Below are 57,671 nucleotides of genomic sequence, written 5' to 3'. Positions count from 1 at the left end.
GATCGCTTCGTATAACGGTTTAGGTGTACTGCCGCCAGATAAGGCGATGGTAAACCGCCCTCGCTGCTCAATAGCAATTTCTAACTTGGACAAAATTAATTCTAGCGCTCGTGCAACCAGCGCTGGCTGATCCGGTAGAACTTCAATGGTTTTGTTCATGGCTTCATCATCATATTGCTGGCTTCCAGCAATACCATACCGAACTTATTACAATCTCCCTTTTTAACTTTTGAAACATTTAACATCGTGGATTAAGTAGGGTACAAAAATATAGATGCTTATTATCACCATCAACGCGAACTTGTCAGTAGTCAGTCATACTAACTACTAACTCTTCTGATGATTATTTTTATTTACACCCAGTTACTTGATACTTTGTTGATTAACGACACAAAGGATACATTTATTAATTCTTATTAAAAATTAATAAAACTAATTAATCACAAACAATGTTTCCCAGTCAGCGATCGCTTCGCGTTGGGCGATTAACAATTCCTGAATTCCTTTTTGAGCGACATCTAGTAGTTGATCCAACTGAGTGCGGCTAAAGCTACCTTCTTCGGCTGTTCCTTGGACTTCAATGATTCCCAGATGTTGATTCATCACCACGTTGAAATCTACTGTAGCAGCCACATCTTCGATATAATTTAGATCCAAAAATGGCTCTTCCTCCAGTAATCCGACTGAAACAGCTGCTACTTGTCCACACAGAGGCGATCGCTCTAAAACGCCCTCTTGCAATAATTTAGAAATCGCATGAGCCAACGCCACAAAGGAGCCTGTAATCGCTGTTGTTCGAGTTCCAGCATCTGCTTGTAAGACATCGGCATCTACAGTTAGCGTGCGTTCTCCCAAGGCTTCAAAATCCACTGCTGCGCGTAAGCTACGGCCAATTAAGCGTTGAATTTCTTGCGTCCGTCCAGATAATTTCAACAATTCCCTTTCATGGCGTTTTTGAGTAGCAGATGGTAACATTCGGTACTCAGCAGTTAACCAGCCTTTACCAGTTCCCTCAAGAAACTTTGGGACTCCCTTATTAACGCTAACAGTACAAAGTACCTGAGTATCTCCACATCTTGCGAGAACAGAACCGGGGGCAAAGCGGGTGAAATTGGGGTAAAAACTGATCGGACGTAGTTCGGAAGGAAGACGGCCGTCTGGACGCTGCCAAGCCATTGGAATTGCCTCAAGATTTCTATCTAGAATACTGCCTTAAGATTACCTTTGTGTTATTGGGAATGGGGAATTGGGAATTGGGAAAGACTTGTTGAAAGGTTCTCACTCAAATCACCTTGTCCCCTTGTCCCCTTGTCCCTTGTCCCCTGCCCCCTTCTAAGGAATTGAAAGCAGAGTCAAAATATTTTGCTGCACCATATCTGGTGACTGGTCGCCGTTGATGGTCAATAGACGGCGACGACGGTCATAGTATTCTAGGATGGGAATGGTGCGATCGTAGAATAACTCTACACGGCGCTGCACGATTTCGGGTTGGTCATCTGGTAGCGATCGCCCCAAGGATCGACTAACCATCACTGCTTCTGGAACTTGGAGATAAATTGCCCAATCTAGCTTTTGCCCTAAATTATCCAATAAAAAATCTAATTCTTCAGCTTGGAAAGCAGTACGAGGATAGCCTTCCAAGACCCAATCGCAGTTAATATCTGGTTGTCTGAGACGAACCCCGATCAATTCAACGATCGCTTCGTCTGGAACTAACTCCCCTTTTTCTATATAGGGCTGTGTGTGATAACCTAGTTCACTCAGACTAGCGTAAACCGAAAGAGAAGTCCGGGGATCGGTTTCCGAGCATCGAAATTCCGGTAGGGGCTGATAGCCAGATATTGCTTCCCGTAAAATCTCACCTGTAGAAATCAGAGGAATATCAAAGTATCTGCCAAGCCTTTGTGCTTGAGTGCTTTTCCCCGATCCTGAACCTCCCAGAATCACCAATCTCACAACAATTTACCCCTCTTGCTGTCAAATTCACTACTTGCTAAGTCTGTTTTGCCCAAACAACCTAAAAATCTAACATTTAGGGATTTTCAGACCTTTTACCCAGCTTTTTTAAATAATTGGATCTGTAACAATTATGTTTTAATTTTTACGATCGCCTATAGAGAAAAGACGTAATTTTCACTCAAATAACTCTTGACTTCCACACAAACGTAGTGTTTGACTAAGAATGCAATTTGCAAGATCCACCACACTGGTGAAAAACAGATTGATTATACAGGCAGATTTGTAATAAATCCTGTCAGCAAAAATATTTAATTTATTGTATCTTTTTGAACTTTAAACTATGGTTGCCCAGCTAGAAACCTCAAGTATCAATTCAACCCTTGCCCTACCATATCCAGTTGAAGGGCTAGTGCAAGTTTTCACTAGCTCCCATCGCAACTTTTTCACGACCGTTATGGCTCAATCACTTAGAATAGCGGGACAAGGAACGCCAGTATTAATCGTACAGTTTCTTAAAGGGGGTATTCGTCAAGGACACGATCGACCCATACAATTAGGGCAAAATTTAGATTGGATTCGCTGTGATTTGCCTCGTTGTATCGATACACCACATCTAGACGATACGGAAAACCAAGCTTTACAAAAGCTGTGGCAATATACACAACATGTAGTGTGTAATAGCAAGTATTCTCTCGTGGTATTGGATGAGTTAAGTTTAGCGATTAACTTTGGTTTAATTTCTGAAACCGAAGTTTTAGCGTTTCTGGCAAAACGCCCTCCTCACGTTGATATCATTCTCACAGGCCCAGAGATGCCTAAATCTCTCTTGGATGTGGCAGATCAAATTACAGAAATCCGTCGGAGTTATCGACCCTAAATAAAATACTCAGTTCGTGCTAATATATCGAGTCTATTTGAATTAACGTTAGCAGCGAATTTGTGATTAAGAACGATATCTGGATTACTGAAATGGCTCAAAAGGGTTTGATTTCGCCCTTTGAACCGAGCCTAATCCGAAAAGTGCAAAAAGATGAGTCTGTAGCAGTTCAACCTGTAATTAGCTACGGCTTGTCTTCTTATGGGTACGATATACGCCTTTCCTCGGCTGAGTTCCGCATTTTTCGCCATATTCCCGGAACCGTAGTCGATCCCAAAAACTTTAATCCCCAGAATTTAGAGCCAACAGCACTGCATACTGATGCCAATGGCAATTACTTTATTTTACCTGCTCATTCTTATGGACTTGGGGTTGCCCTAGAAAAGCTGGAGGTTCCTGAGAATATTACTGTAATTTGTATAGGTAAATCGACTTACGCAAGATGTGGAATAATAGCGAATCTAACACCTGCTGAGGCTGCATGGCGAGGTCATTTAACTTTAGAATTTTCCAACTCTTCCAGCGCAGACTGTCGCATTTACGCTAACGAAGGCGTGGTGCAATTACTATTTTTAGAAGGTGAACCCTGTGCTATTAGTTATGAAGCTCGTCAGGGCAAATATCAGGATCAGCAAGAAATTGTGACTTTGGCTCGTATTTAGACATCGCGACAATGGGAAGTATACAATCACTGCCCTAAATCGGGATTTTTTCTAGTAGTTATTTTTTGGTTTCAATAGTTAGTAGTTGTATAGGTTTGATAAACATAATCTGCTAATAAAAATACTACTACCTTAAACCCACTCTGCTTTTCAATAGCGAAGAGTTCAGATGTGATATAACCTTGCGGCGCTAAGTTTTTGTCAGTCAGAAAAGGAGACAGGAGAAAAATTGTAAGGGCGTTTCTAATCATCTGTAATAACCGGACTTCGCTTTCAGAATAGGCCAATAGGTGATGTTAACAGAAGTAGAGATATAAATAGGCTTACCTTTGAAGTCAATAAGGGTTTTAGTTGCTGTGTTGGGATGGGCGATGAAACACTGGGAATCTATTCTGGAAAATTGCTACAACTGTAATTTTGGGAATACCTTGTGCTATGGCGTTCACGGCATTAATACCATAACCTCTAAAGAAATCTACCGCACCCCCATCAACAATTGAGTACCACTGGAAACTTGGAGCCAACTATTTTGATGCTGACATCTAAATCGTGGTCTGTATAAATACCAGTGCCTATCACCTGGTAAAACCCGCCATGTTTTGCTTGTGCTATCCAGTTTATATCAAAGGTAACTTTATCCAACCGAAAATTGCTAGTTGACGGTCGTTTGCTGTTAGTACAAGTAGCAAAAACGCTGCTATCAGTGCAGATAAAACCATATTGAATAAAATTGTGGCGACTAAGGCGATGAATTGCTGGTGATGAGGGTGATAAACGGATTTATAAGACAGTATAATATCTCTCCTATCTGCCGTTGTAGCTGAATCTAAATGTACATTCTAGAATCAACTTTTGATTCACTAGCGAATAGGGCTGAATTTCGAGAGCGCGTTGAAAAGCTCGGATAGCTTCACCATACTCTCCTAGTGCCGCGTAACACAAGCCCATGCCGTGAAGTGCCCCAAAATGTATTGGATTTATCTGCACAACCATCTGACAATCTGCTAGAGATTTCTGATAATCACCAATACTGTAATAGAGAAAAGCCCGACGATTCCAGGCTTCAGCGAAATCTGGCTGTTCTTTGATTAATGCTGTCAGCGCTGTTTCGGCTTCAGCAATTTCACCTGCATCCAGTAACTTCTGACTGCGATCGATTATTTCTAGCCCATAGATTCCCTTTTGCTGAAACCAGATGCGCCAGATTTTTCTGGTTGCTTTGTCCCGAACTGTAGCATCGGGGTTTTTCAACTCTTCAAGTAAGGAATTGATAGATAAAGAATCCATAAATTTGAGATCAGTGAATATACCTTTGTATTAACTTTCTCACAAAAAATATCTATTCAATCATTTTTAAAGTCATCTTTAAATTTGCGGTGATTAATCGCTATTTATGAATTTTCTGTGTTGTTGATTCTATTCAGCAATACGACTAATACCACACTCGACATTTAGAGTCATAAAAACAAAAACTGACTATAGGTAGTTAAAAGCTGCCTAGTGACTAATAGCTGATAAAAAAATAATGATTATGCCCGTTTGGGATTGATCGGGAATTAGCAATCACTTTAGCATTGCAGAAGCACGATTGCACAGCGATCTGCATTGGTAGGTATTTTGCTGCTAATTGTCGCTGATTCCAAGCCGTAGCAACCTAGATCGGTTCGTGATGAATGCAACGATTCGGATGCGTTTTGCCCAGAGATATACACCTGCTGCTTACTCGCTGTACCGAAAAGTATCAACGGTTTTTGTGAGGGATATTTTGATGTGCTGCTGTATACTCCCCAACTTTATTGCTACTTGGATAATATAGTTATATTATTCCTGGGTTGGGAGATAAAGGCGATCGCTGCTTCACCACAAAATAAGCTGATTGATGCAGTCATTAACTGAATACTACACGAATCACTGATTTACAACTTTTACCCCCGTCAAAATTGAGAATGTTTTCAAATAAAGTCATAGATAAAACATTATATTTACCTCCTAAAATTATACACAATATTAATAATTATCCCCGGCTATCTTATAAAGAACCAGTATAATGTTGAATACTTCAACTTACATTATAAATGCTAATGATACAAGCTGATATTGGGCAATTAGAAACAGAGATATCACAGCAGATCGTAAAATTATATAATAAGAGAATAGGTAAGTCTCCGAGCCAAATAATTTGTCATTTTTTAGATGCTGAAATTGTAATTTCCCTAGAAAATTCTGTTACCCAAGCTGAATACACTCTACTGAAAGAAGGTTATGCTACTTTAGCTGAACAAGTACGCTTGTATTTAGAAACAATTATTAAACCAGAGTTGAAAAGTTTGATTGAGGTAATTATTGGTCAACCTGTCCTTGAACTCATGACCAACACCAATTTAGCAACTGGTCGGACTGGGATTGTTGTGGTTTTCAATCAATTACCTGATGTTCCTAATCCCGAATCTATTATCAAGATAAATTTAAATAATTTAGCTGACTGATGTGACGACTGATTACCATTTCTAATTGATTAAAATCATAGGGTTTCGTAATGCAATCATCAAATCCTGCGAGCATAGTGAATCGATCATCCTGTACCACTGTTAGAGGTGTTAATGCAATGATTGGGATAGTAGCAGTTTTTGTATCGTGTTTGAGATCGTCAATGACTCGGTTCGCACCCAAATTAGATAGCATTATATCTAGAAGAATTACATCTGGTTGATGAGTTTGTGCCAATATCACAGCCCTCACTCCTTGTTTGGTACAAATGCATGAAAAATTTAATATTCCTAGATGAGAATTAAGTAACTCTAAATCATGTAGACTTTGTTCTACAATCAAAATTAAAGGCTGTCCATTCATCAGCAGTGATTCCTGTCCAAGAAAGGCTAGGCATAAAAATTCAGCCCATCAGGAAAACCAAGAGGTCTTTTTTCTGGTAAGTGCTTAAGTAAATATACGAGGATGTATTCAGGAGATTAACTAAAGCATCAATCAAATGAATAGGCTGGTGTATAATCAATTTTGTTATCCATCTACGCTGAATTTAAAGAAAAATATAACACCTTAATATCAAGCAAATAGTAGCATAGATGACGCATATACTGGCAAATATCGACAAAATAATTTGTATCTCGCGGAGCGTGTCTGTAAACCCATATCCTTAATTACCTCTTGCTTTATCTTGTAACTGACGTGCAAATGCGATCGCTTCTGTTGGCGTTGAGACTTTCCCCTCAGCTTGTGCTACGGCAATTTCTGTTAAAAGTTGTCCTATCATGGGTGAAGCTGGAATATCTAATGCTATAATCAACTCCTTCCCACTCACTAGTTGAGGGGGATGAGCTACCAGATCGTCAGGGTTAAGGTAGCGGTCGATTAAAAGTGCCAAGACTTGGCAGCTACTTGCTTTGCTTTCCAAACTTGTAGCAACTGCTGTGTGTAATAGCTTGTCACTAGATATCACCTCTACCAAATTATCAAGTGCTACAGCTAGCACTGCCATAGTGGGAAACACAATATCTGCGTCACGGAACAAAAAGTATTGTTCTCGTAAGGACATATTGACTACTTGAAGTTGCGGTAACAATTTCAGAGCAGTGGTTACGCCCCGAATTTCAGCACGACTATAAGTTAGTTGCTGTAGCTCTATTTCTGCTAATTCTGGATTGGGGTTGACTAGACTTGCAAGTTTGGCAATACCTAACCAAGTAGTTTTGACACTATCGCGGACATATTCTTGCAGTTGTGCGCCTAATTTTTGCCAATTTTCTGTGAGTAAGGCGGCTGCATTATCAACTGCGGCTAGTTTGTTCAAGCTTTCACGAGTAGCATTTTTGAAGAAAGGGGCAAGTAAACCATCTTCCCAAGCACTTGTAATCCAAGGAGTACCCTGAGAATTTGCCAGTAAATAGCCAATTTCTACCCGCACCCGTTCGGCTGCAACTTTACTAAGATGTGATGCCAAAGAACAAATTGCATTTCTGGTAGCTGGCTCAATAGTGAAACCTAGTTGAGCGGCTTGGCGATAACCTCGCATTAAGCGCAAAGGGTCATCTTTTAAGTTTGCGGGTGATATCATTCGCAAAATGCCCTGTTGTAAGTCTACATAACCTTGTAGAGGATCGATGATTTCTTGTGTATGGGGATTATAGGCGATCGCATTTACTGTAAAATCTCGTCTGTGCAAATCAACCTCTACACTATCTCCTTCCTGTTGGGCAAAGTCAGCCGTAGCGTGGGGAAAAACCACACGAGCAATTTGTCGTTCTGCATCGAGTAAGACAAAACCAGCTTTGTAATGACGAGCGATCGCTCTTGCTACCTTTACCGCCTGAGATGGTATAACAAAATCTAGATCCAGATATTCACGAGTTCTACCAAGGAGCGCATCCCGTACAGCACCACCTACCATGTAAGCGGGTTGTGGCAAGAATTCTAAACTAAAAGGCCAATTTTCGGGAGCTAGGGTAGAAGGAATTGATTCATGCATTGTAATAAAAATCAACCCAGCAACTCATGAATAACGCTTGGGCTTACGTTAGATTAACAATAAAGGCCCCTGGAGTTGGTTCTATTATGTGTATTTGTGTGAACTGCCACTATGTAGACAGCTGTGTTACCTATCATGCCGTGGAAGGGCAGCACCAACAGCCTCACTTGACTGAAACACCAAACTTTGACCCGAATGAACCTTCTATCAATGTCAACATTAGGACTACAGATGATGTGATTGAGATGGAATGGGATGTTGTTGGTTGTCTCAGTTTTAAACGGGAAACAGGTAAGTGGTCGAAATTGCGTCCTGGTGAATTAGTGCCGACTTGACAATTAAAGAGTAGTATGTTATTGTTGCGCTCATTAATAACAGAACCTTGACAATTCAATCACAAGTTTCCTGGTGAAAGCACAAGTATTTATTTTGACTTTACACACGCAATATTTTCGCGGGGGTATGGCGATCGTTCAAACTCTAATTCTATCGTTTACCCCCTCGAAAGGCTGCTGTATAAGCGTTTAAGGGGATGTACTGTTACATTTTTGTCAATAATTTTAGCTTATTGACAAGTAAATTAGACCCCCTCGAAAATGACCCTTCAAAACCAGTTACAGTAAGGGTTATAGAAGGGTAGGGTTTCTTAAATTATTTTCCCCTCACGGGGATGGAAACTCGACGACACAATCAATATGACCTTTTACTCCATCAAGTTTTTCAATCACTTACCCCTTACGGGGATGAAAACACTCTTTCCTCAATGGGTAAAGTACAGTCAAGAATAGGTTTTTCAATCACTTACCCCTCACGGGGATGGAAACATATTAGGAATGTGAATAACGTCAGCCTTTTTACCAAGTTTCCAATTACTTCCCCTCAAGGGGATGGAAACCCATCTTGATCCTCCTTCTTTTCTATCGTAACGTGAGCTAGTTTCTTCAATCACTTCTCCTCACGGGGATGAAACCTTGGCTATGATGTGGTTGAATAGAGAAATCACGTTAACTCTATAAAAATAGATATTTTAATTAACTTTGACCACAGAACTAAAACACCTCACAACAAATAAATACGCTCTATCACTACACACCACTACTCCCGAATTAGGGCTAGCAATTAGTAATTTTTCTGGCGATACTCGCTCTCAAATTTGGAATTTGGGGCGTGATTTATCTAGCTTAGTACATCAATATTTAATTGAAGTTATCAAACCGCAAACTTGGGCAGATTTGTCCTTTATCGCAGTTGCAAAAGGCCCTGGCGGTTTTACCGGAACTCGGATTGGCGTTGTCACTGCTCGGACTTTAGGGCAACAATTAGATATCCCTGTATTTGCGATTTCAACTTTGGCTGCCGTAGCTTGGGCAAAAGCAGGCAAAAGTCCAAATCCAAAAACTATTGCTGTAGAAATGCCAGCCCAACGAGGTCAAATTTTTGCTGCTATTTATCAGTTTGAGCCAGAAACTTCTAAACTAAAAGTGTGTTTGTCAGATAGAGTATTCACACCGGAAGCATGGCAGGAAACTTTAGCGAATTGGAATACTAATTATCAGTTGATTCAAGCTCAATCTGCTTTAGCAGCGACGGTGACAAGTATTTTGGAACTAGCTAATCTCGATTGGCAAGAAGGCAAATTTCCTGATTGGTCAGAGGCTTTGCCATATTATGGGCAACATCCAGTACAGGATGCATAATGCTTCTAAACTAGTTATTTAATGATTCATTGACTTAACTAAACTGCAAAAAGTGCGCCGCCGATTTCCAGATTCCAAAGACGAGCCATAATGAACGAAGCTGAAACCCTCGCCGAACTTATTCATTAACAACCACCAAAGAGTCTGACTTATGTTGATCCAGAAGATTGTCCAAGAACTGCAAGACATCCCCGAAGATAAACTAGCAGAACTTTATGATCTAATTCACTACTTTCGACTAGGTTTAAGTCAAGAACGTACACAACCCCGCAACCCTGGTTTATTGAAAGGACAACTCGGCGATGCTTTCTTTGAACCACTGCCAGAAGAGGAACTTGAGCAATGGGAATGAGTTACCTCATCGACACCCATATCTTTCTGTGGTGGCTCTTTGACGATCCAAAACTCAACTCTGACTGCCGAGACATCATTCGCAACCCAGATCATCGCATCATTGTTAGCAGTGCTTCCGCCTGGGAAATTGCTACCAAATACCGTATCGGTAAACTACCCGAAGCCAAACAACTCGTTGAGCAATATTCACAGATGTTGCATCAGGCTAAATTTATCGAACTTGCGATTGCCACAGTCCATGCACTCAGAGCCGGAAGCCTACCGATTGCCCACCGAGATCCCTTTGATCGTATGATCATGGCTCAGGCGGAAATCGAAAATTTGCCTATCATTACCTACGACAAAGCCTTCCAGACTGGACTGATTCAGATAATTCCCGACCTCAAGTAAAGACTATGAGCAGAAGCACCTAAAGAAATAAATGTAGGTGTATTAAATATCTTACCAATGATGCCATTGTTCTAAAACAGCCACAGCCAAACTGGGAGAGTAACTAACAATACTATAGTCCCAGCAGCTAAGGCAGTAACTGCCAGATCGCGATCGAGATTGAATGTCTCAGCAATTACCAGTGTGCCGAAAGCTGGAGGCATGGCTATTTGTAGCACGATTATCTTTACTATGGGGCTAGTTAATCCAAACAGTGGTAGTATGCTACCCAATATCAAGGGAACTACTAGCATTTTGATTCCCAAGCTCATCCCTACTTGTGGTAAGCTATGCCAAGATTTAAGCAATGCTAGTCGCATTCCAATTAATACCAGAGATAAAGCTACACCACTCCAAGCAAATTTCTCTAGCCAGAATTCCATTACTGTAGGTATTGTCACTTGCCGAAAGAGTAAGCCAAATCCAAAACCCCATAGGGCAGGATTAATTAAGATAGATTTAGCAATCTGCCAATGGTTGTGGACACCACTGCCAAAACGCGCTGCTACTAATACACCCAACGCATAAGTTCCTGGGAATGAACCTAGTAAATCGTAAAATAACGCCCAAGAAAAATATTCTTTGCCTACCATTGCTAGAGTGATGGGAAAGCCAAGATAACCCGTATTACCCAACATTGCTGCTAATATCAAGCTAGCCTGAGTTTGTGGTTGGAAGACAGTATTTCTAAAATAGCCTTGTCCTTTAATGGCTAACCAAGCTAAAAATGCTCCTAGTAAAATGGCTAGGTAAGCGAAGGCAGGTGCAATCCAAATCTGCCCTGACAAGCTAGATTGACGCAAAAACGATACTATGCTTATGGGTACTCCCACCCAAAAAAGGAACTGTCCCAAACGTGTAGGAACTGTCACAGGTAGTTTGCGTCCCAGAATAAATCCTACCAGGACTAATCCTCCCAGCTTGACGTATAGTTCTAAAAGGTTTATCAAGATTGCACCTAAGAACCACAGATGTAAAATGCTACCTGTTAAGTCTACTTTTGTCCAGTGCAAAATCTGTTATGGCTATTCCACAAAAACAGGAGTTTACCCTTGAATAAGGCTGGGTTTTCTGGAAAACCGCAAAACTCATCGAATGACCTTGGTGATGATATTCCAGTGGCTGTACGCGATACCCCTATTGCAGCACCGAAAATGTGGTTGCAACCCCAAATTTTGATGATTGGCGGAGTGGCGGGATTTATCCTGCTGGCTTTAATTAGCGGTTTTTTGTTTTTCGTTACCGCACCAAAAAAAACCGCCGATTCTCAACCTTTACCAGCTACTTCTGCTCCTCCAACTCCAGCACCATCTAATAATTCTAGCGATACTGTGTTAGGGCATTTTCCATACCCAGAAGCGCCTCAGTCAGAATTAGTCACCATCTCCGCAAATAGGGGCATTAGAATGCGAAAAACTGCTGCCCAAAAGTTTGAGGAGATGGTAGCCGCCGCGCGGAGTGCCGGTGTAACTTTAGTGCCAATTTCTGGCTTTCGCTCAGTTAAAGACCAAGAGCAGTTATTTTTTGGTGTCAGTGCCCAGCGAAATCAAACGCCAGCAGAACGAGCCGCCCTCAGCGCTCCTCCTGGTCATAGCGAACATCACACAGGTTATGCTGTGGATGTTGGAGACGGAAGAGTACCAGCAACTAATCTCCAAACTAACTTTGACAATACCAAGGCTTATCAGTGGCTGCAAGCAAATGCAGCGCGTTTCAGCTTTGAAATGTCATTTCCTAAAAATAATGTTCAAGGCGTGAGTTATGAGCCTTGGCACTGGCGTTTTGTCGGCGATCGCGATAGCTTGGAAATGTTCTACAAAGCCAGAAATTTGAAACCCGCTAAGATATCGCCATAGAATTGGTCATTTGTATCAATAACCTACTTCGATTTTCGCGCGGCAATTTAAGAAAACCACCAAGTTTTCGTAGGGGTGGGATAGGTTAATCCAAAATCCAAAATTGTTAGAGTTAGGAGACAGGAGTAGTATGGGCGATTTGCACTTCTGGGAATGCGTAGGCGCAGCCCGCCCTAGGCATCGCCTCTCACGTTATCTTCTCACCTCTAACCCTGTACTTATATCAGCATTATTTTCTAAAAAGTCGTTATCCTTAAGAATTTCATAGAGATTAATGTCTTTCTCTAGTAAGCAAGCGTGTCCGCAATGGGGCAGCACCACAATCTTGTTATTTGGTAAGATATTCCCGATCCGCTTGACTTCACTTACAGAAGGCAAAAGGCGATCGCTTCCACCGGCAATTAACAAAACAGATTGAGTTAAGCGACTCAATTGTTTCTCATCAATTTCAAACTCTCGCAGTAAAGACAACCGCCAAAGAACGGTTTCTACTGGTACAGAACGCATAGTTTTTAGCAGTTCATGGCGATCGCTCTGAGAAATGCGGGGTAAGGATGCGAGAAACGGCAACAACCCCAGTGCGCCGATATCATACAATCCTGATGGCACTAAGTAAGTTAGTTGAGATGCCCAACTCAACCAAGTCCGAAGATGAAAAGACGAAGCTGGATTAATTAAGATAACTCGCTTAAATAAATGCGGCGCTTGAATAGCTACTTTCATTGCCAAGCAACCACCAAAGGACTCACCACACAGGTAAACTGGTCTCTGAGAGCTTTTTTCTAATTCAGCGTCAATCAAGTCCAATACACTCTTAGTTAGGACATCCCAAGTGTTCAGGTCTTTACGGGGGAGCGCCAAAGAACGGACATCAAAGCCAGTTTCTAATCCAGCAGTTTGCGATCGCAATAGTTGACCTGTTCCATCCATTCCTGGCAAATATACCAATAGTGGATACTCTGGTTGTACTCGTTCAGGAGTCAGGAAACAGGGGTTTAGCTCAACTTCAGAGATAGTCATTGGTCATTGGTCATTTGTCATTGGTCATTAGTCAATGGTATAAAACTTTTGGGCTGCTGATTGTTCCGACAATCCCAAATCCCAAATTGAATGGCTCTAATAGCAACCCTGACGCAGTAAATTGCTAATTTCACCATGACAGTGTTCTGTCAGTTCAGCCACAACAGTTCTGGCTTGTTTACCGTGATATTTTTTTTGATGTTGGGGTGTAATCCAATAAGGGCGACCGATTAACACCGCAACCCGACGATAAATTACTAGAGGATGCCAGCCAGCTTGATTAAATAAAGGTTCTGAAGGGTCAAATACACTCAAAAACCTTAAGGGAAAACCATTGGTGTTTACCTCTTCTAAGGATGCGATCGCGATCGGCAAAATTGCTAAATCTTGCACATCAGCTCGCAGTGCTAAATGGGCAAATCCCCGTTGAAACTCACCCATCTGGTTTGGTTGAGTAAATTTCACCATTGGTGCAGTCCCTTCTGGAAAGACTCCCACCATCTGCTTAGACTCCAATAGCAACTGTGACTGCGAAAAAAAGCTTTGTTGGCGGTTTTGAGTTTGCTCCAAAGGAAAACACCCCAATTGATCGGTGACAATCTCCCGCATTACTGGTACTTGTCCCATGTAGTGGTGGCAAGCAAAGCGAATCGGACTCGATAGCGCTGCCATTAAAATCGGTGCATCCATGAAACTGCGGTGATTGCTGACTACCAAAACGCTAGCATCCTGGGGAATACGATCCTCATAATAGCGAAACATTTGGGTTGAAAGTGCCGCCACCAAAGCGCGAGAAATCTCTAGGGGGCTATTTCGACTCATACCTAATCAATATATTTTTCCGGTAAATATGGGAGTTTGTCTTAACTTGATTTTTACATTTCTTTACTACTGCCATGACCGTCTTAAGATAGAAATATCTAATCCACAAAACCAGCTAGATTTTCTGCATCCTGAATTATGTATTCTCGATCACAATAATATCTAATAGAAACTATTCAAAAAAATTATGATTAGTTAGTTTCCATCTTTTAGTCAGAGATTCCCTTAATTGATTCATCTGACAAAACAATTCTTGACATGAGAAATTTGCTACTATTAGGGTGTTCTTGGAAAAAATGGAAATATTATTGTATAATCACGTGGTTTTGCCAATAAAAGTAAGATGTAAAACGTTTTAATAAGTTGATTTTTATTTTGTATGAATCTAGTGAATAAAACAGAAAAAACATTTGCACTGACAACACCGCTATATTATGTAAACGATGTCCCCCATATAGGCAGTGCTTATACTACGATCGCGGCAGATGTAATAGCGCGTTTTTATAGGCTACTAGGGCATGAGGTATTACTAATTACAGGTACAGATGAACACGGGCAAAAAATTCAGCGATCGGCAGAAAGTTTAGGCAAAGCACCACAAGAGTTTTGCGATGAAATTGTCCCTAGCTTTGTGAGTTTGTGGCAGTTACTAGACATTCAATACGATCGCTTTAGTCGAACTACTGCGCCTCGTCATGAAGCGATCGTCAAAGAATTCTTTGAGCGAGTTTGGAAATCTGGTGATATCTACCAGGGACAACAACAAGGCTGGTACTGCGTATCCTGTGAAGAATTCAAAGAAGAACGGGATCTGCTAGAAGGACATCGTTGCCCGATTCATATTAACAAAGAAGTCGAGTGGCGAGACGAGCAAAACTATTTTTTCCGCTTATCCAAATATCAAACTAAGCTGACAGAATTTTATCAATCTAAACCCGATTTTATTCAACCAGAAAGTCGGCGAAATGAAGTCCTCAGCTTTGTCAATCAAGGGCTGCAAGACTTTTCTATTTCACGGGTGAATTTAGATTGGGGTTTTCCTGTACCAGTCGATCCCAAACACACTCTTTATGTCTGGTTTGACGCGCTGCTAGGTTATGTCACGGCATTACTCGAACCAGATGCAGAACCGACTTTAGCAAATGCTTTAGAAACTTGGTGGCCAATCAACCTGCACCTAATTGGTAAAGATATTTTGCGCTTCCATGCAGTTTATTGGCCCGCAATGTTGTTGTCGGCTGGCTTACCTTTGCCAGACCGAGTATTTGGGCATGGCTTTTTGACTAAAGATGGTCAAAAGATGGGCAAAAGTCTGGGTAACACCCTCGATCCTGTTGCGTTAGTTCAGCGCTATGGTAGTGATGCCGTTCGTTATTACTTCCTTAAGGAAATCGAATTTGGCAAGGATGGAGATTTTAATGAAGTAAGGTTCATTAATGTTCTGAATGCAGATTTGGCAAATGATTTAGGTAATTTGCTCAATCGCACCTTGAGCATGGTGAAAAAATACTGCGTTGACAATAATTTCCCATCAATCGGCAATGAAGGAATTCCTGACGAAAATCCTTTGAAAACAATTGGTTTGCGTCTAGGGGAACAGGTGAAACAAGCATACAAGGAACTAGCTTTCAGTCAAGCCTGTGGGGCTATCCTTTCACTGGCGCAAGCCAGCAATAAGTTTATTGATGAACAAGCTCCTTGGACATTATATAAACAGGGACAACAGGAGTCCGTGGAAAAAGTTCTCTACGCAGTTCTAGAATCAGTTAGACTAGCAGCTTATCTGCTATCCCCAATTATTCCGAACATCAGTAGTGATATTTATCAGCAACTGGGCTTTGAAATAGACTTTAACGAGCAAATACAAAGTTCAGTTACCGCTCCTTTTGCCACTCATGCGACATGGGGGATACTATCTAGTAAACAACAGTTGGGTACATTCCAACCAGTTTTTAAGCGAATAGAACCCCCAAAAAACGATTAGTCCTTATCAAACTCTGATTTTGTTCAATTTCTTATTCTCTCAAAAAATTTATCGGGGCTTAACTTAAATTAGCCCCGGAACATTATCATAAGCCACTGTGACTAGCATCTAAAAGTTCGTAATTTGTATCAAAAATAACAGGGATAAAAATCGAGGTATCACAATGATGTTGAATAATTTTGAAACCGATTCAATATTTACGCCAGAACAAGTTTTAGAGAATCGGGGTAGGGTCGCCATATTTATTGATGGCTCAAATTTATTTTACGCTGCACTGCAACTAGGGATTGAAATCGATTACACGAAGCTATTGTGTCGGTTAACAGGAGGTTCTAGACTCCTCCGGTCTTTTTTCTACACTGGTGTAGACCGGACAAACGAAAAGCAACAGGGATTTTTGCTGTGGATGCGTCGCAATGGCTATCGAGTCATTGCTAAGGATTTAGTCCAGCTACCAGATGGCTCTAAAAAAGCTAACCTGGATGTAGAAATAGCTGTAGACATGATGGCGCTAGTAGATTCTTATGATACCGCAGTTTTAGTTAGCGGTGATGGGGATTTAGCTTATGCGGTCAATTCAGTCAGCTATCGTGGCGTGCGGGTAGAAGTGGTAAGTTTGCGTTCGATGACCAGCGACAGCTTAATTAATGTAAGCGATCGCTACATCGATTTAGAAGCCATCAAAGAAGACATTCAAAAAACCCCTCGCCAAAGCTATCCATACCGACCGTTATCTGGTATCGGTTTTTTGGAAGACCCAAGAACTAGTGATGGACACCTAGAAATCCAAGAATAATGACGTATCAATTTCATAAAAGAGGGAGACAGGGGGAGAGAAAAATTCAAAATTACTTCCCCACTCCCTCCTTCCTTTTTTTACCTTTGATTTTTTTATTGATATTTGGTTTAGTAAGTTGTGGGGGGAAAACCCCTCCAGCTTCTCAAGAAAATCCTGCGGCTTCATCAAACCAAGATAGTAATTTGACATTCTTTGATGTCACCCTAGAACAAGCAGATGAAGTGGGACGACCGATTTGGAAAGTCAGGGCTAAAACCGCAAAATACACCAAAGAAAAACAAATTGGTCAAGCTGAAAGTCCTTATGGCGAACTATATCAAGATGGTAAAGTAGTTTACCAAATCAAGGCAGATGTTGCAGATATTGAACAAGATGGAAAGCAGTTGTTTCTTAAAGGTAAGATATTTGCCACAGACCCTACTAATGGTGTTGTATTGCAAGGCAATGAATTAGAATGGCGACCCAAAGAAGATTTGCTGATTGTCCGCAAGCAGATTAATGGGACTCACAAACAACTACAAGCGGTAGCGCAAGAAGCACGAGTTAAAACCCGCGAACAGCGGATGGAATTTTCTGGAGGAGTAGTAGCAAATTCTGCCGATCCCCAATTACAAGTAAGAACCGAGCATTTAATCTGGAATATTAAACAAGAAAAACTGATTGGCGATCGCCCCATCCAAATTGACCGCTACAAAAATGGTAAGATTAGCGATCGCGGTAAGGGAAATTCTGCCGAAGTCAACTTAAAAACAAAAATTGCCACTATTCAACAGAATGCTCAATTAGATTTGTTAGACCCACCGGTGCAAATAGCTAGTAACTCTATGACCTGGAACATGAACGCAGAAACTGTTATTACAAATACCCCTGTGCGGATGTTTCAGCGTGTCGAAAATCTTACCGTAACCGCCAATAAAGGTGAAATGAGAATACCGCAAAAAACGGTTTATTTAACAGGTAACGTCAATGCCATTGGTCAGCGTCGCCAGTCTTTGAGGTCTAATACATTAACTTGGTATTTAGATAATAAGTTAGTTGAGGCTCAAGGAAATGTGGTTTATCGGCAAGTTGACCCACCGTTAAATTTTACGGGCGAAACAGCCGTTGGGAATCTGCAAACAGAAAATATTGTTGTCAAAGGTGGCAGTTCTAGCGGTAGGGTAGTAACAGAAATTATTCCCCAAGAAAAAGTCAATCGTCAGTAGATGAACTACCCCAATCTATATCACTCCATCAGTTGCCAAATATGGGCGTAAACTAATTAACGATTAACCATTACCCTCTAGGCTAGGATCTTACTAATACGAGTCTTTTGATAACCCATGAATGGATCAAACCGATTAGGCAAGGAATCCTTGCCAACATCCCAGCAAGCAGAACATTCCCAGCATGATGACACAGACCACGACCATATAGATCGGACTCATGGCACTGGAGAGGTGGCTCATCCTCATGTCCATAGCGAAGAGTCTTTACGGCGAATTGTCAATCGATTATCGCGTATAGAAGGACATGTTCGTGGCATTAAGGCAATGGTGCAGCAAAATAGTCCTTGTCCTGATGTTTTACTACAAATTGCCGCAGTCCGGGGTGCATTGGATAGGGTAGCACGAATTGTTTTGGATGAACATTTAACTGAGTGTATTGGTCGAGCCGCACAAGAGGGTAATATTGATGTTGAAATTAAACAGTTAAAAGCTGCTTTAGATCGATTTTTACCTTAGAAATGAGAAAAATAAAAAATTAACTGGTATGACAATACATTTTGTAGAGATGCAATATTTGGTGTATTGACTGAGGCAAGGGTTCTTTATGCAAAAATTAACACAAGTATTTCATAATCATAACTGAGAGTTTGGGAGTTCCAAAGTAGTTGTCAGGGGGTAAATATCCCCTCGAAAGTTGATTAGGATGTGGATATTTTTGCGTTTGGATTTTATACATATTTTCCAAAGATGACTTTAAAAAAGTATAAATTAAACTATTGTTTAAATGTAAATACTAATAAACCTCTAATTGTTTTTTTACATGGCTTCATGGGCAATATTAATGAATTTGATGAAGCTATAAAATTTTTAGCAGAAGATTTTTCTTATCTTATCCTTGACTTACCAGGACATGGTAAAACCGAAGTTTTAAGAGGTGATGAATACTATAAAATGGAACCTATTGCTCAAGCAATAATCAATTTATTGGATGAATTAAAAATAGGTAAATGCCACTTAATTGGTTATTCGATGGGTGGAAGATTAGCTTTATACTTAACTTTATATTTCCCCGAACGTTTTATTAAAGTTGCATTAGAATCAGCCTCCCCAGGTTTAGCAACAGGAGCAGAACGATTAGAACGAGTTAGGCGTGATGCTCAAATAGCTAGAAAAATCAGCAGAAGCATTATTCAAACCGATTTTGCTGCTTTTTTGTCAAATTGGTACAATCAACCAATTTTTGGTTATATAAAAAATCATCCAGAATACGATCGCATGATAGAAAATCGCTTGCAGAATAACCCGCAGGAATTAGATAAATCATTGCGCTTCATGGGGACTGGATGTCAACCTTCTTTATGGGAAAAGCTACGAGATAATAAAATTCATATACTCTTACTAGCTGGTGAATATGATGAAAAATTTATATATATTAATACAGAAATGGCTAAGATATATGAATTTGCACAGCTAAGAATAATTAGAAATGCTGGACATAATATTCATTTTGAGAATACTTTGGCATTTGTAGAAAATATCAAAAGCTTTTTGTCCGCAGCAAGTTAAAAATTAGTATAACTTCACTGCTTATTTATTGGCTTGCTGAAAGGAGTTGGAGATGGTGTTAATTTCGGGGCTGTTCGTTGATTCGCTGCTGTTAATTCCTCTTTCAACATTTTCTGATAAACTTTAGGCAAAGAGCTACTAACAGAATTAGTTTCTAGACCATATCCTAGACTTGTCCAAGTCGGAGAGAGTCGCCGCAAAACATCATTTAACTTTCCCTGACGCAACAGTTGAGAAAGATCGGTTCCCCAAACTTTAGAATCACTTAACCAACGGTAAACTACTATATCTTGATACTCTGCTTCAAAACTATAAGCAGTCCAAAACATCATCTGCATTGGCTTTGGGTGATAACGCGGGGCTAAACGATACCAAGTAATGTTGATAATTTGATATCTCCCAGCAGCTGTAGAACAATTACCTGTGTTGGGGCCTGTGACAATTGTGACGCATATCTCAGGATGTCGGCTAAGGTCGTTAACTTGCTGTCCACCATATAATAGCGAATAGGGACGGTTCCCACTGGCTTCACTTGCGGAGATGGTTCGCATTAAAGCACGGATATAGGGGTCGCCCTGTTTCATCACCAAAGGCGGCTGTTTATCTGCAAAGATGGGATCGGAAGGCGATCGCAAGTCTCCAATATACCATTGCAACAAATACACAAAGCCAAGAAGCGCAGCTATTGGCCCAATAAGTTTTTCAACACCTTTGAATTCAAAGCCTTTCAGAGTCTAACTCCTTCAAATTTGCTCTCTTTGCTAACAAAAATCATCGACGAACTCATTCTGACAAAGTTCACACCTGATTGTTAGTTATTATTCCCGATTTGCTCCTGCTTTTTAAGAATTAGGAAAAAAGAGCATAGATAAGTATAGCAAGCCAGAGCGAGATCCTCTCGAAAATCCCGACTAAGTATTGGCAAGTGGTTCTTAGGAAATGATCGTCCAGATGCTTATAGTTATAACGGAAGCACTCAGTACACCTATCAATATGTCAGTGGCTCATTATTCCAAAATAGCATTAGTTCCGATGATATTCATCAAGGCGATCTTGGTGATTGCTATTTATTAGCCACTTTATCTTCTCTGGCTAATGATAAATCTTCCTACATCCAAAAGATGTTTATTGACAATGGCGATAATACATTCGCTGTACGTTTCTATAACAATGGTATAGCTGATTATGTGACAGTTGACCGATATTTACCTACTCTTAGTAATGGTAAGGCTACTTATGCAGGTTGGGGAGGTGCTTCCTATTCCAGTTTATCAAATGAACTATGGGTAGCTTTAGTTGAAAAAGCTTATGCTCAGATAAATGAGTCTGGCTGGATTGGCCAAGATAACACTAACTCCTACCTGACTGCCGATCCTAATTATTCCAGGACTAAATCTAACTCCACTGGTATTAATGGAGGAAATGAATACAAAGTAATGAGCCAAATCACGGCGCTTGATAGTAGAATCACGAGCAATGCGACTCAACAAGATACGATCAATCTTGTCAATTCTAATAACCTAGTAACTTTTGGTATTAACGCAAAGATATTTGGCGATCAATATTCTGGAGGTCATGCCTTAGCTGTTACTAGTTACAATTCTATTACAAATAAGTTCCATTTAGATAATCCTTGGGGATCAGATGATCTCGATCTGACTTGGCAAGACTTAATCAAGTGGTCTTCTAGTGGATGGTCTTATACTACGGTATAGTATTAACAGTTCAACTAGAAAAGGATAACTGAGGATTTGGTATTAATCAGTTATCCTATCCTCCTCAAAATCACACGAGTTGTTATTGATGATGAGGTTGAAATTTAAGGCGATCGCTTTAGAGAGTAGAATCAAGGGACGGTCAATTTAGATAAGCTAATTGACAATCACTTTTCTGTGAATATGCGATCTGCTCATTTTGGGGATGGGAATAGAATCCCGTGGAATATCAGCACTGTTGAAATAGCTCCTTAAAGCTTTTTGAAGCTGCTTCAGGTTTGGCTACAATTTCGACAATTTTATTGCGTGCATCGGCTTCAAGCAGCGCCTCAACAGCAACTTGGGCAACTTTTTGTCTGGGGATGCTACCGTCAAACAGTGTATCAGCGCTCTGCATCACGATCGCGTCGAGGTTATCTTCATTCTTCAACCCACCAGGCCGCACAATCGTATAGGTAAGACCACTTTTCTGGATATACTCTTCAGCTTGCTTCTTCCACACCAAAATCAGCCAAAACAAATTCAGTGGATGGAGAAACTGCGAAGTACACAAAGAAGAAACAAAAACAAGATGCTCAATTCCCTTTGCTTTGGCAGCATCTACTAAATTTTTAGTCCCTTCAAAATCTACTTTATAGGGGCCAGTAGGGTCAAAACTAGGTTTTGCACCAGTCGCAACCAACAAAACTGTGCTGTCTCCCAATGCAGCATTTAAACTTTCTGATTGTAATACATCGCCTACAACCAACTCGGCTTCGAGAGACAGAATACCCCTAGCTTTCTCAATATCCCGCACCAAAGCCCGGACGGGAATATTCCGTGCTATTAACTCTTGCACAATTCGGCGACCTGTTTCACCCGTTGCCCCTGCTACAAATGCTTTCATAAGAAATGCTATCCTGGGAAACTATTGTGTGCTTGTTCAGTTCTTTATTTTAGTAATTCTATGGAGGTGATGGCAGATTAATGAGGTTTTGGTCAAAATGCGATATTGATGCAAAATGACCCAGGCACGTGGGGAACTATTAATATAGACGAACGCCAAAATATACAGTAATGCATTTATGCTTTCAAGACAAGGCGAATATAAATCCTGGGAAATAACAGAAGCAGTTTTACCTGTAGCGTCCAGCCAAGAAGAGGCTAAGGATACATTAACAGACGTAAATGTAGCGACGCTCACAAAATTTTATGGTCGTTATCAAGATTTTATGGAAATGCCTGCCTCAGCAGAGAAGGTTGCTGAGTATCTTAATGCCCACGCTTCATGGTTTTCTCGTTGCGCTCAACCCATGAAAGTGCAATTACTTGGGGAAAATGGCTATGCTTTAGTAATTGGTCGTTTTGGTGCTTTCGGTTATGAAGTAGAACCGAAAATTGGTTTGGAATTATTGCCCCCAGATGAGGGTATTTACCGCATCCGTACAATCCCCATTCCTGATTACCAACCGCCTGGTTATGACGTAGATTATAAGGCATCTCTACAGTTAATCGAAAACAATGCTTGCACTAGCGGCGAGGTTACAAGAGTTGAATGGGAATTAGATTTAGTCGTTGATTTGCACTTTCCCCGATTTATTCAGCGATTACCCAAATCTATAATTCAATCTACAGGCGATCGCTTACTTAACCAAATCGTCCGCCAAGTCTCCCGGCGCTTAACTCGCAAAGTTCAGCAAGATTTTCAGAAATCTTTGGAAAAATCCCTTCTTGTTAATTCTAAACAAAAGCGGTGATTTAACAGTCCTTTGTCATTGCTCATACACTAATGACAAAGGACTAATGACAAAGGACAAATGACTAAGCTTTAGTAAGAAGTCTTTGGACAATTTGCACGCCAGTAACAGCTTGCCAAGCAAAAAGTCCCAAAAGCGTGAAATTTAGCAAAATATGAGTTGCACGCGCCCAATTTGCCCCTTTCTGCATATAAGGCGACAAAGCAGCAGAAAATGCAATCAGACCCGTCATGCCCAGTCCTGCCAGCAGGTGAGGCCCCACAAATAACTTGCCATTATTGATGTAAGTGACACCCATCCCTCCGATCGCACCTGCTACCATAAAACCTAAGAGTATAGACCCGATTTGGTAATGTCTGAGGTTATATCTACCTTTAATCAGTTCTTTCTTTTCTTCCCCTTGAGCATTTCTGGTACGCTGTACTTTCAGCCCCAAGTAGGCAGCATAAATTGAGAGTGCTAATAGTGCCCACATCAGCACCGGATGGAAGAAGTTTAGCCAATATTTCACCGACGCAGAAAGTTCCAGACTCATAGTGTTCTCGCCTAATTATTAAATCTTCATAAAAATTAGCATAACTCTATTCTCTGTGCTTAAAGTTGCACAAAATTAAAAGAGATTAAGGGATGAGGAGAGAAGACAAGAGTGAAGCCTCCCTTAGCTTAAATTTGCATCCAGTTAATAGATAGAATGCTTGCCAAGACTGCATTTCTAAATTTTTAATTTTTAATTTTTAATTTTTAATTGCATAACCCTCTTGCCAAAGTGCATAAACAATCTCAGACTGAGTTTTGAGGGTAGACGAACAAAACCCCTGTGTGGGATCTCATTCATGACTGAAAACAACGATACTTTGCTGCTAAAAGCTGCTAAAAGTGGCGATATCAAGGCGCTGTGTGCGCTCCTGGCTGCTGGTGCGAAGGTAGACGCTTGCGATCGCCAAGGCACGACGGCGTTAATGTTTGCTGCCAATTTAGGCTACACCGAAATTGTGCGATCGCTGCTGGATGCCGGGGCAAATATCAACTTGCCCAGAAAGCTCTATGGTTTGACGGCTTTGATGTTGGCGGCTAGTGCTAAACAACTTGACATTTTGCAGCTTTTACTATCTAAGGGTGCTGATGTGAATGCCACTAATGAAGATGGCAGCACAGCTTTAATGGCAGCAGTCCTCAAAGGTCATATTAATGTAGTACAAGTCTTATTGGCTGCTGGTGCAAAGGTGAATATCGCCGATAAAGATGATGATACTGCGTTGAAACTTGCCATTAAGCAGGGAAACATCGAAGTTTTACAAGCAATTCTCCAAACTGGTGCTGATGTCAATATCCCAGATCGAGAAGGTGAGACACTCTTAACATTAGCGGTAGACTTGGGGCATCTGGAGGTTGTGGAAGCACTGCTAGCAGCAGGGGCTGATGTGAATATGAAAAACGCTGACGGTGGAACTGCATTATCGGCAGCAGCAGCAAGTGGACACAGTGCGATCGCAACAGCTTTACTCGATCGAGGGGCTGAAATTAATCTCCAAGACCAAGATGGTGAAACTGCCCTACATCTCGCCGTTGTGGAAGGCTACATTGATGTCGTGCAAGTATTACTTAATAGAGGTGCAGATGCCCAAATTAATAACCACCTGGGTGATACGCCACTACTGGTAGCAGCATTGCAGGGACATAGCAAAATTGTCGAGGCACTCCTGCGTTCTGGGGGAGATATTAATGGCAAAAATCTTGGCGAAGTACCTTTGACATTGGCTGCATCACAAGGACACACTCAAACAGTGAAAGTGTTGCTAGACTATGGCGCTGATGTCAACACTGCGGGGGATGATGGCAAAACCGCTTTGATTAAAGCAATCGAACGCAAGCACACAGAGATCGTACATTTGCTGCTGGCAAAGGGGGCAGATGTTAATTTTCAAGACTCAGCGAGGGCAACATCATTGATGTGGGCTGCCTCATCAGGTTATAGCGAAATTGTACAGTTATTACTTCAAGCTGGGGCAGATGTTAATTTGAAAAATCGTGGTGGTTATACTGCTTTGATGATTGCAGAATTTAATGGTTATAAACATATAGTACAGAGTCTGCAAAAAGCTGGGGCGCAAGAATAGCCATTTTAATTCTGAATTTTTCAACTAAAATCTTTTCAGAAATATCTTGACAAATTATTAAATGAAAGTTACCAGGTAAAATACCAAGGAACTTTAAAATGACCAAATTTAGACCTGGTAAACAAAGAAAACAAAACTCCGTCGTAGCTGTTGTGAACTTGCTACGGCGGAGAAAAGAAGAATTAAAACGCCAAGAGGTAACAGGCTAAATGCTTGCGTGACAAGGATGGAAAGAAAGTAAAAATGAAGAAGTAAATTTACTTTTTACTTTTTACCTTGTACATTTTACCTTTTACCTGCTCTCCCCCTTGACGTTTCCTACTGTGCTAGATGTGCAAAATATATAGTTTTTGTTTGAACGGAAATGTATTCTAAGGATCATTTTTTATGTATTATCCGAAAGGCTAAATACAAATGAATCCTGAAAAAAGGTTAATGTGCGACTATTTGGGCGATCGCTACGGAAATTCTTAGGAAAAATAAATTAAAAATTAAATTTAGTGCGGTGAATCCCCAGTTACCGAACCACTCTTCGGTTGGAGTTTAAGCACAATCTATAAAATTTGTAGAACAACTAGTGTCATATCATCAGTGTTTTGCTTATCATCACCAATGAATTGCTGAACTTGGTCAAATAGGTAATCCACAATCTCCTCTGGACCATTACAGTACTTGCAAGCCGTATTGAAGCCAGTGACAAAGTTATCTTCATCGAAGCGATCGCCACCAGCCGCCGCAGCATCGGTCAAACCATCTGTATAGTAAATAATTGTATCCCCAGGCTCTAACTGTACCTGAGCATCTTCATATTGGCTGTTAGCATCCAAACCGATTAGCATTCCTAGAGTATCTAAACGGCTAACAGTTTTTGTGGCTGCGTGCCACCATAAGGGAGGATTGTGTGCCGCATTGCTATAAGACAAAATTCGACTATGGGGATTATATTCTGAGTAAAATAGCGTTACAAAGCGGTGGGAATTTTCCAAATCCGCATACATAACTCTATTTAAGTTTTGCAGAATTTTTGCTGGGGAATTCCCATGTAGCACTTCTCCCCGTAGCATTCCCCGCATCATCGTCATAATCAACCCAGCAGGGACACCTTTGCCCATGACATCTCCAATCACCAAACCCCAGCGACTAGTTTCTATATCGCCTTTAGTCTTGAGCCGAACCTTATTCTGATTGGTAGCAATAAAGTCGTAGTAGTCTCCGCCGACGCGATTTGCAGGTTTACAACGTGCCGCTAGCACTGCACCAGGGATTGTGGGGCATTGACGTGGTAAAAGTCGCCGTTGAATTTCTGCGCCAATTTCTAGTTCTTGATCTAAGCGTTCTTTTTTTCTTAGTTCTACAGCTAGTTCATCGTTTTCGATCGCTACTGCTGTTTGGTCTGCAACTAATCTAACTAACTTTTGCCTAGTTTCTGTCCAACTATATTCTGGATCGCGGCTCAATACATAGAGCCATCCCCGTTCTGTATGCTTCACCAGAATCGCCGTACCAAAGATTTGCACATCTGGCCCTAAATGGCGATGCATCTGGTCATCCAAAATTCCTGTCGCATTGGCTAGAGGAGCAGTATTCGGCAAAAGCGTGATTTGACTGCTGGCTATTTCTAGCGCTTTGCGGATATTCTTGCGCTGGCCACTATCTTGCCAATGTAACTGTTCTAACCTGACTTGACCATTAGGTTTGTAGAGAAACAAGGCGCTGCCGTCTGCATCTGTCACTCTTGTTGCCATTAGTGGGATCAGTTCCAAAAACTGATTCAAATTATTGAAACTTCTCAGGGCAAATCCTAAAGAACTGAGCAAATCTTGAATTTTGTTCTGTTCCCGGTGCAACCTTGCCACGAGTTCTTTGAGTGCTACGACTGGTGTGACATCTGTCGCAGCACTATTGTTGTCAGTGGGTTGAGAGGGCAGTTGAGACACAGGCACAGGTATTATTGCACTTTATATTGGCAGATTTTAGATTACTTATAAACTTTTTGGCTTTGGCATTGCTAAACCATATTTAGACAAGACTTGCCACTTTAGCAAGAGTATAAAGACGTAACAGGCAACTTTTATCGGTATTTTATCTGTTTATTGGATTTTTGATGGAATAATTAGTCATTTCAAATCATGTATTTTTAATTAAAACTCAACCCGTAAAAATTACTAGTTGCAGTAATAGTTCAGAAAAATTTTCATTTTTTCATAACTTAATCTCCAAAGCATATCTCTAAAGTTATAAGAATACTTTATTCAAAGAATAATTTATAACGCTTTCAGAGTAACTGTTTGGGTATAAGCAACTAAAAAACTAGAAGTCTTTTCAGTGAAAACCTCTATAAGCGCTCAAATCGAGCTTGGTTTGGTAAATAACAGACTTATATTAATTCCCAAAGCTGAGAATATGTAAATAAGTCTTGAAATCGCCATAGCCAATATAAATTAACTGCGGAGGGAAACCATCCCGCAGTGCTGGACTCACCCGCGCTGGCTCTCCAACGCACTCTTCACCGCTTATACGGCTGTCCATCCCACAATAGTTGTGTTTGTGGGAGCTAGCGTCTCGCGTGCCCTTGAAACGGGTACAAAATGTAAGTTTACGGGCTTTTGTATGTAGCAAAGAAATTTCTGTGCTGTTACATACAAAAGCCCTTCGGGGGTGAAAAAAGGGCATTAGCTTGAGATTTTAGCAAAGTCACCCATTTATTGTGACAAACTTGTGATTTTACGACTTGAACAGTTTCTAGTTAGTTCAAGTGATAATACCAGATCAGTCATCCCTAAATTTATGATTTTGTCAAGAAAAATTTTTAACTCCAAATTTTTCAATTAGCCACTCAATAGAGCTTCGACAAATTCATAGCTCGAAAAGGGGCGCAGGTCTTCAATTCCTTCGCCAGCACCAATAAATCGAATGGGTAAGCCTAGCTGTTGCACAACGGCAAGGGCAACACCACCTTTAGCAGTGCCATCTAGCTTGGTTAAGACAACGCCACTCAGTTGGGCCGCTTGGGAGAAAACTTCGGCTTGCCGGAGTCCATTTTGACCTAAAGTGGCATCTAAAACCAATAGGGATTCTACTTTGGCATTTGGGGCTTTTTTGTCGATAATGCGCCGAATTTTACCGAGTTCGTCCATCAAATTTTTCTTGTTTTGCAGTCGTCCAGCTGTATCTACCAGAAGTAACTCTGTTTGTCGCGATTGGGCAGCTGCGATCGCATCAAACACAACTGCTGCCGGATCTGTATTTTTCCCAGGATTGGCAATTACTTCTACACCACTTCTACTACCCCAAACCTTCACCTGTTCGACGGCGGCGGCGCGGAAGGTGTCTGCTGCGCCAATCAAGCATTTATAGCCAGATTTTTGTCCCAAGTGGGCAATTTTGCCGATAGTGGTGGTTTTACCGGCACCATTCACTCCAGTGATTAACCAAATGTTCAAGGTTTCTTTTTCTGGGGTAAAACTAGTTTTGTGGGATGCAATGCTTGGTGCATCCAGCATATCCCGGAGGATTTTTTTCAGATAAGCGATCGCTTCTTCTGGCGCAGTAACTTCTTCTCGAAGTTTTGTTTGTAGGGCATTGATAATAAAATCTGTCGCCTCTACACCGACATCAGCTTGCAGCAGTAATGCCTCAATTTCCGTTACAGCAGCTTGGTTAAGGGGCCCTTGACCAACGATCGCCTTCAGTTGGTTGAGAATACTCCGGCGAGTTTTATCTAACCCTTGCCGGAGCTTTTTCAGCCAGGTAATTTCTTCAATAGAAACGTCTTCTGGATTTCTACCTTGAGCTGCTAAGACTTTTGCTGACCAGACAAATCCATCATCAAATACCAGTCCGGGAATTTCCTCTCCTATTTCTGAGGTTGCAGCGATTGGCTGTACTATCTCTGGTTCTGGAACTTCAATGGCGGTGGCTATTAGTTGATCCAGTTTTGCTTGCCGTTCTGCCGCCGCCCGTTCTAAGAAGGATAAATTAGCTGGTGCTGTTGGCTGTGTTGCTTCTGGTGTAGGGGTTTTTTCAATTTCATTTGCCGTTATTTCTGGGCTTTCAACATCTCTTTCTTCAGCAATTGTATTTACAGAGGAATCTTCTCTACTTTCTTCTTCAGTAGCTGCTTGGATTACTTCTGGCTGTGATGTTTCTAGGGTTGTACTGACAGATTCCTCTGTTGCTTCTGATTCAGTGATTTCCGCAATTACCGTTTCTACAGTTTCAGGTTCTGCTGAGGCATTTGCTGTATCAGGTGGAGTTTCGACTACCTCAGCCTGTTGTTTTTGCTGAATATTTTTATAAGCAGCTTTAGCAAAAGCTAACAAATCTGGTGCAGTTTCGGCAGTTGAGATTTCAGCTGGCTCTGGTTGGGTTTCTTTTGTAGGAATTTCTTCCTGTTTTTTATCAGAAGGAGTCTCAGAGGAATCGTTATGTTGACGACGGAACCAATTAAAAACCATTGCAGCAGTATTAGTTATATGAGTTATAAGTTATAAGTTATGAGTTTAATTTAACTTTGCACTTTTTCTTGGGGTGAAAGCTTCCCAGTTATCCTCACCTTTCATGCCACTTTAAACAGAATCAGCTTCCTTTGGTTCAGCGCACCGTCTCCTCTTCTCCCAAAGAAAGAGGCTAGAGCCAGGAGAGAAGTTCCGCGCCAAGAAAGCCGCAGAAGCGACTACAGACTTTTCTCCATAGCAATATAGGAATTACGTTAGCGTAGCGGTAGCGAGGTTGCGTTCGCTTTTAGCGTCTCGTAGAGAGCTTCATTAAGAATTACGAATTCAGGTACGGTACTATGCTGTTTTTTTCTGCTCAGTGACTCGGCGCAAAACACCGTTAATAAATCGATGGCCGTCGTCTCCACTGTAGCGTTTGGCTAGCTCCACAGCTTCGTTGATGGCAATACTATCTGGAACTCCCAAGAACTTCATTTCTGCCACAGCGATTTGCAGGATATCGCGGTCAATTTGGGCCAGGCGAGTTACTTGCCAATCTACTAAAGCACTAGAAATGAGTTCATCAATAATATGTCGATTTTCGTTAACGGTAATCACAAGCTCTTTAGCATAATTACGGACTCCCTTATCCTGATTAGCCAGTTGAATCAATTCGGGGAAATCAACTGCTGTACCCAATTGATTGATTGCTGTCTGGGTGCAGGCGATCGCTTCTTGAAGCATTGCTCTAGCAGAATTGAGATCGGAGGCCCGAGTTTGGCTACTTAAGATGCGATCGTTACTGCGTTGCAGTTCACCTGCGGCATTATCGAGGGTATCTTGCACTTCTGAGGTCAGGGTGCGTACTGCTCCTAGCACCAATTTGGATACTAGTTGATCGTCTGGTAATGTATCTAATTTCTTTGGATTGACTGGCAATTGGCTAAGGCTTAAAAGTGCCAATTCACGAGCAATTTGCTGGGGTTTACGAGGTTGCATAAAAGTGAGGGGTGATTGTGCGAGAAATGATTAACTAGTCCGGGCAAACTTACAAGTCTATCAATTTTGGCACAGTCAAACAACAATATTACGCATTTGCTTGTGACTTTGCCAGATTGAATTTAAGTTTCTTCAACGGAAATAACCTGCCGCTTGATTTCGTCGTGTTTCACCTCCAGATTAGACTCTTTGGGGAAAACCAAAGGCGTATTGGGGGCGACAATGCCACCTGATACAACTATTTTAAAAGCGTCTTCAATGGACATGGAGAGGTTCACTACCTCATCTTCAGGAACGACTGCGTACCATCCGGTAGTTGGATTTGGGGTGGTGGGGATAAAAACACTGAGGACAGGGCGGGACATCTGGGCTTGGATATCACTGCTGATTGCACCAGTGACAAAAGCGATCGCCCAAATTCCTCGGCGGGGATACTCTACCAAAATTACCCGACGAAATTTGCCATTAGAATCTTTTAGTATTGTTTCTAAAAGCTGTTTGAGAGTTTTGTATACCTGTCCTGCTAAAGGAATTGCCTGTAATAATCGCTCGCCAAAATCTAACAACCACCGCCCAGCAATATTGCGAGCCATCAAGCCCATCAATAAAATACACAGTAGTGGCACAGCTAATCCTACTAATAAATTCAGTAAATTTACTAGAATTGGATTTAACCCATCAAAGGGATTCAGTTGTTTGGGAATTTGGGTGAGGAAGTTGATTACCCAACTAGCAATGGTAATTGTCAGCCAGATAGTAGTTGCTAGGGGAATTACTACCAACAAACCAGCAATCAGGTCGTTTTTTAAGTCCTGTTTTAGGCGATCGACTACCAAGCCCCGATTCTCCTGTTTTAAGCTAGAGGAACTTTTGTTATTGGTATCCATACCAGCAAATTTGTCAAATAGCAAAGGCCTTACTTGCAGCAGAAGTTGCTTCAAGTAACTATCCGAAATACTAGCAGCCAGGCTGCTACGGCAAAAACACGTACTTATTGCTGGAAATCAGCTATTTTCCTACAAGCATACACATAGATATCAACCAATCCGATGGCGGGTGGTTATTCTTAGAGGATGTTACTTTTCCTTATAAGACTTGTAAATGATTGTTGCAAGTCATGAGGTATTACTAATCTATCGCGCTCAATCAAAAGCTGCTCGTGATTGTGAAAGTACCACCAGGTAAACTGAGGAGTTATTTTATTGGGTCAGTCACTCACTTTTGATCGGGAGTGACTTTTATGAAAATGGTCTGTTAAAAATATTAATTTATTATGGTGGTTTTGTTTAAATGTAAAGCAAGTTAGGGTAGTACAGCTAGCTGTGCTACCCTATTTCGGAAAAAGTCCGATTTTGCGATCGCCTACCCACCCGATCCCTGCCTGTGGATTTTACTGAGAAGCCTTCTAATTAAAGTCGTCTTATGCTACGTCAACTTGCGTAGTTTCCGAATCCGCACTCTGTAATTGTTGTGTACTTTCTTGTGCAAGAATTGCTGTTGTGCCTAAATTAGGTTGTGGTAGATACTTCATTTCCCAGACTTTGAGCAAAATCAGATATTCGTAGAATGCCTGCAATGTACACCAAGCAAGTCCAGCGTGTCCATCTAAACAGCCGCCTAAGATAAAATACATATATAAAAAGCGTAGCAACGGTCTAGCAGGTAAACGCAAAGATAAATCTTTTAGAGCGCGGCGTTTTTCGACTTCCGATTTGCCAAAGAATAAATCTTGCCAGTTGACGTTTCCCTGTTCTAGCTGATACAGAGTTTCTTGAGCTTCATCTGTAGAATAACGGTTATGTTTGTCAATCCAACGGCTCAAACCTTTACTACAAGTGTAATGGGGGTATGTTTCCTTTAAAAAGCTAGTTGCACCCTCACAAACTTCCCGTTCAGTATGACCGTAGTCTGTAAACCACACTTTACCGTGGCGAAAGAGGCGCATTTGGTAACGGGGATACTGTGTGCTGTAGCGAATCCAACGATTCATGAACATGACACGTTCAGCCACGTAGTAACCAATATAGTCTGGATGCTGACTTGCCTTTTCGCATTCCGCGAATAGTTCTGGTGTCATCCGCTCATCAGCTTCGAGAATATAAACCCATTCGTGCTTCGGGGGGATAGACTCTAACATCCAGGAGCGCTGGCGGCCGTGGCTTTCAAAAGCGTGTTGGACGACGCGGATGGGATAGCGACTGGCGATTTCCATAGTGCGATCGCTACTGCATGAATCCACAACAATGATGTCATCCGATAGCATAGCCGATTCAATACAAGCAGCAATATCTAGTTCTTCGTTATATGTCAGTATGTAAATTGAAAACATTACCCAAGTTTTATAGCGATTTTACTCAGTGATAATTGCATTTTTATTTTTATTAGCTACTAGGAGCATGGCAGTATAAGCCGTCAATAATTTTTGGATCTGTCCTACTGCCATGCTAATAGTGAATTAGCGGGCGGTAGCTCTGGGTTTACCACCTTGTACAGCACCCCTACCTCTTAAGCCTGTCCAGCCGATGATAATGTAACCAATGGATAACAGCAAACTGCTAATCCCAATCCGTAGCCCAGACTTCCAAGCAGTATCTTTAGCTTGTTGCAGTGCTTCGTCTCTGCGCTGGCGAACCTGGCTCAGTTGTTGAGCTCGCAGCGTCTGAATATCTGTTTGTTGTTCGATAGCTTTGTCAAGCGCTTGGGGATCTGTTTTAGCCTTCTTCAGTAACTCTTTGATATTTGCGGGAATTTGAGAGCTTTCCAGTGCTTGCTTATATTTTTGATCGTCCTTGAGGATTTCACTAAACTGAGTTTTGGTTTGGTTTCGCAGTTGCTCTAGTTGAGCTTTTCCTTGATCGGTATTCAGTTGTGCTTGCAATTGCGATAACCGAGTGTTCAGTTGGGTTTCTGCCTGATCTGCTTCTTGGGTAATGCGGTTAAGTGTTTGAGTCTTAGCTTGATTGACGTTATTGAGGTGCAGGGGAAAAATCAGCAAGAACATCAACCCTAAAATACTTGAGAGGATGGCGGCGGTAAATCTTAAATCGATCCCTTGGAGGCGATCGCTTCCTGCATCAGCGCTTTCTATCCAATAGGCAGCAAATAGCAGCCCCAGTCCTACCAGAGGAACAATTCCCCGATCGACTAGCGCTGTTGCCAAGTTGATTTGCCATACCCGATCGGTCGGTTGAAAGGGTAACAATAGAATCAAAAAGTCCACAAAAAAGGACAATATGCAGATTATTCCAACTACCTTAACTGTGAGGGCAGTACTCACGGAAGTAAAACGGTTAACCATAATTTTTCAAACTGGCGGTGAATATGAGTGATTTTCATATTTCAAGTTACTTGAATATTGTGCCCATGACCGTGACTGTTGTGTAGAAACACAAAGCAGATTCAATACTGGCAAAGGCTATCTGCCTCTTGGTTTTCAACTAGGCCACAGTAACATTTGTGATGTACAGTGTCTTCAGGAAATTCCTGGTATTTTAAGATACTAACCTAATGTAGAGATGTAGAATACGACTCATTGAATATGTAACATCTTGCAGCGATCGCTTGGAAGTCTCGACTATACAGACAAAATCTGCCTATGCGGGTTTCAAAATCTTAATTTTCCATTAATCCACGGAAGTCTCTTAGTTTCTATAGGTACGATTTGTAATCGCTAGAGCTAAGTACAATATTTGAGTTACTATCTCCCTCATCCTCACATTTCTCCCATAAGGACTTGTTCCCAAATGGGCAGATCCTCCGGTCGATCGATATCAGCTAAAGGCGACAAGTTAACGTGTGATAAATTAATCTTCCGGGCGATTTCCAAGGTTTTCTGGAATACTTGAGCAGTTCCCCACTTGATGTTAGCGAATAACTCCGGTATGGGTTGGCACAAACCAATTAAATAATATCCACCATCGAGCGCAGGACCCAGTACGAGGTCAAAGCTGTGTAACTTCTCAAAAGCTGTTGTTAGAATCTGGGCATTCACTCCAGGACAATCTGTACCGATGATAATTACTTTGTCTGCACCAGATTCAAAAGCATCGAAAAGCGATCGTGCCATCCGCGAACCTAGATCGCCTTCACCTTGAGACTGATAAACCAAATCCAATCCTAGCCAGTCTTGCATAAGTTGCAAATTGCCACCTGCAAACCGCACTTCCATAGATATGGCAATTTTCTTTTGCAATTCTTGAACTTGAAATATTGTATGTTCAGTCATTTTCCGTTGAAGATTGGCAGCACCAAGATTTCCTAAAGCAGGTATCAATCGAGTTTTTGTCTTACCTGGTTCTGGATAGCGAGTAAAAATAATCAGGTGCTGTTTTGGTTTTACTGATAAGTTCAGCACAAAATACCTTGTTTGATTCAACTAAAAATATCTTAATAGCAATACTTGTCGTTTTCATTGGCTATAGAATGATCTTTGCCAGTTCGCATAGCCCCCAAAATTGTAGAAACATAAACACAACGTCTAGCTTTACCACCATTCAAGCTATAGAATGTTATTTGTCCTAATCCGCCGATTGTACACTGATTTCCAACTTCAGAGATGGGACAACCGTGGTAGTTAAATAAAACTCGCCACATTTGCTGTGAAGCATGTTTTTGTAAAGTTGTCTCCTTTTTTCCTTTACTGTTATCCTCTTCATCGATGCGAGTATTTGGTTCAAGGTTGTTCCATAGATTACGATTGCTTTTAACAGCATCAGTAATAAATTGTCCTGCTTCTGCTTGATGAACTGACCATTGAATGATACCGTTTTGTATGCGAAAGCTAGCTTGCCAAGTCAATTTTTCCTTTGTGGCTTGGCTTTGGGCTTGGCGCATAGCAAGATAAACTTGGTTTTGAGCAGTGTTAAGGCGGCGAGTCTCCACAAAAGCTAGCCAGTTGGGTATTCCTAGCGTGGCTAATATACCAATTAATAAAACAACCACTAAAGTTTCTGGTAGAGTAAAACCACTATTGGAGTACTTATTAAAAACATTTTTTGCATTAACTATAAACGGTAAATGCACCCGTGTATTCATTTTGTCTTCTAGTCTTGTTTCAGTAATCTAACTGTTGATCGATATTGGAGTTTCTTGACTTTTTACTTCGCGTTGCTTAGTAAAGCTGTAGAGTAAGGTGGGCACTATAAGAATTATGATGATTTTCAATAATAGTTTGGAGGTGAAATTTATATTTTTAAGTCTTGAAGGATCGTTAATAAAATAATTCCACAAAAATCTAGCCGATGCTAAACCTCTTTGTCGATTAAATGGCTTCTGTAAAGCTTTGCATGTCAGGTATTTGTATAAATTGGCTAGGCTTATATTCCAACTATTCTTAAGTGTAGAAGGTTTTTCTTTATAGGCTCTCTTAAGCACTTGCAAGCAGGCTTTTTCCTGTCTGAGAAGATTTGAAGAAACTGAATTACCACTTATACGATATAATATTTGTACAGATGGTACGCAGATAAAATCAAACTTAGAACCTAATCGTAGCCACATATCCCAATCCTGAGCTGCACTTAAAGATTCGTCAAAGCCACCTAATGTAATTAAAGACTTTCTACAGATCAAGGGATTGGAACCATTCTCTAAAAAATTATTTAGTAACAAATTTTCATAGACATTTCCATTAACATTGACACGTTTGCCTGAAAGTATAAATTCACCATTTTTATCAATATAATCAGTCCAACTGTAAGCTACTTTTGCTGTAACGTTTTCTTGCAGAGCCTTTAATTGAGATTGAAGTTTGTCGCGTGTCCACAGATCGTCTGCATCCAAGAAACTAACAAATTCTCCAACTGCACGGTGTAGACCTCTGTTACGGCTAACGTTTCCACCAGCGTTGGGATAGGAAAAGACTTGTATTCGTGAGTCTGAGATTTGTGTGATAACTTCTAAAGTTGAATCTTGGGAACCATCATTAATTACAATTAGTTCTAGGTTAGTAAAAGTTTGATGTAGAACTGATTGAATTGTGTAGCTAATAGTTTTTTCACTATTATAAGTAGGTATAATTACAGATATTTTGGGTAAATTTGGAGTAAAATCCATCATTAGTAACAGGCTACTTTAATTTTTTAGTCCTCTGCCTAAATTACATTTTAAGTAGTAAATAGGACTCATCATACTAGCCAAGTAAAACTCAATCTCAAAAAGAGCAATTAGATTAGTTTTAAATTGCCCTCTATATTGAATAAGGTGTTGTAATACTCGACGTAAATTCCCTAAAATAGTTTTCACAAAAACTATTGGTTTTTGCCAATTTTTCGTATTTATCAAACGCAGCTGAAAAATACACAATCCACAGCCACGTGCCAAAGTTAGTAGATAATCTCTTTCCAGTCGCCAATGTGGTATTTGATGATAAGTATGCATGGTAGGGTTATACCAAATTTGCCAGCCTGCATAATGTATATAAAGTAATGGTTCATAGTCATCTCCCTGCACCAAAATACCAGGTAATTTTCCGCTTAAAGTCGGACGTTGTGGTACATTCTCACACCATACTTGTTTCCTGACAACAAGCGCCGCTCCGGGAGGAAGTCTTAAATTCTCCGCATCAAATAAATGTGGATTTGAGCCATGTTCTCTGATAGCTAAAAAAGCTTGAATTCGTTCAAAATTTTCTGGTGGCTTTACTTCAAAATCTCCATGAATCTGTCCACCCCAAGCACCTGCTTGAGGATGCTCTAATCCAAAATTATATGCTTGAGCTAACCAATCAGGAGCAGGTAAGTTATCATCATCTAAAAACGCTATTAGCTCACCTCTTGCTTCACGGACTGCCCGCAGTCGTGCAAAAGCAGCTCCTTGTTCGGTTTCTAAAAAATATCTTAAATGACAGTTGCCATTATATATTTTTTGGTAATTCTGGATTATTTCAGATGTGTTATCCGAACTATTATTATCCACAATAATAATTTCCCAGTTAAGTTTTTCTACTCCTATCTGGGTTAATAGCTTATCCAAAACTTTAGGTAAACGGGTTGCTCCGTTATATGCAGGGATAGCTACGCTAATATCTAAACTTTTAACCGCTAATTGGGCCATAATACCTGTTTTTTGATAATTTATTTTTTAAAGTATCCGTTTTTCCAAAGATAAAAAGGGCTAATCAAACTACTTAGGAAAAGCTCCATTTCACAAGCAAGTACCAAATCATGTTTGAGCTTAGTTCGATATCTGAGTAAATGCAAAGCAATTTTACGCAGGTCATTGATCGTGTAAGATAAAAGAGCAATTGGTCTATATATCTGTTTTATACTAACCATTCTAGTTACATAACGGCTAAGTCCAATACCTCTAAAGAAGGGAATTAAATAATCTTTTTGTAACCGAAAAATTGGGATTTTATGAGAAATTTCCATTTCTGGATTATACCAAATTTCCCATCCTGATTTTTGGATATGAGACAGCATTTCTAAGTCTTCACTAGAAAGCATATTGCCTTTAACTCTCCCAGTTAGAATAGATTTTTCTGGGACACTTTCTAACCATGCTTGTTTACGGACAACAAGACCGGCTGAAGGAGGTAGTAATTTTTTGGACGCTTCATATAATAGTGGTAAATTACCTCGCTCTGTAATTGCCAAGAATGGAGCGATTCGCTGAAAGTTTTCTGGTGGTTCTACTTCCCAGTCAGGGTGAATTTGGCTAGCATAAGCTCCCGCCTGGGGATACTTTTCACCAAAAGTATAAGCTGCGGATACCCAATTTGATACTGGGTAGTTGTCATCATCTAGAAAACCTATGAATCTACCCTTAGCTTCTGCAACTGCCTTTTTTCGGGCATAAGCTGCTCCCTGTTGCCCTTCAAAGCAATATTTTAAAGGGGAAGGACATTGCCAATTTTTTTGATAGGCTTGAACAAGTTTAGCTGTATTATCAGTGCTGTTATTGTCTACAACTATAATTTCCCAAGATAAGTTTTCTGTGTGAAGTTGCTTTTGTAGTCGCTCTAGTAATTCCGGCAAACGACTTTCACCGTTGTAAGTTGGGATCGCTACAGTAAAATCAAGGTTCTCAGTCATTTTCCGAAAGTTATATTTTGATTAAGATGCCTTTTATATGTTCAGGCAATGGCTAATTTTTTACTCAAAATTAAATAAATCTATCAAACACTAAAACTGCACATGATGTTTCAATTTTGCTATCAACGTGCAGTTTTATGTACAGTACTATTACTTATTTTGGATAAATTTATTACACAAACTACTTAGTTACATTGATCGTCTTTTGCTGTGAGCATTGAGCCTAAGAGAGTTTTCACAATGACGCATCGCTTTACGCTACTAGGCGATGTAGAATTTGGAGAACTTGGTACAGCTACTACTATTTTTAACCCAGGTGGCTCTGTCCCTGTTCCAAAATATGGAGTTGGTAAAGTTGGTAAAGCCCCCATATAGTCAAAGGTAATTTTTGTTGGCGTACTTGGGGGAGGGTAGGATACAGGAGAATTAGTAGTAGAATTGGCAGTGTTTTCGCTACTGAGATTTGCACCTAGCAGAAATTTATCAGAGCTAACGCCTACATCTGCCCCTAAAGGTTTCCATGTGCTGATTCCAGCAGTGGTATTATAAATAGCAACCTCTACATTTTGAGTTGTGCTATTTTTCTGAAAACTGACACTGTAGCTAAGTTTTTTGTTTTTGGCTTGGCGCTGTGCTTCTTGCAGTGCGGCTAAAACAACGTCATTAGCTTTATTTACCCTCTGTCGGTTCACAAAGGCAAACCAACCAGGGGCTGCGATCGCTGCTAAAATTCCTACTAACAGCAGTACTACTGTTAACTCTATCAGGCTAAATCCAGAATCTTGTTGATTATAGCCATCGGTATAGGGTCTCTTTGCTAAATCTTGCTGCTTTAGCTTTGTTTTTCGGCTGTGCAACTGCAAAGAATCTAATAGTTTTAAACTAAGAATATTCGGCATACTATCCTGCTTTTATTAATATTTCTCAAAGATAGAAGCTATTTGGTAAATATAAAGCTGCTTCCTTGAACCTTAATGTTTGCACTCGGAAAATAACTAGATCTAATCTGGGCGTAACGCACTTTTGTTTCATCTTGTATTAAACGAGCTTGTGCGTTACCCCTTAAATAAACTTCAGCAGCACTTCTATTATTTAAGCTAACTGAATTTACACAAGCATAAAATCCCGATCTAACAATAGTTGCTGCTGTTGGAACTTGACTAAAGTTAGTAGAGCATGTAGCAGTAGCTGGCGCTCCCTGTGCTATTGTTGTTTGATCTATAAAATCAACCAGCACTACAGGAACTTGATTGTAAGTCCCCCCTCCTATCCAACTATTCATTTTTGCTTGTAATGTTACGCCTTTCTGTGACAAGTCAAATGCTTTAAAACCTTTATCTGGACATAGACTATATTTTTCAGTAAATCCTGTACAAGTACTACCACCACTATTTATAATGCCATCTTTAATTTCCCATCTGGCGATACGGGCAGCTTGAGACCAGTTAGTAGGATTAGTTTCTTTAATTAAATAGTAAGCTACTAATGAATAGACAAAAGAATCATCTTTTTGAACTACACCGGCAGTATTTGTACTTTGAACAGCTTCTTTGGAAAATTCTCGCTTCCAAAAGACAAGCACAGGAACTTTATCTGTTGTTGGACTATATAGTTGATTCCCACTTGCACTTGGGCAAGTATTAGTATCAACAGTACCGCTTAGACAAGCAATTCCAGTAGCATCATAAATATATATTGCTTGTTGGAGATCGCGGGTAATATAGTCAAGGGCTGATTTAATTTCTTGCTCAGAGTTGGCTTTAGCTTGTTCCTGGCTATCAGTGTTTAAAATGCTGATCATAAAACTGAGTAACGGCGTAATTACTAGGAATGCAATGAGCATAGCCACCAGTAATTCAATCAGCGTAAAGCCACTATTTTTGTTTTGCTTGTGAGAGGGTTTTAGCTGACTACTTAACAGCCACCTCAATATATTCATTTTGCTACAGGTTCTCCTTAGTGACCGATACTGAGTCATGAAATTATTTATGTTTACCGAGTTAATTATGGTTGACAACCACCAAGGCGATCGCACAAAGCGCTATAGGAGCTTTGACCCCTGACAATTTCAGTTGTCATTTCTACTAGGGGTGCTTTGCGATCGCCTAATCCCCCAGTGAATGTTGCTGTTGTTTTTTGGTTGCCATTGGTAGTATCATTCAAATCACTTTTCTTGAGAGAGCCAAACTGGGCATCCGAACGATACACCCGAATTCCCAACCGATAGCTTTGACCGTTATCGATTTGAGCGCTACTTGTGCTGATTGTTCCAACTGCATTGCCAAAAGCCTGAATGTAAAACTGAACTGGACTGGTTGTTTTGTAGGTTGTACAGTCGCTTGGTAGAGTTATTTTGCCATCATTGTGAAAGCAATATAAAGTAGTTGCATCTGTGGGAACCCCTGCACTATTGATTAAATAGTCACCACTGGTAGTTGAGCTTGCTACTGTTCGAGGTGCAGAAGCGGTTGCAGCAGAGAGTGAGGTAGTATTTGATATTTGGGCTTCTGAGATTGTTTTAGACTTGATAGCATCAATGAAGGCTTTAGCCGCTCCTGTTGCCAATTCTATCCGTCTAGCTTGCACACGAGTTGCTGTTGACATAACTAAGACAGGTGCGATCGCTACCAGCAAAACACTAACTACGAGGATCGCCACCAGCGACTCAATGATCGTAAAACCTGACTCGTTAGACTGAGCAGATAATTCTTGTAGTTGGCGTGGGTTCATACTCAATTTCTTAATAAGGCTATGTTTTAAAGTAATTTGCGATCGGGTGTAATACACTCGTAACCTCCTTTCAAACCTCTCCCCTACAAAGAGAAGAGGAAAGAGGTTTATTAACGCGATCTATTAACCAAAAAGTGCTGTAAAAACTCTCATTCAGACACTTTAGGATGGCTGGAGTTGGCAGTTGTTAGTATTACTAGGACGTTCAGTTGCAGGTAGCGCAAATTTGAAACCACTGCCAAAGTAAGTAGCGTCCGCAGTATCAAACCCATCTGCTGCTTGAGTTTGGACAGCACACAACAGAGTTTTCACCCAAAGATCATCCCGGCCTACTTCTCTGAAGTATTCATTCGGAGGATCTGCGGCTGGAGTTACAAAACGCTGGGCAAACAAGTCGGGATTTTGCGCCAGTAACGCCACATCAAAACCCCAGTTACGGTTAGGGGGCACATAATAAGGCGCTTCACCAGAACCACTACTAATGAAAGTACTATCTGATGTGTAACCAGGTCTATCAGAATTCAGAACTCTGAAAAAGATACTGTTATTCTTAGCAAGATTAGCAGGGGTAAGACTATTAGGGTCAGGAGAGGTTGCAGGTGCAGTTGTTGGCCCTGGTCTGACAAAAACTTGGAATGGTGCAGTAGCATATATACTGCGTTTAAATTGGATGAATGAACCGTTGATATTAGCATTAACCCCATTCCAGTTTTCTAAGAAGCGCACAAAGTTATGCAAACCCCCATTGGCTTCATAGGTAGTTGAACTCACACGAGCAGGACTATCACCAGCCGCAATTACTAGATTAAAAGTTGTATCACTTGCCTTAGACAACCATCTTGTACTTTTAACGAGACTAGATGATCCTAATCCTGCTAAACTGGCGTAATCTTGAGCTTGAGGTGCTGCGGTTGTTACCTGTAATTGCAATACTGGTTCTAATAGCGGCTGGTATAACGCATCTCTGCTGGGTGGACTAGCGAATCCTGTGGCTCCAGGAAAATCCTTAAGAAAACCAGAAGCTGGTAGTTTGGGATACCTGTAGAATAGACGATCAGTGTTGAAGTATTTGATCTGGCTAGTGTCGGACGCTGGTGGGCTAGGAGAAGTACTTGTTGTGGTTGCAAACCATAAGGCATTAGTCGCTGTGTCAGGTATGCTAAGTGGACCACCTATGATAAGCGGAAATTCTGCCACTAGACCTAATTTAATACCTAGGGGAATGGGGGTAGCGAGAGTATAATCTATGGCATTATTAGCAATATCAACCAGCTTGGCAAAATCAGGATTAGTCGTTGCTACATTGTATTTACGTTTGAATGCAACCCTACGGGCAAATCGTCTAAGATCAGCCCTTGGCGATTGGGCAGTTGTACCAGCTAAAAGTCTGCTAGGAGCTACACCTACTACATCACTAGACCTTTTGAAGATATCTGTATCTAAACCCACATACCAGTCACTCGGTTGGCACTCTGAAACTGGTATTTTGAAGCACATCTCCATTACATACTCTGGGAAAGATCCCCGGCGTTGAATGGGTGTGACGAAGTTGTTCAAGTAAGAACTGTTAGAGTCGGTAGTGGTGGGAGTACCTTGATAGTAGGTATCACCACCAGAGTCAGTGAGAAATGCCGATGAAGTGACGAAGTTGTTATTCCAGAAACCTACCTTCAGTCGGCTGAGTATAAGGTTAGGGTCACTCCCTTGGTTATTTCGCAAGTCGTAATCACCCTCATTGCGGAAACCTTCGCGGAAGCTAGCAGAGAGCAAGGTGACAGCATCGGCAATCACTGATGCTGGTCGCCATGTTTCGCCTGCTGTGCAATTTGGTAGTCTAGGGTCACTAGGCCGACAAGCAAAGTCTGGATCGCGATTTGCCGCAGCACGAGTGTAAAATTTAGTATCGTAAGTGCTATCGCTGGGAGCAGGTAAAAGACCCGCATCTTTAAATTCTTGTTTACTATGCAGATTAAAATCGCCTTTAACATACACTGGTAGCTCAGTTGCTAAAATTAAGCCTTTTTCTTCTGCTCTGTAATCATTATAGTGAATCGGATCGCTGCCAACCTGGCGACTCAAATCACTACCATTAATCAACATAATGGCATTAGGTCGCCGTTCTGGATCGAGCCTGTAGTCAGTGGCGCTAACATTTTCACTGTCTGACTGACTGCGATCTTTTTGAGCATCATCACGAGAGGCATAGATAATGCCGCTATTGGGCAATAGATATTCTTTATCCGACGCAGCGCCGATTGCTTGTGTGCGAAGCTTACTTAAATCTATGGTAGTGGCACGAATTTCTAGAGGCTGACGCTGTTCAACTTCTAAATTGTAGTTTCCAGTTAATGTACCACCTTTATCTATAGCCTTAATTTGTCGGGCATCAAGAAATGCAGTTTCTTTGATTGTGCCATCAAGAATGTAGGTATTACTCTGAGTCAGGGTGCCATCAGCAATCTGTATTGCACAAATGGTAGAGTCAATTGCTGATTGCTCAGAGAGAGTGAGTTGGCTGGTTGTTGCTTTAGCCAGTGCTTGCCGTAGTAGCGGATTTACAAGGCGGCCATTGGGAAATACCAAGTTGGCTTGATATTTTAAGCGGTCTAGCAAAGTTACGGTAGTGTTAGTCACATCATCAGCATTAGTCGCAGGTGTAAAAAAACCATTGCTATCTACTGTCTGTCCTCTAGTGACACCAGCAGATGTAGTAGCGGGAGCAGCGTAAACAACCCCATTGTTAGATGCTGCTACTGTTGTCAAATCAAGGGCATTATAGGTGTTTGTAGTTGCTGTTGCCTGATTAGTAGGGTTGTAGTAGCTACTTACACAGGCAATGGGTGCTTGATAATAGTCTGGTGTAGTCGCCTGTGGATCGTAGGAATCAAAATTGTAGTGATACACTGCCGTGGCACGCATTACCAAATCACCACGTTTTTGTTTACTCGCATTAAGAGGATCGGTCGGATCGGGTACAAGCATAGGCATAGTATCAGGCCAAACCACTGTCCCACCATTTTCCTTGACTACCGATGCTGGCGTGCTTGGATCATCAGGCACTGTTGTTGGACGAGTAGGTAGTCCAGATCCTGTAGGTCTATATACTCCAGCACCTGTAATCACCCTCAGTCCACCGATTACATCAAGGATATTAGTTCGGGGTGAAGCGGCTGAAATTTCCCAAAAACCATCACGTCCTGTAACCCCTAAATCTGATAACTGTTTGACGCGAGTAGTACGAGTACGATTAGTAGTGCTACTTGTCCAGTTCACAGCAGGAGTGATGGCTTGGGGATCATCATCTCCTACAAACTCTCCTTTTGTGTTGTCCCATATTAGTTCGGGTAGGTTGTTCCCTACTACGATGCGATCGCCTATCACTGTTTCTATTACGGGAGTATTATCTACAATGTCTGGATCTCTAGTAGGTAGTTGCGCTGTATCTAGTGTTAGTGTTGTATTAGCATCTGTTGGATAAATCCAGGCATCCATTGGACGTAGCGTATTACCAGAACCCTTCATAAAGGTTGTTGCATCTGCTGATATGGCATAGTCCACACCAGCAGATTTTTGAATACCAGAAGTACCATAAGGAACTTCTTTAAATGGTACGCGCCTAGTACGTTTACGGAACCAATTTCCCAATTCTTCCTTACGTATATTATCCCGGTTTAAGCTTGGATCGTTTAGCATCCGATTGCTTATATTAGTTTGGATTTCTTGAGGATCGGTAGTAGTAAGATTATTAAATTGCGCGCTCGTCAATAAGTCTATGCGTTGAGCATAAGCCTGAGTATTATAGGCAATCTCATTCGAGTTCTTTGAGGTAGTTTTATTAGTAGATTCCAAATTTTTACTTGTATCAGGTGCATTATTTTCTACAAATAAATCTACGCGTGTTCCACCTTTATCAGTTGCGCTGATTGGGCTACTAGTTCCAATATTACCGCCAACAACTATCTTCCCATTTTCTCGTTCATAGTAACATGAGTATCTACTACTCACCTGAAATAGGGTTATCGGTTGATCGGTTACACCAGTAAATAAGTTACTGTTGGTAAATATGCGTCCATTAAGACGGAATTTAGGCCCAGGTGTAATATCTAAGTCATCTTCATAGACAACAGCATTATTAGTAATAGAAACTTGACTACGATCCTGTTGCATTTCTAAAGCTGAGAAGCTTTTATTACCTCGATACTTCTCATATTTTGTTGTATCAAGACTAGTGGCTTGAGCAATATCACTAATGGGAACCGTTGCTGTATATACGAAAAAGCTTTTTTTCAATTCGCCAGTTGGTAGCTTATACCAACCCGAATTACCTACTAAACTGGCGCTAGTGTCACCCGCTACATCACAGGCTCCACCCGCCTTAGCTGGTAGCATAGGAGGGGTTCTAGCATCTAGTGGGCTTCTCTTTCTCTCTTGGGTTGTACCAGTTTGGGGGGGAGTGCGGAAGTAGATACCGTAGAGGATAAAGCTATCAAATTTACCGTTATTATCTGTATCAGCAGGAAATTTCCAGGCTGTTTGTAAGTTTTCTCTATTTTCTAAAAGGATAGTATCATCCGCTTCAATTGTCGTATCTTTATCAAGATTATAAGCCAGAGTTATGGGAGTTTCGTCACCAAATGTATAGACTGAAAGTTTATTCTTTAAGGTGTTATATAGTGTTAGATTTGATGGGACAGAACGTGGTAGAGTCGGGTCAGCAAACAGTCCAGTTATTTTAGCTTTAGCCCTGTCTAAGGCAGGAGTAGCGGCTTGCATTGTCGCTTCATTCACCCTTACATTACTAGCATTTTTAGAGCGTTCAAAAGACCGAAACAAAATTACAGTTGTCAACAGTACGACTACCAAAATTACCATCGCTACTGTTGGCAACACAAAGCCAGCACTTGCCGATCCCTGTCTTCTTCGATTGCCAAAAAATGCTCGTAGTAGCCAAATAATTTGTTTGTTAATCGTAGATAAAAACTGCTTAATAATTTGTTTTAAGCTTTTTTGAATTGCCTTGACTAGCTGAAGTTTTCGAGACATAGCTGTTTCCTTGTCAAGTGATTTATAGCGGATTTACTATTTGTTCAGACGTTTGCAACTATGCCTACAAAGTATTTTTATAGGCATAAGCTGAAGTTCTATTGATTTAAGCACTGGTTTTTGTTGGACTAACTTTCAAATAAAGTAGCTACAACAAAAGACAATTTCTTCAATTTATATCATTTATGAATTGTTTATCTTATCCGGTAAATACTGATTTTTGGAAAATTATTTAATTCAAGTCTGATAAACAGGAAGACATAACTTCACAGTGAATTTGCGGAAATGTATTTTATATAAAGGCAAATTTAGGAAGATGTTGTTAACAGGGTAAGCTTATAATACCCAACTGTTAAATGAAAGATATCAGTTGGGTACAAAATAATCAGATATAAGGGTTTTCACTCCAATGCAATACTGTCGAAACCTCACCCCGTATTTGCTGACGCAAATACTCGCCTCTCTTTAATTTACGGTGTACACACAATTCTTTGGTGAGGCCATTTAAGATTTATTGCGTAGCCCCTGAGATACTTCACCCTGGTTTTGCTATGCAAAACCAGTCCCTCTCCTTACTAAGGCTACAGTGTACACACAAGTCTTTGAGAGTGGCCTCATAGGCTTTTGATCCCCCCAACCCCCCTTAAAAAGGGGGGTAAAAGTCTCTTAAAGTCCCCCTTTTTTAGGGGGATTTCCAACGATTTTGGGTTTGTACAGAGATGTGTGTACACCGTAGCCTTATTGAGGAGAGGGGATATGGGTTAGGCACTAAAGTATTTGGCTACTGGGTGGTAAGTAATAATTGCAGTGGTAGATTGTTCTGGATAAAGTTGTTCGCTTTCATCCATGTACAATTTAATCCTGTCAGTCTGCAATAACTCTAGTTGCTTGTATTGATCTTGGATATTTGGGCAAGCGGGATAACCAAAACTATACCGCGAGCCACGATAGCGTTGTGCTAATATATCCCGAATATTGTCGGGTTCTTCAGCAACAAAGCCTAATTCACGGCGAATTCTAGCGTGTGTCCATTCAGCTACAGCCTCGGCCACCTGCACCGCCATGCCGTGGAAATACAGATAATCGGTGTATTGATTGGCTGCAAACAGCTTTTGAGCGAACTCTGTGGCAATTTCCCCTACAGTCACCGCTTGCATGGGGAAGACATCAATAATTCCCGACTCCTTCGGTGCAAAGAAATCTGCTATGCACAGCCGCCTTAAAGACTTCTGTCTGGGAAACTCGAAAGTTGCAACCTGTTGTGATTGGTTCTCTGAGTTATATATATGTAGAGAATTCCCTTCAGATTGACAAGGGAAATATCCGTAAATCACCTGCGGATGTAACAGATTCTCTTCAATAATTCGCTGTTTCCAAGTTTCTAAAACTGGGTAAACTTTCTCAGCTAAGAAAGCTTGATATTCTTCCTTAGATTGTTCCTTTGGCTTGCGGAATTGCCACTGTCCCGCAATTAAAGCTTGTAAATCCAAGTGCCAGAATATTTCCTCAATGGGAATATCACTAGGCTGCAATAACTTCGTTCCCCAAAAAGGCGGTGTAGGACGTTCAATATCTATCGCCACGGCTTCGGAACGTCTTGTATCTAATACTTTTGGTTCAGCAGATGTTTCTTCAGCAGTTGTCGCTTTTGGTTCTTTGTTGCCATTTGTCGAAACTTCAGCCGTTTCGACTTCGTTCAAAAATCCTTGCAAATCTTGCCAGTTATCAGCAGCTTTTGCTGGCATTAATTTATCCATGAAATGCAAGTCAGAAAAGGCATCTTTGCCATAAACAACTTTACCTTTATAGGTTTTTTGACAATCTTCATAGACAAACTTGGGAGTCAACGCCGCACCACCTAATATCACAGGGACACTAATTCCCTTTTCGTTGAATACCTCCAAATTCTCTTTCATAAAGGCGGTGGATTTCACCAGTAAACCACTCATAGCAATACAATCAGGTTTGTACTGTTCGTAAGCGTTGATGATGTTTTCTACCGGCTGTTTAATTCCCAGGTTAATCACTTTGTAGCCGTTGTTGGACAAGATGATATCCACCAAGTTTTTACCAATGTCATGGACATCGCCTTTGACTGTGGCAATGATAAAGGTTCCTTTGGCGTTGTTGCCTGATTCTGATTTTTCCATGAACGGTTCTAGAAACGCCACCGCCGCTTTCATGGTTTCCGCAGATTGCAAGACGAAAGGTAGCTGCATTTGTCCTGAACCGAACAATTCCCCAACAACTTTCATCCCATCTAGCAGGAAGGTGTTGATAATTTGCAAGGGGGGATATTCTTCTAAGGCTTTTTTGAGATGTTCTTCTAAGCCAATGCGTTCGCCGTCGATGATGTGGCGTGTGAGACGTTCGGGAATGGGGAGACTTTCATCTAAGGAGCGATCGCGCTTAGTTGTCACCCCAGCAAATACTGTGGTAAGCTCTCCCAAAGGATCGTAAACGCAGACGTTACCCTCAAACTTCCGCTCATCATAAATCAACTGGCGACAAATTTCTTGATGGCGTGCGTCAATCTTAGCAAGGGGTAAAATCTTGTTAGCGCTGACAATGGCTGCATCCATTCCCGCCGTTGTCGCTTCGTGCAAAAACACTGAGTTCAGCACCATCCGCGAGGCTGGATTCAAACCAAAGGAAATATTGGAAACACCCAAAATTACATGACTTCCAGGCAATCCTTCACGAATGCGCCGGATAGATTCAATTGTCGCCTTACCGTTTTCTCGGTCTTCTTCAATACCAGTGGAAATGGGTAACGCTAGGGTATCAAAGAATATTTCTGTGGGTGGTATGCCGTATTCTACAGCTTGACGGTATGCACGTTGGGCGATCGCAAACTTTTTATCTGCTGTCCGCGCCATCCCATCTTCATCGATAGTACCAATGATTACACCAGCACCGTATTTTTTCGCTAACTCCAGCACCTTCAAAAAGCGCGGTTCCCCATCTTCGTAGTTGGTGGAATTAAGCAAACACTTACCACCAGCAACTTTTAAACCCGCCTCCATCTTTTCCCATTCGGTGGAGTCAAGCATTAAAGGCAGTGTCACATTATTAACAATGCGCGAAACTAGTTCGTGCATATCCCGCACGCCGTCACGTCCCACATAATCGACGTTGACATCGAGGATATGTGCGCCTTCTTTGACTTGCGCCCTCGCCATTGAAACGAGTCCATCCCAATCTTCGGCATTTAGCAAATCGCGGCACTTCTTGGAACCACTGGCGTTGAGACGTTCGCCAACTATCAAGAAGGAATTATCTTGATCGTAGGGCTGAGTGGTGTAAATTGATGCTGCTGCTGGTTCTAAACTAGGTTGTCTAACTTTTGGCTTCAGGTCTTTAGCGAGTTCTGCCAATTGTTGAATGTGTTCTGGACGCGTCCCACAGCAACCCCCGATCACTTGGACACCCAAATCTTCAACAAAATGCATCAATGACATCCGTAATTCTAACGGTGTCAGTCGGTAGTGTGCTTGACCGCCAACGTTTTCAGGTAAACCCGCGTTGGGAATACAGGAAACGATGAAAGGTGAATGTTCTGCCAAATACTTGATATGTGGTTTCATCAAGTCTGGGCCAGTGGCGCAGTTTAGACCAAGAATATCTATTGGGTAAGGTGCGAGAATTGTCAGCACAGCGCTGATTTCGGAACCTACCAACATTGTGCCCATGCTTTCCATTGTCACAGAAACCATCAACGGTCTGCGATCGCCCTTCTTAGCAAACACTTCTTCAATTCCATTCAGCGCCGCCTTAATTTGCAGCACATCTTGGCAAGTTTCCACCAGAAATAAATCGACACCACCATCCCACAGCGCCTCTGCTTGTTCAGCAAAAGTCGCTTTCATGGTGTCAAAGTCAATATGTCCCAAGGTAGGAAGTTTCGTTGTGGGGCCGATGGAACCTGCCACAAACCGGGGTTTTTCTGGTGTGGAAAATTCCGCAGCTACACGCTTGGCCAATTCTGCGGCTGTCTTGCTGAGGTAGTAGGCTTGGTCTGCCAAGTCATATTCTGCCAGCACCAGGGACGTACTACCAAAGGTATCGGTTTCAATGACATCAGCACCAGCGGCGAGAAAGTCGCGGTGAACCTTAGCGACTGCTTCGGGTTTCGTGTGGACTAAGTATTCGTTACAACCTTCATACTGTGGGCCGCCGAAGTCTTCAGCAGTCAGGTTTTGGGTTTGTAAATTGGTTCCCATCGCCCCGTCAAATACGAGGACTGGGCTATCTGGACTACGCAGGCGTTCAAGGAAAGGATGAGTCATATTTTCCGAGAAGAATTTAGGTTAGTCGTATAATATTCGACTTACTTTATTATTTTCCAAAATTTTGAGAGTTTCGGCAGTATATAATGGAAAATTTTGATACCATACTGAAATTAATCATGTGTCTATAATATCACTTAGTTAGCTAGTTCATATAGAGGTTGTGGTATGGAAAGAAGGAAAATTTTAATTGCAACTAAAACATACCCTTCAATTAACACTAAATATCAAGAAACAGGGAAGCATCTCACCGAAAGCAAATATACCTGGCGATTAGAAATCGCACGCCAGTTGCTCATGGGGGAAACCCCCAAGACCGCACTGGCTTGGCTATACAAACCAAGTCCGCCTGCGCGGACTCAAGGAATTTGAAACCCACGGAGGTGGGTTTTGTCTGTATAGCCGCGAATTCCATTCGCTAGGTCTAGAGATATTTTTACAAAAGTTGAGATGCACTCAGAAACAGTCTGTACAGCAAGAGTTTTACTATATTTAAACTTGATTGTTCCAGGAATTGAAAATGAAAGTTAAAGATATTGCTAAAACAAGATGTATACTTACTTTTGGATATGGCAATCGCAAAGACTACGATGCCTTCTTGGAATACCTACAAAAGTTTGATGTGGAATGTGTTGTTGATGTCAGGATGGTTCCTCGTGCTTGGAGTCGTAAATGGTACGGCGACAAAATTAAAATATTCTGTGAACTAAATAATATTGAGTATATTTCTAAAACTGCTTTAGGTAATACATCTGGAAAAGAAAATTGGATTCCAGTAAATCAAGAAGAAGCAGATATAGCTCTACATGAAATTGCACAAATTGCTCAAACTGGTAATGTTTTACTGTTGTGTGCTGAAATGAACCCGAATCGCTGTCATCGGAAAGAAGTTGCTCATTGCTTGGGAAACCTAGTATCAATGCCTGTTAAGCATTTAGAGTAATAAACTACAATTTTCCAATATTTAGGCAAGAGTGTTTAGTAGACCTCATCTCACAATAAGCGATCGCCTGTAGCGTTGGTGATGCCGCATCTACGCCCATCGTAGACATCGCAATTATAAAGCGATCGTAGTTGTAGGGTGTGTTAGCGCGAAAGCGTAATGCACCTTTGAACTCCATTAATGAGGCTTTGAACTCCGTTAATGAGTCTTTGAACTCCGTTAATGAGTCTTTGAACTCCATTAATGAGGCTTTGAACTCCATTAATGAGTCTTTTAGCTCCATTAATGAGGCTTTGAACTCCATTAATGAGTCTTTTAGCTCCATTAATGAGTCTTTGAACTCCATTAACGAGTCTTTTATATTTGTGAATGAGTGAATGTTATTGCGAGGGTAGCGATGCTTACGGCAAGTATTGCGTCCTACGCACCCTGCTAATTTAAATATTACAGCCGTTTCTACGGAGATGGAACACATTAATCTAGCCCCACTCTCCATAATCTGCGATACACTAATCTGGTAAATATCGCTACAAAGTTGGTGAGGTTTGCAGGTGACAAACGAAGAACTGTTGCAAATTATAGAAAAAGCTGCCAGGGAAAAGGAAACGGTGCTATCCCTCCATAACAATCAACTCAGCAGCCTGCCGCCAGAAATCTGCCAGCTCTCCAACTTGATAATGCTATCCCTTGATAACAATCAACTCAGCAGCCTGCCGCCAGAAATCTGCCAGCTCTCCAACTTGATAATGCTATCCCTTCATAACAATCAACTCAGCAGCCTGCCGCCAGAATTCAGCCAACTTTCCAACTTGGCATGGCTATTCCTCAATCACAATCAACTCAGCAGCCTACCGTCAGAAATCTGCCAACTCTCCAAATTGATATGCCTATCCCTCCATAACAATCAACTCAGCAGCCTGCCGCCAGAATTCAGCCAACTCTCCAACTTGACTGAGCTATCCCTCAATCACAATCAACTCAGCAGCCTGCCGCCAGAATTTAGCCAACTTTCCAACTTGACTAAGCTATCCCTCAATCACAATCAACTCAGCAGCCTGCCGCCAGAATTTAGCCAACTTTCCAACTTGACTAAGCTAGACCTCTCTAATAATCAATTCAGTAGCCTGCCGCCAGAATTTAGCCAACTTTCCAACTTGACTAAGCTAGACCTCTCTAATAATCAATTCAGTAGCCTGCCGCCAGAATTTAGCCAACTCTTTAACTTGACAATACTAGCCCTGAATCACAATCAACTCAGTAGCCTGCCGCCAGAAATCTGCCAACTCTCCAGCTTGACTGCGCTATCCCTCCATAACAATCAACTCAGCAGCCTGCCACCAGAAATCTGCCAACTCTCCAACTTGAGATGGCTACACCTCTCTAATAATCAACTCAGTAGCCTACCGCCAGAAATCTGCCAACTCTCCAACTTGAGATGGCTATACCTCTCTAATAATCAACTCAGTAGCCTACCGCCAGAAATCTGCCAACTCTCCAAATTGACTGAGCTAGACCTCGATAACAATCCACAATTAAGCTCACAGGCAATTTTGAACTATCTTCGAGCCAGGTTGAAAGCTAAACAATAATATCTTTCTAAGCTGCTAGTACTTGGCGAAGGGGGTGTATGTAAAACATCCTTATGAAATGGTTCGTAACATCATTATTGCAGGGATTATCAAGGTATATTTGACTAGAATTAAGGTATTATAGCGATTATTATTTGGATACCATAAGCGGTAGGGGTTTACAGAAATGCGCCTCTACAACTGACACGCCAGTTTAGCTATAAATTAATATCTACCGTTTTACGGGTATTAGAAAAATGAAGTTTACAGACTGGGTGACTAGGGTGCTACTAATCTGGCTGATGTTCGCCACTTTAATTGCAGTGCTGCTAATTGGACGAGCGACAAAATTACACAACAATCCGACAATATCCCGTGCATCCAATCCACAGGTTACAGCTTTCAGTCAATATCCCCAGGCGCAATTCCAATCAGCGAAAGAGCCAGAGAAGAAATTTCAAAATGCTATCAAGTCTCCAGTCAAGGTTAACAAGCCTGTAGCAAGGTATATAACCACTCAAGCTTTTGCACGCTACAGACCTAGTTATCAAGTTGCTTCAGTTGACCCCAGTAACTATGGAGAACGGTACGCCCAAGATGTGAACGGCGTAACTCTCCACAATCAACCGATTATCGTCCTCCATGAAACTGGTTATTCTGCTTCTAGCGCCGTTAATTTCTTTCAAGTAGCCCATACTGATGAAAGCGTGCAAGCAAGTTACCACGCCTTAATCAAGTTAGACGGAACGGTGGTTTATCTAGTACCGCCAGAAAAACGGGCTTTTGGTGCAGCTAACTCTGTGTTTGATGGTTCTCAGGGAGTGGAAACTGTGCAGACTAATCCGACTTTACCCGCGTCTGTGAATAATTTTGCTTATCACGTTTCTTTGGAAACACCGCCAGATAGTTATGACGCTAGCAGCCAACAAACCCATAGCGGCTACAGCGAAGCTCAATATCATTCTCTTGCTTGGTTAGTTGCTCAAAGTCAAGTCCCAGACGATCGCATCACTACGCACCATCTCGTAGACCGTTCTGGTAAAAAAGTTGACCCAATAAATTTTGATGGGAATAAATTTCTGAGCTTACTTAATACTTTTCGTCAGGTTAGACCTATTTATAGAGTAAATAAATAATTTGTTCGTAAGGTGCGTTACGCTACGCGATAACACACCCGACAAAATTTATTGAACTAAGCTATTTGCTAAAGCTATAGATTTGCTGCTTTTCTAGGCGATCGCTAATCGATGAAGGCAATGTACCATGCGGGAATGTCTGACGATCTAGTTGCACTTGTAAATTACTCAAGGGATCGCAACCAGAGGAAATCAGAAATTCTAGTTTTTGGATGTATGGCAAGGTTGCGAGGTTATCCAAAATTTGGAATATAGCGTGTATATAAGGATGACCACTTTGTTGATACCAATCAGAGCTAGCAACTTTTGCCTGATCGAAACCCAAGTGTACTGTTAAAGATGGCTCGTCAAATATAGCGATCGCTAACGGACGCGCTTCTTCTTGCAACAATAGATCGTTACTTTTCGCTAAATGTCGCAGTTTCTCTAAGCGTTCATAACGTTCTGTTGCAGCTTCTGGGTCATCTTGCCAATGGATTGCTACTGTCACCAGATAAGTTTGTAACAGCAGATGACCCAGCTTTTTCGCCTTTGTCGCCAGGTAATAAGAATTGTATTCGTTTGCCTCAATCAACAATGGCACGCGATCGACTACTTCCAACCCATAACCCTTTACTCCAGCAATTTTACGAGGATTATTGGTAATCAAACGAATTTTTTTGATACCCAAATCCATCAGCATTTGTGCGCCCATTCCGTAGTCTCGCAAGTCAGCCGGAAATCCCAAACGCTCGTTTGCTTCAACTGTATCGAGTCCCATATCCTGCAATGAGTAGGCTTTCAGCTTGTTAATCAAGCCGATTCCTCTTCCTTCTTGACGCAGGTATACAACTACACCTTGACCAGCCGCCTCAATCATTTTCAGTGCGGCTTGTAACTGCATCCGACAGTCGCAGCGCAAAGAACCCAAAGCATCACCAGTTAAGCATTCTGAGTGCATCCGCACCATTACTGGCTCATCTTTGAAGTTAGCTGGATCGCCCTTGACAATTGCAACGTGTTCTGTATTATCCAGAGTATGGCGATAGGCGTAAATTTCAAACTGGCCGAATTGACTAGGCAGTTTGGTAATTACCTCACGATACACGAGGCGATCGTGCTGTAGGCGATAACTAATTAAATCCGCAATACTAATTATTTTTAAATTGTGACGTTTGGCATATTCAACTAACTGCTGCAACCGCGCCATTGAACCATCGGGGTTTTGAATTTCACAAATTACTCCGGCTGGATATAGCCCTGCTAGTCGAGATAAGTCTACAGCTGCTTCCGTATGCCCTGCGCGTTTGAGTACGCCTCCAGCTTTCGCCCGAATTGGGAAAATATGACCGGGACGACGTAAATCGGTAGGTTTTGTAGCTGGATTGAGAGTAACCTGGATAGTGCGGGCGCGGTCTTCGGCTGAGATGCCAGTGCTGACACCCAATTCTGGCCCAGCATCAATGCTGACAGTGAAGGCAGTTTGGTTAGTATCTGTAATGTTGCTTACCATCAAAGGTAAGTCTAGCTCATCTAAGCGATCGCCTGTCATTGCCAAACAAATCAGCCCTCTAGCTTCCACCGCCATGAAATTAATCGTGTCGGGTGTGGCAAATTGGGCGGCACAAATTAAGTCGCCTTCATTTTCTCTATTTTCATCATCTACCACTACAATTACACGACCAGCTTTTAGGTCTGCTAAAGCGGCATCAATCGAATCAAATTTAAAAGCTTGGGTAGTATTAGGCTGTGACACAGATAGATTTCCAGCTACCAACGTAAATTTTTTTTACAATTTCTTCTTTTAGATTGTAGCTCCTTTATAAGGCAGAGAAGTAGACTAGCAATGATTTGATAACGCGGCAAGAATTTTTGCCATTAAAAATGGGGATTGCAGTACAGCAAAGGATGAGGAAGATGAGGAAGAATAATAATCGTTTGTTTGCTCCCTTATCTCCCTTATCTTCCCTTACTCCCTCATCTCCCCTTACTCCCTAAAATAAAGTCGAGGGGTTTCAGGTGTTTTGTACGCTGTGAGTCTAGTCGCTGATATTGTTGATAGCTGAGAACGAATTAACTATTCATGGGATAAGGATTTCAGATCATGGGCAAATTAAGACGCGTACCCGTTGGGATTGTTGGCGCGTCGGGCTATGGCGGAGTGCAGTTAGTACGGCTACTGATGGATCATCCAGAAGTCGAACTGGTTTATTTAGGCGGTGAGAGTAGTATCGGGAAATCTTTCGGGGATTTGTACCCGCATCTGGCTCATGCAACTAACTTGCTCATAGAAGCAGTAGAACCAGAAATAATTGCTCATCGCTGTGAAGTAGTTTTCCTGTCTTTACCAAATGGTCTGGCTTGCCAAATCGCACCCAAACTTTTAGAAAAAGGATGTAAGGTACTGGATCTGAGTGCAGATTATCGGTTTAGTAATTTGACAACTTATACAAATTGGTATGGCACTGAGAGAAGCGATCGCACCATTGCAGCGACAGCAGTTTATGGATTACCAGAACTTTACCGCGATCGCATTGCCGAAGCTCAACTCATTGGCTGTCCTGGTTCCTATCCCACTGCAAGTCTCCTTGCACTTTCGCCACTCTTAAAGCAAGGCTTAATCTTACCAGAAACAGCTATTATCGATGCCAAGGCTGGCACATCTAGCAGTGGACGGCAACCTCAAACCAACTTATTGTTAGCTGAAGCAGATAATTCCATTGCAGCTTTTAATATCGGCCGTCACCGCCACACCCCAGAAATTGAGCAAATTTGCAGTGACTTAGCTGGTCACGAACTCATGATTCAATTTACACCGCACCTTGTACCAATGGTACGCGGGATTTTGGCAACGGTATATGCCACATTGAGCGATCCGGGTTTAGTACGAGATGACTTAACCACAATTTTTTCAGCCTTCTACCGCAACTCTCCTTGGGTAAAAGTCTGCGGTAGCGGCATTTACCCCCAAACCAAGTGGGCTACTGGCAGCAATATTTGTTACATCGGTGTAGAAGTTGACCCGCGCACAGGTCGCGTAATTGTCATGTCAGCAATTGACAATCTAATTAAAGGGCAGGCGGGTCAAGCGATTCAATGTCTAAACCTGATGATGGGCTGGGATGAAACCTTGGGGTTGCCCAAGTTGGGGTTTTATCCTTGATTGGGGATTGGGAATTGGGCAAGAGGACTTGGGGATTGGGCATTGGGAAAAATTCTTGCCCCCCTAGTCCCTAG

General features: G+C 41.5%; 53 protein-coding genes (1 of these 53 running past the window's edge). 22 read left to right on the top strand and 31 right to left on the bottom strand.

The window, feature by feature from the left end; all coding sequences use genetic code 11:
- From pgl to CDG77_RS12815, 3 genes are all read right to left on the bottom strand, one after another.
- On the bottom strand, nt 1–159 hold the 5' end (the start) of the coding sequence (gene pgl / locus CDG77_RS12825) for a 6-phosphogluconolactonase (protein WP_094329746.1). The gene continues 564 nt to the left of window position 1, outside the view; 159 of the gene's 723 nt are visible here — the first part of the coding sequence; the start codon lies at nt 157–159; the stop codon falls past the left edge of the window.
- A gap of 273 nt (nt 160–432) precedes the next feature.
- The gene (rph, locus tag CDG77_RS12820; protein ID WP_094329745.1) at nt 433–1,176 is read right to left on the bottom strand and encodes a ribonuclease PH; all 744 of its coding nucleotides are present in this window, start codon (nt 1,174–1,176) and stop codon (nt 433–435) included.
- Between the two features lie 156 nt (nt 1,177–1,332).
- Nucleotides 1,333–1,956 (bottom strand): adenylate kinase family protein, encoded by a 624-nt coding sequence (locus tag CDG77_RS12815; protein ID WP_094329744.1) that lies wholly within the window; start codon nt 1,954–1,956, stop codon nt 1,333–1,335.
- Nucleotides 1,957–2,299: 343 nt separating this feature from the next.
- Between CDG77_RS12815 and CDG77_RS12810 the strand changes: the two genes are divergently transcribed.
- Together CDG77_RS12810 and dcd are read left to right on the top strand one after the other, a co-directional pair.
- Nucleotides 2,300–2,836, top strand: coding sequence for a P-loop NTPase family protein (locus CDG77_RS12810; RefSeq protein ID WP_094329743.1), 537 nt, complete (start codon nt 2,300–2,302; stop codon nt 2,834–2,836).
- 92 nt (nt 2,837–2,928) lie between these two features.
- Nucleotides 2,929–3,498, top strand: a complete 570-nt coding sequence (gene dcd, locus CDG77_RS12805; protein ID WP_219852199.1) for a dCTP deaminase — start codon at nt 2,929–2,931, stop codon at nt 3,496–3,498.
- Nucleotides 3,499–4,302: 804 nt separating this feature from the next.
- On the opposite strand, the gene CDG77_RS12790 is transcribed toward dcd, so the two are convergent.
- A complete protein-coding gene (locus CDG77_RS12790; RefSeq protein WP_094329740.1) occupies nt 4,303–4,785 on the bottom strand; it encodes a tetratricopeptide repeat protein in 483 nt (160 codons plus the stop codon).
- 483 nt (nt 4,786–5,268) lie between these two features.
- On the opposite strand from CDG77_RS12790, the gene CDG77_RS38515 reads away from it, so the two are divergent.
- Both CDG77_RS38515 and CDG77_RS12785 read left to right on the top strand, forming a co-directional pair.
- Nucleotides 5,269–5,394, top strand: coding sequence for a hypothetical protein (locus CDG77_RS38515; protein WP_258169577.1), 126 nt, complete (start codon nt 5,269–5,271; stop codon nt 5,392–5,394).
- A 179-nt stretch (nt 5,395–5,573) separates the two neighbouring features.
- Nucleotides 5,574–5,984 (top strand): DUF2294 domain-containing protein, encoded by a 411-nt coding sequence (locus tag CDG77_RS12785; protein WP_317615916.1) that lies wholly within the window; start codon nt 5,574–5,576, stop codon nt 5,982–5,984.
- On the opposite strand, the gene CDG77_RS12780 is transcribed toward CDG77_RS12785, so the two are convergent.
- Together CDG77_RS12780 and CDG77_RS12775 are read right to left on the bottom strand one after the other, a co-directional pair.
- A complete protein-coding gene (locus tag CDG77_RS12780; RefSeq protein ID WP_094329739.1) occupies nt 5,953–6,348 on the bottom strand; it encodes a response regulator in 396 nt (131 codons plus the stop codon). The genes CDG77_RS12785 and CDG77_RS12780 overlap by 32 nt on opposite strands.
- Before the next feature lie 301 nt (nt 6,349–6,649).
- Nucleotides 6,650–7,978 (bottom strand): CCA tRNA nucleotidyltransferase, encoded by a 1,329-nt coding sequence (locus CDG77_RS12775; RefSeq protein ID WP_094329738.1) that lies wholly within the window; start codon nt 7,976–7,978, stop codon nt 6,650–6,652.
- Nucleotides 7,979–8,064: 86 nt separating this feature from the next.
- Between CDG77_RS12775 and CDG77_RS12770 the strand changes: the two genes are divergently transcribed.
- The 4 genes from CDG77_RS12770 to CDG77_RS12755 all read left to right on the top strand — a co-directional run bounded on the left by CDG77_RS12770 (nt 8,065) and on the right by CDG77_RS12755 (nt 10,419).
- Complete coding sequence (locus CDG77_RS12770; RefSeq protein ID WP_094329750.1) at nt 8,065–8,313, top strand: Ycf34 family protein; 249 nt, start codon at nt 8,065–8,067, stop codon at nt 8,311–8,313.
- A gap of 702 nt (nt 8,314–9,015) precedes the next feature.
- On the top strand, nt 9,016–9,675 hold the full coding sequence (gene tsaB / locus CDG77_RS12765) for a tRNA (adenosine(37)-N6)-threonylcarbamoyltransferase complex dimerization subunit type 1 TsaB (protein WP_094329737.1): 660 nt from the start codon (nt 9,016–9,018) through the stop codon (nt 9,673–9,675).
- 151 nt (nt 9,676–9,826) lie between these two features.
- Nucleotides 9,827–10,027, top strand: coding sequence for a hypothetical protein (locus tag CDG77_RS12760; RefSeq protein WP_094329736.1), 201 nt, complete (start codon nt 9,827–9,829; stop codon nt 10,025–10,027).
- Nucleotides 10,018–10,419 carry a type II toxin-antitoxin system VapC family toxin gene (locus CDG77_RS12755; protein WP_094329735.1) on the top strand — a complete coding sequence of 134 codons (402 nt, stop codon included), beginning with the start codon at nt 10,018–10,020 and terminating at the stop codon, nt 10,417–10,419. The genes CDG77_RS12760 and CDG77_RS12755 overlap by 10 nt, the downstream gene beginning before the upstream one ends.
- A 71-nt stretch (nt 10,420–10,490) precedes the next feature.
- Here the strand turns inward: CDG77_RS12755 and CDG77_RS12750 are convergent, their stop codons facing one another.
- Nucleotides 10,491–11,408 (bottom strand): AEC family transporter, encoded by a 918-nt coding sequence (locus tag CDG77_RS12750; protein WP_094329749.1) that lies wholly within the window; start codon nt 11,406–11,408, stop codon nt 10,491–10,493.
- Between the two features lie 102 nt (nt 11,409–11,510).
- Here CDG77_RS12750 and CDG77_RS12745 point away from each other — a divergent pair, with 102 nt between their 5' ends.
- The gene (locus CDG77_RS12745) at nt 11,511–12,314 is read left to right on the top strand and encodes a M15 family metallopeptidase (RefSeq protein WP_094329734.1); all 804 of its coding nucleotides are present in this window, start codon (nt 11,511–11,513) and stop codon (nt 12,312–12,314) included.
- Between the two features lie 192 nt (nt 12,315–12,506).
- Here CDG77_RS12745 and CDG77_RS12740 read toward each other — a convergent pair whose 3' ends face one another.
- Nucleotides 12,507–13,334, bottom strand: coding sequence for an alpha/beta fold hydrolase (locus CDG77_RS12740; RefSeq protein ID WP_094329733.1), 828 nt, complete (start codon nt 13,332–13,334; stop codon nt 12,507–12,509).
- Between the two features lie 96 nt (nt 13,335–13,430).
- The gene (locus CDG77_RS12735) at nt 13,431–14,156 is read right to left on the bottom strand and encodes a lysophospholipid acyltransferase family protein (RefSeq protein WP_094329732.1); all 726 of its coding nucleotides are present in this window, start codon (nt 14,154–14,156) and stop codon (nt 13,431–13,433) included.
- Between the two features lie 379 nt (nt 14,157–14,535).
- On the opposite strand from CDG77_RS12735, the gene metG reads away from it, so the two are divergent.
- The 5 genes from metG to menH all read left to right on the top strand — a co-directional run bounded on the left by metG (nt 14,536) and on the right by menH (nt 19,713).
- Nucleotides 14,536–16,140, top strand: coding sequence for a methionine--tRNA ligase (gene metG / locus CDG77_RS12730; protein ID WP_094329731.1), 1,605 nt, complete (start codon nt 14,536–14,538; stop codon nt 16,138–16,140).
- 166 nt (nt 16,141–16,306) lie between these two features.
- Complete coding sequence (locus CDG77_RS12725) at nt 16,307–16,936, top strand: LabA-like NYN domain-containing protein (RefSeq protein ID WP_041565095.1); 630 nt, start codon at nt 16,307–16,309, stop codon at nt 16,934–16,936.
- A complete protein-coding gene (gene lptC, locus CDG77_RS12720; RefSeq protein WP_181154263.1) occupies nt 16,936–18,144 on the top strand; it encodes an LPS export ABC transporter periplasmic protein LptC in 1,209 nt (402 codons plus the stop codon). The genes CDG77_RS12725 and lptC overlap by 1 nt, the downstream gene beginning before the upstream one ends.
- Before the next feature lie 117 nt (nt 18,145–18,261).
- The gene (locus CDG77_RS12715) at nt 18,262–18,663 is read left to right on the top strand and encodes a metal-sensing transcriptional repressor (RefSeq protein ID WP_094329730.1); all 402 of its coding nucleotides are present in this window, start codon (nt 18,262–18,264) and stop codon (nt 18,661–18,663) included.
- A gap of 231 nt (nt 18,664–18,894) precedes the next feature.
- Nucleotides 18,895–19,713 (top strand): 2-succinyl-6-hydroxy-2,4-cyclohexadiene-1-carboxylate synthase, encoded by an 819-nt coding sequence (gene menH, locus CDG77_RS12710; protein ID WP_094329729.1) that lies wholly within the window; start codon nt 18,895–18,897, stop codon nt 19,711–19,713.
- A gap of 14 nt (nt 19,714–19,727) precedes the next feature.
- Here menH and CDG77_RS12705 read toward each other — a convergent pair whose 3' ends face one another.
- Nucleotides 19,728–20,408: a glycoside hydrolase family 24 protein gene (locus CDG77_RS12705; RefSeq protein ID WP_442946419.1), complete on the bottom strand. Its 681-nt coding sequence runs from the start codon at nt 20,406–20,408 to the stop codon at nt 19,728–19,730.
- Nucleotides 20,409–20,630: 222 nt separating this feature from the next.
- Here CDG77_RS12705 and CDG77_RS12700 point away from each other — a divergent pair, with 222 nt between their 5' ends.
- A complete protein-coding gene (locus CDG77_RS12700; RefSeq protein ID WP_094329727.1) occupies nt 20,631–21,428 on the top strand; it encodes a C2 family cysteine protease in 798 nt (265 codons plus the stop codon).
- A gap of 229 nt (nt 21,429–21,657) precedes the next feature.
- Here CDG77_RS12700 and CDG77_RS12695 read toward each other — a convergent pair whose 3' ends face one another.
- Nucleotides 21,658–22,314 (bottom strand): NAD(P)H-binding protein, encoded by a 657-nt coding sequence (locus CDG77_RS12695; RefSeq protein WP_094329726.1) that lies wholly within the window; start codon nt 22,312–22,314, stop codon nt 21,658–21,660.
- Nucleotides 22,315–22,492: 178 nt separating this feature from the next.
- Between CDG77_RS12695 and CDG77_RS12690 the strand changes: the two genes are divergently transcribed.
- Entirely contained in the window at nt 22,493–23,164 is a 672-nt protein-coding gene (locus tag CDG77_RS12690) for a DUF1997 domain-containing protein (protein WP_094329725.1), read from the top strand.
- Nucleotides 23,165–23,228: 64 nt separating this feature from the next.
- Here the strand turns inward: CDG77_RS12690 and CDG77_RS12685 are convergent, their stop codons facing one another.
- Entirely contained in the window at nt 23,229–23,699 is a 471-nt protein-coding gene (locus CDG77_RS12685; protein WP_094329724.1) for a DUF4079 domain-containing protein, read from the bottom strand.
- A gap of 298 nt (nt 23,700–23,997) precedes the next feature.
- Here CDG77_RS12685 and CDG77_RS12680 point away from each other — a divergent pair, with 298 nt between their 5' ends.
- Nucleotides 23,998–25,281, top strand: coding sequence for an ankyrin repeat domain-containing protein (locus CDG77_RS12680; RefSeq protein ID WP_094329723.1), 1,284 nt, complete (start codon nt 23,998–24,000; stop codon nt 25,279–25,281).
- A 554-nt stretch (nt 25,282–25,835) separates the two neighbouring features.
- Here the strand turns inward: CDG77_RS12680 and CDG77_RS12675 are convergent.
- The 17 genes from CDG77_RS12675 to metH form a co-directional block, all read right to left on the bottom strand.
- Nucleotides 25,836–27,224 (bottom strand): PP2C family protein-serine/threonine phosphatase, encoded by a 1,389-nt coding sequence (locus tag CDG77_RS12675; protein WP_094329722.1) that lies wholly within the window; start codon nt 27,222–27,224, stop codon nt 25,836–25,838.
- A gap of 439 nt (nt 27,225–27,663) precedes the next feature.
- Nucleotides 27,664–27,810, bottom strand: coding sequence for a hypothetical protein (locus tag CDG77_RS36460; RefSeq protein WP_181154262.1), 147 nt, complete (start codon nt 27,808–27,810; stop codon nt 27,664–27,666).
- A gap of 299 nt (nt 27,811–28,109) precedes the next feature.
- A complete protein-coding gene (gene ftsY, locus CDG77_RS12670; RefSeq protein WP_094329721.1) occupies nt 28,110–29,738 on the bottom strand; it encodes a signal recognition particle-docking protein FtsY in 1,629 nt (542 codons plus the stop codon).
- A gap of 336 nt (nt 29,739–30,074) precedes the next feature.
- Nucleotides 30,075–30,716, bottom strand: coding sequence for a transcription antitermination factor NusB (gene nusB, locus CDG77_RS12665; protein ID WP_094329720.1), 642 nt, complete (start codon nt 30,714–30,716; stop codon nt 30,075–30,077).
- Between the two features lie 122 nt (nt 30,717–30,838).
- Nucleotides 30,839–31,603 (bottom strand): DUF502 domain-containing protein, encoded by a 765-nt coding sequence (locus tag CDG77_RS12660; protein ID WP_094329719.1) that lies wholly within the window; start codon nt 31,601–31,603, stop codon nt 30,839–30,841.
- 533 nt (nt 31,604–32,136) lie between these two features.
- The gene (locus CDG77_RS12655; protein ID WP_094329718.1) at nt 32,137–33,045 is read right to left on the bottom strand and encodes a glycosyltransferase family 2 protein; all 909 of its coding nucleotides are present in this window, start codon (nt 33,043–33,045) and stop codon (nt 32,137–32,139) included.
- A gap of 126 nt (nt 33,046–33,171) precedes the next feature.
- Nucleotides 33,172–34,014, bottom strand: a complete 843-nt coding sequence (gene hpsJ-B, locus CDG77_RS12650; RefSeq protein ID WP_094329717.1) for a hormogonium polysaccharide biosynthesis protein HpsJ — start codon at nt 34,012–34,014, stop codon at nt 33,172–33,174.
- Between the two features lie 414 nt (nt 34,015–34,428).
- A complete protein-coding gene (locus CDG77_RS12645) occupies nt 34,429–35,070 on the bottom strand; it encodes a TIGR04282 family arsenosugar biosynthesis glycosyltransferase (protein WP_094329716.1) in 642 nt (213 codons plus the stop codon).
- 32 nt (nt 35,071–35,102) lie between these two features.
- On the bottom strand, nt 35,103–35,750 hold the full coding sequence (locus tag CDG77_RS12640; RefSeq protein ID WP_094329715.1) for a pilus assembly FimT family protein: 648 nt from the start codon (nt 35,748–35,750) through the stop codon (nt 35,103–35,105).
- Nucleotides 35,751–35,777: 27 nt separating this feature from the next.
- Nucleotides 35,778–36,770: a glycosyltransferase gene (locus tag CDG77_RS12635; protein WP_094329714.1), complete on the bottom strand. Its 993-nt coding sequence runs from the start codon at nt 36,768–36,770 to the stop codon at nt 35,778–35,780.
- A gap of 15 nt (nt 36,771–36,785) precedes the next feature.
- Nucleotides 36,786–37,766: a hormogonium polysaccharide biosynthesis glycosyltransferase HpsE gene (gene hpsE / locus CDG77_RS12630; RefSeq protein ID WP_094329713.1), complete on the bottom strand. Its 981-nt coding sequence runs from the start codon at nt 37,764–37,766 to the stop codon at nt 36,786–36,788.
- Nucleotides 37,767–37,786: 20 nt separating this feature from the next.
- Nucleotides 37,787–38,746 carry a hormogonium polysaccharide biosynthesis glycosyltransferase HpsE gene (hpsE, locus tag CDG77_RS12625; protein ID WP_094329712.1) on the bottom strand — a complete coding sequence of 320 codons (960 nt, stop codon included), beginning with the start codon at nt 38,744–38,746 and terminating at the stop codon, nt 37,787–37,789.
- Between the two features lie 185 nt (nt 38,747–38,931).
- Entirely contained in the window at nt 38,932–39,645 is a 714-nt protein-coding gene (locus CDG77_RS12620) for a prepilin-type N-terminal cleavage/methylation domain-containing protein (protein ID WP_094329711.1), read from the bottom strand.
- Nucleotides 39,646–39,683: 38 nt separating this feature from the next.
- The gene (hpsC, locus tag CDG77_RS12615) at nt 39,684–40,685 is read right to left on the bottom strand and encodes a hormogonium polysaccharide secretion pseudopilin HpsC (protein ID WP_094329710.1); all 1,002 of its coding nucleotides are present in this window, start codon (nt 40,683–40,685) and stop codon (nt 39,684–39,686) included.
- A gap of 65 nt (nt 40,686–40,750) precedes the next feature.
- Nucleotides 40,751–41,476: a hormogonium polysaccharide secretion pseudopilin HpsB gene (gene hpsB / locus CDG77_RS12610; RefSeq protein WP_094329709.1), complete on the bottom strand. Its 726-nt coding sequence runs from the start codon at nt 41,474–41,476 to the stop codon at nt 40,751–40,753.
- Between the two features lie 162 nt (nt 41,477–41,638).
- On the bottom strand, nt 41,639–46,519 hold the full coding sequence (hpsA, locus tag CDG77_RS12605) for a hormogonium polysaccharide biosynthesis protein HpsA (RefSeq protein ID WP_223269798.1): 4,881 nt from the start codon (nt 46,517–46,519) through the stop codon (nt 41,639–41,641).
- Nucleotides 46,520–47,280: 761 nt separating this feature from the next.
- Nucleotides 47,281–50,808 carry a methionine synthase gene (metH, locus tag CDG77_RS12600; RefSeq protein ID WP_094329708.1) on the bottom strand — a complete coding sequence of 1,176 codons (3,528 nt, stop codon included), beginning with the start codon at nt 50,806–50,808 and terminating at the stop codon, nt 47,281–47,283.
- 168 nt (nt 50,809–50,976) lie between these two features.
- Between metH and CDG77_RS12595 the strand changes: the two genes are divergently transcribed.
- Nucleotides 50,977–51,180 (top strand): hypothetical protein, encoded by a 204-nt coding sequence (locus CDG77_RS12595; protein WP_094329707.1) that lies wholly within the window; start codon nt 50,977–50,979, stop codon nt 51,178–51,180.
- A gap of 148 nt (nt 51,181–51,328) precedes the next feature.
- Nucleotides 51,329–51,751 carry a DUF488 domain-containing protein gene (locus CDG77_RS12590; protein WP_094329706.1) on the top strand — a complete coding sequence of 141 codons (423 nt, stop codon included), beginning with the start codon at nt 51,329–51,331 and terminating at the stop codon, nt 51,749–51,751.
- Between the two features lie 4 nt (nt 51,752–51,755).
- On the opposite strand, the gene CDG77_RS37545 is transcribed toward CDG77_RS12590, so the two are convergent.
- The gene (locus CDG77_RS37545) at nt 51,756–52,226 is read right to left on the bottom strand and encodes a hypothetical protein (protein WP_143857017.1); all 471 of its coding nucleotides are present in this window, start codon (nt 52,224–52,226) and stop codon (nt 51,756–51,758) included.
- 76 nt (nt 52,227–52,302) lie between these two features.
- Here CDG77_RS37545 and CDG77_RS12580 point away from each other — a divergent pair, with 76 nt between their 5' ends.
- Together CDG77_RS12580 and CDG77_RS12575 are read left to right on the top strand one after the other, a co-directional pair.
- Nucleotides 52,303–53,340 carry a leucine-rich repeat domain-containing protein gene (locus CDG77_RS12580; protein WP_094329704.1) on the top strand — a complete coding sequence of 346 codons (1,038 nt, stop codon included), beginning with the start codon at nt 52,303–52,305 and terminating at the stop codon, nt 53,338–53,340.
- Between the two features lie 236 nt (nt 53,341–53,576).
- Nucleotides 53,577–54,455 (top strand): N-acetylmuramoyl-L-alanine amidase, encoded by an 879-nt coding sequence (locus tag CDG77_RS12575; RefSeq protein WP_094329703.1) that lies wholly within the window; start codon nt 53,577–53,579, stop codon nt 54,453–54,455.
- Between the two features lie 61 nt (nt 54,456–54,516).
- On the opposite strand, the gene ribBA is transcribed toward CDG77_RS12575, so the two are convergent.
- Entirely contained in the window at nt 54,517–56,190 is a 1,674-nt protein-coding gene (ribBA, locus tag CDG77_RS12570; RefSeq protein ID WP_094329702.1) for a bifunctional 3,4-dihydroxy-2-butanone-4-phosphate synthase/GTP cyclohydrolase II, read from the bottom strand.
- 348 nt (nt 56,191–56,538) lie between these two features.
- Between ribBA and argC the strand changes: the two genes are divergently transcribed.
- The gene (gene argC, locus CDG77_RS12565) at nt 56,539–57,597 is read left to right on the top strand and encodes an N-acetyl-gamma-glutamyl-phosphate reductase (RefSeq protein ID WP_094329701.1); all 1,059 of its coding nucleotides are present in this window, start codon (nt 56,539–56,541) and stop codon (nt 57,595–57,597) included.
- Nucleotides 57,598–57,671: the final 74 nt, after the last annotated feature.

The sequence above is a fragment of the Nostoc sp. 'Peltigera membranacea cyanobiont' 213 genome (assembly GCF_002245975.1).
Classification (GTDB): Bacteria; Cyanobacteriota; Cyanobacteriia; order Cyanobacteriales; family Nostocaceae; genus Nostoc.
This window is presented reverse-complemented; position numbering and strand designations above follow the sequence as displayed.

Bases quoted from the DNA above. Each gene is read 5' to 3' on its own strand.
- CDG77_RS37545 (WP_143857017.1), bottom strand. From the start codon at position 52,226: ATGTGTTCCATCTCCGTAGAAACGGCTGTAATATTTAAATTAGCAGGG.
- CDG77_RS12635 (WP_094329714.1), bottom strand. From the start codon at position 36,770: ATGATGGATTTTACTCCAAATTTACCCAAAATATCTGTAATTATACCT.
- CDG77_RS12740 (WP_094329733.1), bottom strand. From the start codon at position 13,334: ATGACTATCTCTGAAGTTGAGCTAAACCCCTGTTTCCTGACTCCTGAA.
- nusB (WP_094329720.1), bottom strand. From the start codon at position 30,716: ATGCAACCTCGTAAACCCCAGCAAATTGCTCGTGAATTGGCACTTTTA.
- CDG77_RS12725 (WP_041565095.1), top strand. From the start codon at position 16,307: ATGTTGAATAATTTTGAAACCGATTCAATATTTACGCCAGAACAAGTT.
- CDG77_RS12775 (WP_094329738.1), bottom strand. From the start codon at position 7,978: ATGCATGAATCAATTCCTTCTACCCTAGCTCCCGAAAATTGGCCTTTT.
- CDG77_RS12735 (WP_094329732.1), bottom strand. From the start codon at position 14,156: ATGAGTCGAAATAGCCCCCTAGAGATTTCTCGCGCTTTGGTGGCGGCA.
- CDG77_RS12695 (WP_094329726.1), bottom strand. From the start codon at position 22,314: ATGAAAGCATTTGTAGCAGGGGCAACGGGTGAAACAGGTCGCCGAATT.
- CDG77_RS12790 (WP_094329740.1), bottom strand. From the start codon at position 4,785: ATGGATTCTTTATCTATCAATTCCTTACTTGAAGAGTTGAAAAACCCC.
- CDG77_RS12715 (WP_094329730.1), top strand. From the start codon at position 18,262: ATGAATGGATCAAACCGATTAGGCAAGGAATCCTTGCCAACATCCCAG.
- hpsJ-B (WP_094329717.1), bottom strand. From the start codon at position 34,014: ATGGTTAACCGTTTTACTTCCGTGAGTACTGCCCTCACAGTTAAGGTA.
- CDG77_RS12810 (WP_094329743.1), top strand. From the start codon at position 2,300: ATGGTTGCCCAGCTAGAAACCTCAAGTATCAATTCAACCCTTGCCCTA.
- CDG77_RS12575 (WP_094329703.1), top strand. From the start codon at position 53,577: ATGAAGTTTACAGACTGGGTGACTAGGGTGCTACTAATCTGGCTGATG.
- CDG77_RS36460 (WP_181154262.1), bottom strand. From the start codon at position 27,810: ATGGACAGCCGTATAAGCGGTGAAGAGTGCGTTGGAGAGCCAGCGCGG.
- CDG77_RS12685 (WP_094329724.1), bottom strand. From the start codon at position 23,699: ATGAGTCTGGAACTTTCTGCGTCGGTGAAATATTGGCTAAACTTCTTC.
- CDG77_RS12660 (WP_094329719.1), bottom strand. From the start codon at position 31,603: ATGGATACCAATAACAAAAGTTCCTCTAGCTTAAAACAGGAGAATCGG.
- hpsB (WP_094329709.1), bottom strand. From the start codon at position 41,476: ATGAACCCACGCCAACTACAAGAATTATCTGCTCAGTCTAACGAGTCA.
- CDG77_RS12595 (WP_094329707.1), top strand. From the start codon at position 50,977: ATGGAAAGAAGGAAAATTTTAATTGCAACTAAAACATACCCTTCAATT.
- argC (WP_094329701.1), top strand. From the start codon at position 56,539: ATGGGCAAATTAAGACGCGTACCCGTTGGGATTGTTGGCGCGTCGGGC.
- CDG77_RS12770 (WP_094329750.1), top strand. From the start codon at position 8,065: ATGTGTATTTGTGTGAACTGCCACTATGTAGACAGCTGTGTTACCTAT.
- CDG77_RS12680 (WP_094329723.1), top strand. From the start codon at position 23,998: ATGACTGAAAACAACGATACTTTGCTGCTAAAAGCTGCTAAAAGTGGC.
- CDG77_RS12780 (WP_094329739.1), bottom strand. From the start codon at position 6,348: ATGAATGGACAGCCTTTAATTTTGATTGTAGAACAAAGTCTACATGAT.
- ftsY (WP_094329721.1), bottom strand. From the start codon at position 29,738: ATGGTTTTTAATTGGTTCCGTCGTCAACATAACGATTCCTCTGAGACT.
- hpsA (WP_223269798.1), bottom strand. From the start codon at position 46,519: ATGTCTCGAAAACTTCAGCTAGTCAAGGCAATTCAAAAAAGCTTAAAA.
- CDG77_RS12760 (WP_094329736.1), top strand. From the start codon at position 9,827: ATGTTGATCCAGAAGATTGTCCAAGAACTGCAAGACATCCCCGAAGAT.
- CDG77_RS12590 (WP_094329706.1), top strand. From the start codon at position 51,329: ATGAAAGTTAAAGATATTGCTAAAACAAGATGTATACTTACTTTTGGA.
- CDG77_RS12785 (WP_317615916.1), top strand. From the start codon at position 5,574: ATGCTAATGATACAAGCTGATATTGGGCAATTAGAAACAGAGATATCA.
- menH (WP_094329729.1), top strand. From the start codon at position 18,895: ATGACTTTAAAAAAGTATAAATTAAACTATTGTTTAAATGTAAATACT.
- CDG77_RS12655 (WP_094329718.1), bottom strand. From the start codon at position 33,045: ATGTTTTCAATTTACATACTGACATATAACGAAGAACTAGATATTGCT.
- metH (WP_094329708.1), bottom strand. From the start codon at position 50,808: ATGACTCATCCTTTCCTTGAACGCCTGCGTAGTCCAGATAGCCCAGTC.
- CDG77_RS12620 (WP_094329711.1), bottom strand. From the start codon at position 39,645: ATGCCGAATATTCTTAGTTTAAAACTATTAGATTCTTTGCAGTTGCAC.
- hpsC (WP_094329710.1), bottom strand. From the start codon at position 40,685: ATGAATATATTGAGGTGGCTGTTAAGTAGTCAGCTAAAACCCTCTCAC.
- hpsE (WP_094329713.1), bottom strand. From the start codon at position 37,766: ATGGCCCAATTAGCGGTTAAAAGTTTAGATATTAGCGTAGCTATCCCT.
- hpsE (WP_094329712.1), bottom strand. From the start codon at position 38,746: ATGACTGAGAACCTTGATTTTACTGTAGCGATCCCAACTTACAACGGT.
- CDG77_RS12640 (WP_094329715.1), bottom strand. From the start codon at position 35,750: ATGAATACACGGGTGCATTTACCGTTTATAGTTAATGCAAAAAATGTT.
- metG (WP_094329731.1), top strand. From the start codon at position 14,536: ATGAATCTAGTGAATAAAACAGAAAAAACATTTGCACTGACAACACCG.
- rph (WP_094329745.1), bottom strand. From the start codon at position 1,176: ATGGCTTGGCAGCGTCCAGACGGCCGTCTTCCTTCCGAACTACGTCCG.
- CDG77_RS12690 (WP_094329725.1), top strand. From the start codon at position 22,493: ATGCTTTCAAGACAAGGCGAATATAAATCCTGGGAAATAACAGAAGCA.
- CDG77_RS12755 (WP_094329735.1), top strand. From the start codon at position 10,018: ATGGGAATGAGTTACCTCATCGACACCCATATCTTTCTGTGGTGGCTC.
- lptC (WP_181154263.1), top strand. From the start codon at position 16,936: ATGACGTATCAATTTCATAAAAGAGGGAGACAGGGGGAGAGAAAAATT.
- dcd (WP_219852199.1), top strand. From the start codon at position 2,929: ATGGCTCAAAAGGGTTTGATTTCGCCCTTTGAACCGAGCCTAATCCGA.